Source organism: Proteus vulgaris (assembly GCF_016239305.1).
GTDB lineage: Bacteria > Pseudomonadota > Gammaproteobacteria > Enterobacterales > Enterobacteriaceae > Proteus > Proteus vulgaris_C.
Genome location: NZ_JAEHOQ010000023.1, coordinates 1 through 57671 on the forward strand (window position 1 = coordinate 1; position 57671 = coordinate 57671).

The window sequence follows — 57671 nt, forward strand, 5'->3', positions numbered from 1 at the left end:
AGGTTATTATTCTTCTTTTTTCGATATCATTGTCACCGATGAGGGATTTTATTTAGGGGAAACAGCTGTCAGTCGCCGAGAAGCTAATGATGAATTAGCCAAACCGAGGTGGCGAAAATTTTATTTTGACCCTACAGATTCAAACTATGTTCATAGTAGTGTGGGTGATAAAAAATCCCCCACGCCTGATCTCAAAACCCCCTCACGACAAACCCGGTTTGACTGCAGCGCCCCTTCTATTTACCCCATATCACAGGCAGAAAAACAATGAGCAAAACTTATCCAACCCGTTTACTAAAACCTAAAGAGTGTCTTGATGGCAGTCAAGAATGGCACTCTATCACTCATGCTGCCAATATTGGCGGAGAAATTCACGCCAAGGTCCATCTACCTGGGATTATTATTTTTGTTCATGGGGTGAACTCAGAAGGGGAGTGGTATGAAGATGCTGAACGAGAACTTTGTGCTGGACTTAATGAAAGATTGAATCTTATAGGCACAGCTTATGAATTGGAAAGCAATAAATATTATCAACCCAAATTTATCTTAGATGAAAAAAATTATGATAATAGCCACTATATTTATGAAGAGCCTATTCGAACCTTAACCGAGTTGGGTCATTCCCCGGTGATCCGTTTTTACTGGGGATATCGCGCAACAGATGACGATTTAGGTCAGTATTGTGTTCCATTAAAAAATAAAGCAGGAGAAAGCTATCACCGCTTAGTCAGTGAGATATTGGAGCCCGAATACAGCCATAAAGATGAAAGATATTGGACTCCCGAAGATATAAAAAAATACAATATTGTACAAGAATACCATTCCCTGCCTTACCGTAAAAAACGCCTCTTTATTAATGAAAAAATTAAACATAAAGGCCCTTTTTTCTGGGGGGGCGGACCGTTTCAAAATGGCTGTAATAATTTAGTCAGTTTATGGAGTGAGTATGGCTTTAGCAATCTCGCGATGTTATGGACGGTGATCCCAATGCCTATTCCTTATAATGTACAGGCCTTTAACCCTGAATCAGACCGACTATTAACAAAATCCCCCCCTCGCCGCTATTATGCCCATGCCGTAAAACGCTTAGCTAATTTAGTCAAAAAAATACGTGATAACAATCCTTATGATACGGTGACGGTTATTTCACACAGCCAAGGTACCATGATAGCGTTGGCAGCGGCGGCACTTGAGGCGCCTGATAGCCTCTTTGTTCTAAACTCTCCCTATGCTACCGAAGATAAATTCTTAAATAGCTACTCTTATGTTTACAATGAAAATATTGATCAAGCCCAGCGTGAAGCCACACTAGAAGCGATCATTGATAAGATTGCAAAAAACAAAAATAGATTAAAATCATCCCCCTGTAGTTATTCAGGATTAGTGGTGGGACTCAGTGACGATGAAAAAAGCTGGACCCCTGATGTCGTCATCTATAAAGGAGAAAAACTGGATGTGAGTGATAAAAGAAATATTGAAAAAAATAGGGAAAACAATAAGGAAAAATTAGCTAGAGGTGAAATGATTAAGGAAAGAGATAATCATGGGCAATTTTATATTTATTGTAACCCACATGACCGTGTAATGGGTTCATCACCTTTACAAAGTATTGGTTGGTGTCCACTTCCTAATATCACTCAAAAAGGACAAACCACGCATCATCCTCTGTTCAATCTAGAACAACCGCCTTATATCAGAATGTTAGCGCGTAATACACCCTGTGGTGGAAAGCCTAATCCACACACAATATTTACCAATGAATATGGCCAATTTAGTGACGGGAATATTTTTTGGGACAGCAATACTAAAACGTTAGATGGCTTAGCCTGGCCAGCTCCTTCTGCTAATATTTCATTAAATATTAATGCCCCTGAAGTACCCAATCCGATTGCCGCAGAAGAATTAGCAACGTTTGATGAAGATTTTGCGGTAAAAGATAAAAAACCAGAAACTGATACCAATACTAATAATATGGTTACAGACATCAATACGGATACGCAGAAAAAGGGGATCCCTTTAGGTGAAGGTTATGGACAAATTATTTATGATGATGAATTAGATATCTATAGCCCCAAAGATGCAGAATATTATTTCTATAAAGATCTCTATTCCTATGAGCATCGTATTTGGGTAGAGTTAACCCCTGCAGAAAGAAAAATACTCCGAGGTAATGTATTGCTAGACCCACAAGATAGAAATGCCACCAAGAAATATGAAACCGTAGAAGAGATGAAAACTCGTATTCGTGAATATAATCAACGCCCTACTGACCATGGTACATTACCAAGAAATTCACCGTTTCTACGGCGTGTCGTCACCTATGACTTACCGATAGGGTATTGTGAAATAGGCAGAAGCCCAGAGAAAATGAATGAATTAAGAAAATACGCAGATTGGTTAAGTGGTCTAGATATCTATATGGAAAAAGGTGAATTAGATTTACCAAAAATGCCAGATATCATCGAAAATCCGTTAAAGAAAAAATAATAATAAATGTCCAATATTCTAAATCTTAAAAATAAGAAGCCCGCTTGAATTTATTCAAACGGGCTTCTTCTCTTATCAACACTATTTGATTACATTAAAGCGGATCCACTTTTAAACAAGAGACTGCGTGGCGGAAGCTGCCTTCTAATAAAGGACGTGTTTTTGCACATTCTTCATCAGCCATCGGACAACGTGTACGGAAGATACAACCTGATGGTGGATTAATCGGTGAAGGTAATTCTCCTTCTAATAAATCAATGTGCTTATTACGCTCTTTATCGGGATCAGGAATAGGCACTGCTGACATCAACGCTTTAGTATAAGGATGTAGTGGATGATGATAAACTTCATCATAGGTTCCTAACTCTACCGCATGCCCTAAATACATCACCAAGACACGATCTGAAATATGTTTTACCACTGCCAGATCATGCGCAATAAAGATCAAAGATAATCCCATCTCTTTTTGAATATCTTTCAGCAAGTTAACCACTTGAGCCTGAATTGATACGTCTAATGCTGAAACAGGTTCATCACAAATCACTAATTTTGGTTCTAAAATTAACGCACGTGCAATACCAATACGCTGACATTGCCCACCAGAGAATTCATGAGGATAACGGTTGATTAAATTTGGCAATAATCCGACTCGCATCATCATTGCTTTGACTTTTTCAACCACTTGCGCCTGTTTCATTTTAGGATGATAGGTTTTTAATGGTTCAGCAATGATATCGCCAATCGTCATTCTTGGGTTTAAGGAAGCCAGCGGATCTTGGAATATCATCTGGATATCTTGACGAATATCTCGCCATTGCTTATTCCCCATTCCCAGTAAATCATTACCTAACCATGAGACAGTTCCACCAGAGGCTTTGACTAAACCAATAATGGCACGCGCAAACGTCGATTTACCACAACCAGATTCACCAACAACACCAAGGGTTTCACCTTCATATAAACGCAGAGTGACACCATCAACGGCTTTGAGGCTTTTTTTCGCTTTCCAAAACCACTGTTTATTATCTTGAACATCGAAATAAACCTTTAAGTCATTCACTTCAAGAATAACTTTTCTATCTTGTAATGTGACTTGCGTCATACCAATTCCTCCACCGCTTTAAAGCAGGCACGTAACCGCCCTTGTGCAAATTGCGTTAATTCAGGCTCACTCGTCAAGCATTGCTCTGTTGCATACTGACAGCGTGGTTGGAATGGGCAACCTTTTGGTAAACGCAATAAGTTAGGTGGATTACCCGGAATGGTCGCTAGTCGCTCATCTTCACCGTCTAAACGCGGAACGGCTTGTAGCAATCCGATAGAATAAGGGTGTGATGGTTGATAGAAAATATCACGCGCATTCCCATATTCCATAGTACGCCCTGCATACATTACCAATACTTTATCGCAAATCCCTGCTACAACCCCTAAGTCATGGGTGATCATAATAATTGCGGTGTTTAAATCATTTTTGAGCTCATTTAACAGTGTCATGATTTGTGCTTGAACTGTCACATCAAGTGCAGTTGTCGGCTCATCAGCAATTAATAGTTTAGGCTTACACAGTAATGCCATTGCAATCATCACACGTTGACGCATCCCACCTGAAAATTCATGAGGGTACATACTCATTCGTTTATGTGCTTCAGGCATTTTTACGGCATCTAACATACGAACTGATTCCGCATATGCATCATTTTTACTCATGCCTTTATGTAGCATTAAGACTTCAATAAGCTGTGCGCCGACTTTCATATAGGGATTTAATGAAGTCATTGGATCTTGGAATATCATGGATATTTCTTCAGCGCGCATTTTATTTAATTCGCTTTGGCGAAGATTTAAGATCTCACGGCCATTAAAATTGGCACTACCCGCTGTACGACCATTTTTCGCTAATAATCCCATCAATGCGAAAGCTGTTTGCGATTTACCTGAACCCGATTCACCAACAATACCTAAGGTTTCACCTGCTGATAATTCAAAATTCAGTTTATTAACTGCGGTAACGTCACCATCTGCAGTACCAAAAGTGACGCTGAGATCTTTAACGCTTAATAACGACTTGTTTGTTGTATTTGTCATTTTGTTCTCCTTAACGATCTTTCGGATCTAATGCGTCACGTAAGCCATCACCGATAAAGTTAAAGCAAAACAGTGTGACAACTAAGAACGAAGCCGGGAAAAGTAATAACCAAGGAGAAACTTCCATTGAGTTTGCGCCATCGCTTAATAGTGCGCCCCAACTGCTTAACGGTTCTTGTGTTCCCAATCCTAAGAAGCTTAAGAAGGATTCAAATAAAATCATGCTAGGCACTAATAAAGAGGCATAAACCACAACGACACCAAGCACATTCGGTACAATATGCCTTAACACGATATTGCGTGATGAAACACCGCACACTAATGCTGCTTCAATAAACTCTTTGCGTTTTAGACTTAAGGTTTGTCCCCTTACAATACGTGCCATATCCAACCAAGAGACCATACCGATCGCAACAAAAATCAGTAGGATATTTTGACCAAAAAATGTCACCAGTAAGATAACAAAGAACATAAATGGGAATGAATTTAAGATTTCAAGTAAACGCATCATAATTGAGTCAACGCGCCCACCAATATACCCCGCCATTGCGCCATAAAGTGTTCCCACAATGACCGCAACAAAGGCAGCCGCAATACCGACCATTAAAGAGATACGACCACCAATCGCAACCCGTACTAATAAGTCACGTCCTGATGAGTCAGTGCCAAAATAGTGAGAAGAGGCAAAGTCAGGTGCCATCGACATCATTTCCCAATCCGTATCGTCATAAACAAATGGCGATAGCATTGGGGCAAAAATAACAAATAATAAAATAAAGAAAAGTAACACAAGACTCGTGATCGCAGCTTTATTGTGCATAAAACGACGACGAGCATCTTGCCATAAACTACGACCTTCAATATCTAGCTGCTCCGAGAAATTCCCCAGAGCTTCGCTGTTTTCCTTCAGTGATAACATAACGCGCTCCAGTGTCTATTAATAACGAATTTTCGGATCAATAACGGCATATAAAATATCGACAATTGCATTAAAGAAAATCGTTAATGCACCTACGATAATGGTTAAGCTTAATACCAATGAGTAATCTCGATTTAAAGCACCATTAACGAAAAGTTGTCCAATACCCGGCAATCCAAAGATGGTTTCAATCACCATTGAGCCCGTAATAATACCGACGAATGCAGGCCCCATATAAGAGATAACAGGTAGCAACGCGGGTTTTAAAGCATGACGCAGTACAATTCTTTTCATCGGCAAGCCTTTCGCTTTTGCCGTTCTGATAAAGTTTGAGTGCAATACTTCAATCATTGAACTACGAGTAATACGCGAGATGCTGGCAATGTAAGAAAGTGATAATGCAATCATTGGCAACAACATATATTGCACCGCGCCACCATTCCAACCACCTGCTGGTAACCACCTTAAGGTAATAGCGAAAATAAGCACTAACAGTGGTGCGACAACAAAACTTGGTATTACAACCCCCGTCATGGCAAAAGTCATGACGGTATAATCCCATTTGGTGTTTTGATTCAGTGCGGCTATCACGCCTGCCCCCACACCTAAAATTACGGCAAAAATAAATGCCGACAGCCCTAATTTAGCTGAAACAGGGAATGCTTTACCGACTAAGGTGTTTACACTGTAGTCTTTATATTTAAAAGAAGGCCCTAAATCCCCTTTCGATAACTGAATTAAATAATCGAAATATTGCTTATAAATGGGATCGTTTAAATGGTATTTCGCTTCAATATTTGCCATTACCTCAGGCGGGAGTTTTCTTTCACCCGTAAAAGGGCTACCCGGCGCTAAGCGCATCATAAAGAACGAAATCGTTATTAGAATAAATAGAGTCGGTATCGCTTCCAAAAAGCGACGAAAAATAAATTTGAGCATTGCCCGTTCCTATAACACAAACCTATTCAGGCGTGACGATAAAAAGACCTTGCCTTAAAAAGGCAAGGCCTCGCCCGATTACTTAGCAATAATGTACAAGTCTTTAGTATGTAAATTATCTAATGGATCTTTACCTGAATAACCACCGACATAAGGTTTCACTAAGCGGGTGTTTACATAGTAGTAAAGTGGAACGATAGCCGAATCTTTATCTAATACACCTTCAGCTTTTTGATAAATAGCAGCACGTTCGTCATCAGATTTCACTCGTAAAGACTCTTTAATCAATGCGTCAAATTCTGTGTTTTTATAGTGAACAGTATTGTTACTGCTGTAAGACAGCATCATGTTCAGGAATGAAGAAGGTTCGTTATAATCTGCACACCAACCGGCACGAGCAACATCATAAGTTCCTTGGTGACGCGTATCTAAGAATGTTTTCCACTCTTGGTTTTCAAGAGAAACTTCGGCACCTAAGTTTTTCTTCCAAATTGAAGAAGCGGCGATCGCGACTTTTTTATGTAAGTCGGATGTATTGTATAAAAGCTTAAATTTTAGTGGATTTGCTTTGTTATAGCCTGCCTCTTCTAATAATTGGCGTGCTTTTTCATTACGCTGTTCTTGTGTCCAAGTCGCAAACCACTCTGGTTTGTTCTCTTTAATACCATCAGTAAATGGAGGGGTAAAGCCGTAAGCTGGGATATCACCTTGGTTTTTCACTTTATAAGTGATGATATCTCTATCCATTGACAGTTTCAGAGCTTCGCGGACACGAGGATCGTTAAACGGCGCTTTATCATTATTAATTTCATAATAATAAGTGCATAAATATGGACTTATACGCAATTCATCTGGGATCTCTTTTTTTAGTTTTTGGAAAAGTTCGATAGGTAAATTGCTATATGTCATGTCGATTTCACCCGCACGATAGCGGTTTACGTCGGTGACTTCTGATGAGATAGGTAAGAATGTGACTTTATCAATAACGGTACTTTTGTTATCCCAATAGGTTGGGCTACGCTCTAAAACAATGCGTTCGTTGACTGTCCAATCTTTTAAATTATAAGCGCCGTTGCCGACGAAATTAGCAGGCTGAGTCCATTTTTCGCCAAATTTTTCAATCACTTTTTGGTTAACTGGCGACATGGAGGAGTGAGCTAATAATTTTGGTAAATAAGGTACAGCTTCTGATAATGTCACTTCTAATGTATTGTTATCTAATGCCTTAACACCTAATTCAGTGGCTTTTTTCTTACCTGCAATAATATCGTCAATATTCACGATATGTGCATATTGCAGATAGCTCTCATAAGGAGATGCCGTATTAGGATCCGCTAAACGTTGCCAACTATAAACAAAATCTTGTGCTGTAACAGGTTCACCATTTGACCATTTAGCGCCTTCACGAATTTTAAATGTCCAAACGGTAAAATCTTTATTTTCCCAGCTAGTTGCAGAGCCTGGCAAAATTTCGCCATCTGGGCCAACAATGGTAACGCCTTCGAAAAGATCACGCGCTAATGCAGATTCAGGTACACCTTCAATTTTATGAGGATCAAGCGATTGTGGTTCAGAGCCATTATTACGTACAAGCACTTGTTTTTCAGCTAATTTTACCCCGTCAGGAACAACAGCAGCGTTAGCTGTTAGCGCTGACAGTCCAAAGATTGCGCTTATTGCAATCGCCAACGCACTCTTTTTAGTTAAATTACTCATCTTATAAAATACTCCCAATTAGTGAGTTGGTTGTTAGACAACCATTCTGTGATGTTCAGTTGTGTTTTAGAACGGTTTACACAACTTATTGTTTTTACAAAAAATAAATCAATCTTACTTAATGGCTATCAATGCTTAATTACCTGATAGCATTATAATTTTTTTATGCCGTTGTCTTTTTTGTGTAGTTTTTTTTATTTTTTACTACTGTTAAAGTCACTTTTAATTATTTAAATCGTACATAACTATAGAATACGGATAATTTACCAGTTTTAGTTATCTACCTTTATAAAATAGCGCTTTAAGTCCGTATAATCAAAGGGGTCTTTACCTGTAAATCCGCCCACTTTTGGACTGACTAATCTAACACTGACGCGATAATAAACAGGTACTATAGCAGAATCCTTATCTAGCAAGGCTTCAGCGCGTTGATAGAGTTGATGACGAGCACCATTATCGAATGCAAGTAGTGCATTATTTAATGTGTCGTCATAGGCTTTATTTTCATAAAAGACCGTATTTAGGCTACTTTTAGAAAGAAATGAGTTTAAAAATGAAGTTGGTTCATTGTAATCTGCACACCATGTTGCTCTTGCAACTTGGTAATTACCCTGATTACGATTTTCTAGCGCCGTTTTCCATTCTTGATTTTGTAACGTCACATTGGCGCCAATACTTTTCTTCCACATTGATGCGGCTGCAATAGCTTGCTGTTTATTTTGATCTGATGTGTTGTAAAGCAATGTGAAAGTCAGCGGATTTTTACTATCAAATCCAGCCTCTTTTAATAACTCTCGCGCCCTTTCATTACGTTGTTGTTGTGTCCAATATGCCCATTTAGGTGGCTTAAAATTACCATTACCAATAAAAGATGGTGTAAAAGAGTAAGCAGGGATTTGCCCTTGCCCCATTATTTTTTCAGCAATGACTTCTCTATCAAGAGTAAGTTTTACCGCTTCTCGAACTCGCGGATCATCAAAAGGCGCTTTTTTATTATTAAGTTCATAATAAAAGGTACATAGATAAGGCGTAACGTGTAAATTATCAGGCTGTTCTTGCTTCATTTTTTTATAAAGAACTGGAGGAATAGCGCTGTTGGTAATATCAATTTCACCACTACGATAACGGTTTATATCACTGGTTTCTGAGCTAATTGGCAAAAATGTGGCTTGCTCAATAATGGTATTTTTATTATCCCAATAAAGTGAGTTTCGCGTTAAAGTTACCTTTTCATTCACAACCCAATTATCAATGATATAAGCCCCATTACCGACAAAGTTTTCTGGGCGAGTCCAATTAACACCGTATTTTTCAACAATCTCTTTTTTAACCGGTTTTAATGATGTATGACTGACCATATCAACCAAGTAAGGAATTGGTTTGGTTAAATTGACTTGCAAAGTGTGAGGATCTATCGCTTTCACACCTAATGTTTCGGGGGATTTTTTGCCACTAAGAATATCTGCAACATTTTCAACATAAGCATATTCGAGATAACTGGCATAAGGTGAACCGGTTTTAGGATCTACCAATCGACGCCAACTATAAACAAAATCATCGGCTGTTACTGGTGTACCATCACTCCACTTGGCATCTTCTCGCAAATAGAATGTCCACACCTTATTATCATCAGTTTCCCAACGCTGCGCAACGCCCGGCATACTCTCGCCATTAGGCCCCACATAAGTCAGACCTTCTAATAAATTCAAAATAATATTACCTTCAGGCGCACCTTCCACTTTATGGGGATCAAGTGACGATACCTCGGTACCATTATTAATAACAATATGTTGTTGTTTTGCCAGAATAGTACCTTCAGGGGGAGTCACTGCATGAGAAAAAAAGGAGGTTAAGGCAAGTGATATAATACCTGCCGGAAACATCATCGTTAACACAGCTTTATTTTTCATGGGTACCTCTCCTAATAAACAGTAATTTATAGCGGGGTCGCTCAATTAACGATTTACATCGCTGTTAAATTTTGATTGTAATAATGACTATTTTTAAACATTTTAAGATCTAGACAAGATAGAAAGTGGTAACAACACGCTTCTTTTTTACACTTATCGTAAATTTTGTCAATTAATGCGGTATTCTTATCACTTAACTTTATTTAGCCCTCAAAGGTTCTATCTTAGAAAAATAAAAAACAAATATCACAAGAGGCAAAACAACAAATAAACATTTAATTAACATCACGCAAGTTTTATAGATAGAAAACCTACGTAGCTCACAGAATTAATATAATCAGGAAGGGTTTTATCCAACTTACAGAACTTTGTGATGCTTTATCATTAAAGAGTTTCTGTTTAAAATTAATTAAAAATAGCGATAAATTGAGCTTTAGATTGAATAATAATTCCAATCTAAAAATCACCATAGATTATTAAATATTCACTTTTATTATTTATTTTTAAATTTTAATCTAATTGTTTAATTGAAATGAAATAAAAAAATATTTTCATTTATATTTCTATGTATTAGATAAAAAAACCTCTTTAATATACATATTGAATATTAAAGAGGTTTTTAATTTTATAACGGCAACTTCAAATTTTTTCAGCTATTTAGCCGATTTTGATTGAAACCATTGTAGTTTATCATTCAGCTTGACGACTTCTCCCACAATAATCAGCGCTGGGCTTTCCATTGTTTCTGCCATCTGTGCTAGTTGATGTAATTGACCAACAATCACTTTTTGTGTTTTTAACGTCCCTTTTTCGATAACAGCGACGGGCATCGTCGCACACATGTTTTGACTGAGTAACATTTGCTGAATGTAATGAGCTTTACTCAATCCCATGTAAAAAACCAATGTTTGATTCTCTTGCGCAATACATTGCCACTGCGCTTCATTTAACCCTTTACCATGTCCTGTAATAAAACGGACGCTTTGCGCATAATCTCGATGCGTTAAAGGGATACCCGCATAAGTTGTACAGCCTGATGCTGCCGTAATACCGGGGATCACTGAAAATGGAATATCATGTTCAATCAAGGCTTCTAATTCTTCACTCCCTCGACCAAAAATAAAGGGATCACCCCCTTTTAATCTCACCACTCGTTTTCCCGCCATGGCTTCTGTGATTAAAATTTGATTGATTTCATTTTGAGGAACACAGTGAAAACCGGCTTGCTTACCGACATAAATGCGCTGTGCATCTCTACGAACGAGAGCCATAACCTCATCGGACACGAGTCTATCGTAAACCACCACATCAGCTTGCTGACACTGCTGTAAACCTTTTATCGTCATTAGCCCTGCTTCACCCGGCCCTGCGCCGACTAAAACAACACTGCCTTGAAATGACTTATTTTCAGATAATAGTGCACTAATACGTTGCTGAATACCGTCATTTCTTTGTGCTTCTATTTCAACTTGTAATGGTTTATCTGCGAAAAATTGCTCCCAGAAATAACGTCTGTCATTCATCGATGAAAAACGCTGTTTTATTTGATCGCGTAACTTTCCGGCAAGTTGTGCTAACGCACCAAGATAATTAGGGAGAAGTTGCTCAATTTTTTCGCGCAAAATGCGAGCTAATACAGGTGCTTTTCCGCCCGATGAAATCGCCACCACAATTGGAGAACGATCTATGACAGACGGCATAATAAAGCTGGCTTGCTCTGGTGAATCAACCACATTACAAAATATCTGTTTTTCTGTTGCTGCTTGAAAAACCTGTTGATTCACTTGCTCGCTATCCGTCGCCGCAATAACAAGCCATTTATCAGACAGATAATCAGTCGTAAATAACCCTGTAACACAGTTTAGTTTTTGCTCGGCGTGCCATTGCATAAACTGTCCTGTAAACGAAGGGGCGATGACAGAAAGATCAGCGCCTGCCTCCATAAGCAATCTGGCTTTACGTTCAGCAATCTCACCGCCTCCCACTAATAAACAAGGTTTATCTTTAAGCTGACAGAATATTGGAAAATAATCCATATTCACTCCTCTATTTATTGAGATGATCTGTTACGGCTGCGTACGCTAACGGTATTACCTTCAACCTTGACATCAAAATGTGTGATCGAGAAATTCTTATCTTCAAGGCAAAAACCATCCGTTAAACGAAAATGCTGTTTTTTTAGCGGACTAACGATATACAACTCATTTTCATGTTCAGCAATTAATCCTCGAGATAGAACACTAGAATGTGCGAAGGGATCAATATTACTTAACGCATATAAACGCGCATCAGAATAAGGGCGAAAAATGGCAACGTGATCTTGTTCCACCAGCGCACAAACACCCGTTCCCGGTGTAATATCATCTAATTGGCAAACCGCTATCCATTGGCTCATGATTGCGCCTCCTCAGTGACCAATTTGATATCAATTCGTTCCTGTAAACGTGCGGGACGGTGTTGAAATCGTTCTTTTACCATTTGCACTGTCGGATCAGGCATTGGATTATTAATAAAGTGGGCAAAACGTTTTAATGCTTTTGGAGAATCAACTGTTTCTTTCCATTCACAAGCGACTCGTTCTTGTAAGGCTTTCAATTCTTTTTCTAACTGTGTATTTAAGCCTAATTTGTCGTGAATAATGACATCACGTAAATATTCAATCCCCCCTTCTAAATTATCTAACCATACTGAGGTTCGTTGCAGCTTATCTGCGGTACGGATATAAAACATCATAAAGCGGTCGATATAATGTACTAAGGTTTCTTCATCAAGATCAGAGGCAAAGAGATCCCCATGACGAGGCTTCATGCCACCATTTCCGCCAAAATAGAGGTTCCAGCCTTTATCGGTGGCGATAATACCGACATCTTTTCCTTGTGCTTCAGAACATTCACGGGTACAACCTGATACACCAAATTTCATCTTATGAGGCGTTCTAATACCTTTATAACGATGCTCTAACGCAACCCCCAAACCAACACTGTCACCCACACCAAAACGACACCAACTATTACCTACACACGTTTTTACCATACGCAATGCTTTCGCGTAGGCATGGCCTGTTTCAAAACCTGCTGCAATTAATTTTTCCCAAATAGCAGGTAAATCTTGTTTATGCGCACCGAACATTGCCATTCGTTGCGAGCCAGTAATTTTGGTATACAAATTGTATTCTTGAGCGATTTGCCCAATAGCGATAATACCTGCAGGTGTAATTTCACCACCAGGAGAGCGTGGAATAATGGAATAAGTCCCATCTTTTTGCATATTTGCAAGGAAATTGTCGTTAGTATCTTGTAGAGAAACTAAATCATCACGCAAGATATACTCATTCCAACATGAGGCAAGCAATGAACCCACGGTAGGTTTACACACTTCACAGCCATAACCTTGGCCATGTTTTTTCAGCAGCTCATCAAAACTTTTGAGCCCTTCTACACGAATAAGATGATAAAGCTCTTGGCGAGAATAGTGGAAATGCTCACAAAGGTGGTGATTAACCTCAATACCTTGTTTGGCTAATTCTGCATTTAAGACTTGAGTCACAAGAGGAATACAACCACCACACCCTGTACCTGCTTTAGTTTCAGCTTTAATGGCAGCTACTGTATGACAACCTCGTTCAATTGCTTGAATAATGTCGCCTTTGGTAACATCAAAACAAGAGCAAATTTGCGCTGTTTCAGGTAAGGAATCAACTCCGATTGCAGGCTTACTTCCTGCATGTGCAGGTAAAATTAAGGTATCAGGGTGCTCTGGTAATTCAATAGTATTGAGTGATAACTGTAGAAGATTACCATAATCTTCGGTATCCCCTACTAATACAGCCCCTAATAGGTATTTATTATCTTCGCTAACAATCAAGCGTTTATAAATTTCTTTGCTTTCATCCAGATAAATATAACTACGACACCCTGCTTGATGTCCATGAGCATCACCAATACCGCCTACATCGACACCGAGAAGTTTTAATTTTGCACTTAAATCAGCCCCTTGAAAGACAGAGTGATGGCCTAATAAGTTATCAACAGCAACTTGTGCCATTTTGTAACCCGGAGCCACTAAGCCGAAGGTTTTATTTTGCCAAGAAGCACATTCACCAATAGCATAAATATCAGGATCTGTTGTTTGGCAATAATCATTGATAACAATACCGCCTCTTGGTGCAATGTCTAAGTCACATTGACGAGCTAATTTATCTTTCGGGCGAATACCTGTAGAGAACACAATAAAGTCAACTTCAAGAGAAGTACCATCTGCAAATTGCAGTGTTTTTCGAGCACTTTCCCCAGTTGATAATATTTCTTGTGTATTTTTAGAGGTATGCACTTTCACCCCCATACGCTCTATTTTTCGCTTAAGTTGCTCACCACCTAATGTATCGAGTTGCTCTGCCATTAAGGTCGGTGCAAATTCAATAACATGAGTTTCAATACCTAAACTTTTTAGCGCACCTGCAGCTTCTAACCCTAAAAGTCCACCACCAATTACCGCGCCTTTACGACTAATACGCGCGCAAGATTCGATAGCGTTTAAATCTTCAATGGTTCGATAAACAAAACAATCCGGTGAGTTATTTCCCTTAATTGGCGGGATCCACGGATAAGAGCCTGTTGCCATGACTAACTTATCGTAACTAACACAACGCCCTGTATTGGTATGCACCACTTTTTCTTCACGATTAATGGTTATCACTCGTTCACCAACTAATACTTCTATTTGGTGTTTTTCATAATATCCTTGCTTGACTAAGGAGAGCTCTTCAGCGGTGTGATGGGAGAAATAAGAGGAGAGATGGACTCTATCATATGCAACGCGAGGTTCTTCACAAAAGACGACAATATTAAATTCTTCATTGCCACCTTTATCAATCAATTCTTCGATATAACGGTGCCCCACCATACCGTTACCGATGATTGCCAGTGTTTTCTTGCTCATTTTTGCCTCAAATTTAAAGATTTCTAAGGCTAAAATACGAAACTACTCATAAGAAATATTGATGAATATCAAATACAGCTTAATCAATTCAGCTACTACAACTTAATAGTCAATAAGTTACTACTAAAGGAGTATTTTATTCTCGTCTTCTTGCGGTTAATTATTCTTCTACCATAATTAATCTTGGCTTCTTATAACCAAGTGTTATATGTAAGTGTAATTAAAACTTTGCGCATCGGTCACGTTTTGCCTAAGTTAATTTCACAAAGTAATAACTAATAAGTTATTGACATAACGACTTTAGCTACACCGTTTCAGGGAGCGTCTCATGAAAGCAAAATTATTATCATTATTCGTTGTGGGTGCCCTTTCCGTACCGGCATTTGCAGCCACACCCGCCAATACTTTAATTGTGGTACAAGGGCTTGATGATATTGTCAGCCTAGATCCAGCTGAAAGTAATGAACTGTCTAGTATTCAAACCGTTCCTAGCTTGTATCAGCGTATTGTTCAACCTAATCGCGATAACCCCGAAATTAATGAGCCGATTTTAGTTGAAAGTTGGCAAGCCAACCCTGAACAAAAATCTATCGTATTTAAAATTAAACCTGATGCAAAATTTGCGTCAGGTAATTCAGTTCGCCCTGAAGATATTATTTTCTCTTATCAGCGTGCGATCACCATGAATAAATCACCTGCTTTTATTCTAAATGTCTTAGGTTGGAAAACCGATAACATCAATTCATTACTGAAAAAAGTCAGTGATAATGAATTAGAAGTGCGCTGGATCGCCGATGTTAGCCCCGATGTGGTGCTGAATATTCTTTCAACGCCTATTGCTTCTATTGTTGATGAAAAGCTTGTTTCTGCTCACGTTAAAAATAATGATTTTGGTAATAATTGGCTGAAAATGAACTCCGCAGGAAGTGGTGCATATAAAATGCGTGCTTATCAACCACGCCAAGCGATTGTATTAGAAGCCAACCCACTCTCACCAACTGGTGCGCCTAAAATGGCGAATATCATTATTAAAAACGTACCTGATCCAGCATCGCGTCGTTTACTGATTGAGAAAGGCGATGCAGATATCGCACGTGAATTGGGTACTGACCAAACCGCAGCACTGGCCGGCAAAGCCGGTATTCAAATTTTAGATATTCCTTCCGCAGAACAAGTTTATATGGCTTTTAATACCGCCAGCGGAAACCCTGCTCTGAGTAACCCCGCATTTTGGGAAGCATCTCGTTATTTAGTTGACTACAAAGGTATTACAGAAGATTTAATGCGTGGTCAGTATTTTATTCACCAAAGCTTTTTGCCGGTGGGTTTACCGGGTGCATTAAAAAATAACCCATTCACCTTTGATCCCGAAAAAGCGAAGGCAATTTTAGCCAAAGCAGGCATTACCAATGTTCGCTTTACATTAGATGTTGAGAACAAAGTACCTTACATTACGGTGGCGCAATCCATTCAGGCAAGCTTTGCTCAAGCAGGTGTACAAGTCGACTTATTACCAGCGGCAGGTAGCCAAGTGTATAGCCGTGTGCGCGCTAAACAACACCAAGCCGCTATTCGCTTCTGGATCCCTGACTATTTTGATGCTCATTCAAATGCGAGTGCCTTTGCTTATAACGATGGACAATCCAATACTGTTGCTTGGTTAAATGGTTGGAAAATTCCTGAACTAAGTCAACAAACATTGGCTGCACTGAATGAAGCAAACAAGACAAAACGTCAATCGCTCTATACTGAAATGCAAAAAGAGTTACAACGTAGTTCACCTTATGTCTTTATCGATCAAGGTAAAAACCAAATCGTCATGCGCGATAATATTAAAGGTTATGCTCAAGGTCTAAATGCAGATATGGTTTATTATGACAAAGTAACTAAGTAATATTTTTCCCTGAAACCATCCACAGTCATGTTATTGTGGATGGCCTGTTTTTTGCCATTTTACTAGGCTATTGCTGTATGAATACTGCTATGACGTTACCTATTCGTCTAAAAGATCAGTTAATTACTTTTGCTCAAGGTATATTGACATTAGTACTTACGCTTTTTGGGCTTCTTGTGATTACTTTCACGCTTTCTGCACTTTCTCCTGTTGATCCTGTTCTGCAAATTGTCGGTGATCATGCAAGCCTCGAAACTTATAACCAAGCCAAACATGAATTGGGGCTGGATTTACCTCTCTATATGCAGTTTTTTCACTATGTAGAAGCGTTATTACAAGGGCATTTAGGTACAGCGACATCAACGGGCCAACCCGTTCTTGATGATTTATTATCGACTTTCCCCGCCACTCTAGAGTTAGCAACGGTTGCATTGATTATTGGTGCCAGTTTGGGCATTTTATTTGGCGTATTATGTGCTCGTTTTGTCGGTACACCACTCGATTTTGTTTTACGCGTTTTGACGCTATTAGGTAGCTCTGTACCTATTTTCTGGCTAGGTTTAATTTTGTTATTAATTTTCTATGCCACACTGCAATGGACTGCGGGACCAGGGCGATTAGACGATATCTATCAATTTACGATTGAGCCTGTAACAGGCTTTGCATTAATCGATACCTTATTAGCAGGTGACAAAGACGCCTTCTTAAATGCATTGTCGCATCTTATTTTACCTGTCTCTTTATTAGCCTATTTTGCCTTAGCCTCGATTACTCGCTTAACACGATCGGCTTGTTTAAATGAAATGAATAAAGAATATGTCACCTTAGCAAGAGCAAAAGGTATTGGTGAGTTGCGTATTCTTTTTTATCACGTATTACCCAATATTCGTGGTGTATTAATGACCATTATCGCTCTGTCTTACACAGGTATGTTAGAAGGTGCGGTATTAACAGAAACGGTTTTTTCTTGGCCGGGAATTGGTCGATATCTTACAACCGCACTTTTTGCGGGTGATACCACTGCCATTATGGGCGGTACTTTAATTATCGGTTTATGCTTTGTCTTTATTAACAATATGACCGATATCGTTATTCGTTTGACTGATCCGAGGCTCCGCTAATGTCATCTTCATTTTTAAGAAAAATAGCGCGCTCGCCTTCCGCATTTATCGGTTTATCGTTGCTTATTTTACTGTTAATTATTGCTATTTTTGCACCTTGGTTATCCCCTTATGATCCAAATTGGCAACATGCTGCCCAACGCTTATTAGCACCCAATGCTGAACACTGGTTAGGTACAGATAATTATGGGCGAGATATCCTTTCTCGTATTATCTACGGCACTCGCCCAATGCTAGGTTTAGTAGGATTAGTGGCTCTTATCACCTTACCATTAGGTTTGTTGATCGGGATTTTATCGGGCTATTACGGTGGATGGACTGAACGTATTTTAATGCGATTCACTGATGTTGTGATGTCAATGCCTTCATTGATCCTAGCTTTTGCCTTTGTCGCAATGTTAGGTCCGGGTCTTATTAATGGAGCATTAGCACTGGCTTTAACTGCATGGCCTGCTTATGCACGACAATCTCGCAGTGAAATTCAACATTTGCGCAATAGTGATTACCTTGCTGCAGCTGAAATGATGGGTATTAAAGGTGTTCGACTTTTGTGGGGACACATTTTACCTCTATGTTTACCGTCAGCTATTGTACGTTTAGCCCTTAACTTGGCGATCATTATTCTTGCGGCAGCAGGTCTGGGTTTTCTTGGATTAGGTGCTCGTCCCCCTATGGCTGAATGGGGAGCTATGATAGCAGAAGGTATGCCCGTTATTTTTGATCAATGGTGGGTAGCCGCTATTCCGGGTACGGCAATTCTGATCAGTAGTCTCGCCTTTAATTTATTAGGTGATGGGCTTCGGGATATATTGGGAGATACCCATGAATAAAACACCTCTAATTGAAGTGAAAAAACTCTGTATTGATTATCCAACGGCAAGAGTGGTTAATAATGTTTCTTTTACTTTAGGGCAAGAGCGTTTGGCTATGGTGGGCGAATCTGGCTCCGGTAAATCAATGACAGCCCGCGCATTAATGGGACTTGTGCGTCAACCAGGAAAAGTTAGCGCAGAGCAGCTCAATTTAATGGGAAATAATCTATTGAATTTTTCATCGCGCCAATGGAATAACACCCGAGGCAATACCATCTCAATGGTATTGCAAGATCCCCGCTACGCATTAAATCCTGTAAAAACGATCTATCAACAAGTGGAAGAAACGGTAAAACGTCATCAAACGCTTTCACGCCAAGATCGGCGTCAATTGATTATCGAAATGCTGTTATCTGTTGGCTTTCCTGAGCAGAGTATTTACCACTATCCCGGTGAATTATCAGGAGGAATGGGACAACGGGCAATGATTGCTATCGCACTAATTAATAACCCAACAATTTTAATTGCCGATGAGCCAACATCAGCACTTGATGCCCAATTACGCCATCAAATTCTTGAACTGATCACCACCCAATGCGAGCAACGTAAGATGGGCTTACTACTCATTAGTCATGATTTGCCTCTCGTTGCTGAATACTGCGAACGTGTAATGGTGATGTACCAAGGCGAACAAGTGGATGAACTCAATGCGAAAGCATTACCGACAGCCACACATCCTTATACGCGTACACTTTGGACATGTAGACCTAATGCAAGCACTTATGGCACGCAATTGCCGGTATTAGATAGGACGCTTAATTTCAAGGGGCTACATCATGCTAATTAATATTCATGATTTACACGTTCAATTTGAGCAAGGCAAACAAGCAAAGCATGTTGTAAAAGGGATCAACTTACATGTCCAACAAGGTGAAACCTTTAGCTTAATAGGTCGTTCTGGTTGTGGAAAATCAACTGTTTTACGTGTCATTGCAGGATTATTGCCCCATTGGCAAGGTAACATGTCACTTTTAGGGCAAACCATTAAACCACAACAACGTTTTCAAGGCGCATTGCGTCGTAATGTACAGATGGTATTTCAAGATCCCTATGCCTCTTTACACCCCCAACACCGTATTGAGCGTGCTTTTTCTGAGCCTTTGAAAATTCATCAAATTCCTTTTGATAACAGCACAATTGCACAGGCATTAGCTCAAGTCGGCTTATCTGCGGATGTGGCAAGTCGTTATCCTCACCAACTCTCTGGTGGACAACGTCAACGAGTTGCCATTGCAAGAGCCCTTTTACTACAACCTCAATTATTATTATTAGATGAGCCAACTTCAGCATTGGATATGTCAGTACAAGCCGAGATCTTAAATCTGCTTAATACTCTAAAAAAACAGCATAATATGACTTATTTATTAGTGAGTCATGATGCTGATGTGATTGCTCACATGTCTGATAGAGCCGCATTAATGGAAAATGGCGAATTGACCCAACACTATGATAGAGATGCGTTATCGAAAGGAATTCATCGTCTTGATTAACATGAACGAAGTGATGTAATAAATAAAAAAATCGCAGTATTTCTTTGAATACTGCGATTTTTAAAAATACGACTGTGTTGACGATATTAAACTAATAAGCCCGGAAAAATAGAACGTAAACCGGTCACAATAAACTCAATACCTAAGGACATTAATAATAAGCCCATTATACGGGTTACTACGTTAATTCCCGTTTGCCCTAAATATTTCACTAATAGTGTTGCACTACGAAAAAGTAACCAACAGCAGAATGCAAAAAAGATACTGGTTGCTGCTAATCCTAAAAAATTAGTAAAACCTTCCCAGCGAGAACTCCATACAATACAAGAACTGATTGCCCCAGGTCCTGCCATTAATGGTAATGCTAAAGGTACAACAGCAACACTATTACGTACGGCGGATTCATTTCGTTCTTGATTATTTTGTTTATCTTCCCCTAAACGCCCATTTATCATGGTCATGGCAATTGTAACAATCAGCATCCCTCCCGCTATACGAAACGAGTCGATAGAAATACCGAAAATACTCAGTATAGAATCACCGATTAACAGAGATGAAACCAAAATAATTGCAACGGAGCCATTTGCAATTAAGTTTGTTTTGTTTCGCCCTGCATCCGTTTGATAACTCGTCATACTAATAAAAACAGGCAAAATACCAATTGGGTTTACAATCGCAAAAAGACCCACAAAAAATTTAATATAACCGGATAAATCCAGCAATGACCCCATGAAAAGCCCCTTCTTGGCTAATAAACATGCGAATTATTCTATAAAAGATAGAGTAACTCTAAAAAATCCGCGTTACTTTAAATCAATAAACCAGTTAATTCTATTAGTTAACAAGTTTTTACCTAAAATATTCTCTTGCAAACTGATAAAAACCTAGTGGTTTAATTTTATATCGAAAGATTGGGTACGACAAAAAAATCGTTGATGATTTTTTACATATGATTCTCATTCTCACTTATTGGCTTGCTGAAAGGTGTCAGCTTGTCAATTTTGTGATTTACATCACGTTAATTAATTAGAAAGATGGTAAGCTGTTATCATTCAGAAAAAGAGAGCAACTTTAAAAATATATTTACGTTTATTGTTGTTTTTTTTAAGTTTTTTAAGCAAATTAGGGCCTCTAATTATTATTACTGAAATAAGTACGTTGTCATCTATCTAGACTATTCTTATTAATGATGATCAAAACGGCTAATTTGCTTAAAAAATTTAACATTTTATCAGGAGTCTCTTTATGTCTGTAACTAACGTTACTGAACTCAATGATTTGGTTGCTCGTGTAAAAAAAGCTCAACGTGAATTTGCTAACTTCTCTCAAGAACAAGTTGATGCAATTTTCCGCGCGGCTGCATTAGCCGCCGCTGACGCCCGTATTCCTCTGGCAAAATTGGCTGTGAAAGAATCTGGCATGGGTATCGTCGAAGATAAAGTGATTAAAAACCACTTTGCTTCCGAATATATCTACAATGCATATAAAGATGAAAAAACCTGCGGGATCTTATCTGAAGATCTGACTTACGGCACAATGACTATCGCAGAACCTATTGGTATCATTTGCGGTATCGTACCGACCACTAACCCAACTTCTACTGCGATTTTTAAAGCATTAATTAGCTTAAAAACACGAAACGGTATTATTTTCTCGCCACACCCACGCGCTAAAGAAGCGACAAATCGTGCCGCAGAAATCGTTTTAAATGCGGCTATCGCAGCGGGTGCGCCCAAAGACATCATTGGGTGGATTGATGAGCCATCTGTCGCCCTCTCTAATGCATTAATGCACCATGAAGACATCAACCTGATCTTAGCAACAGGTGGTCCAGGCATGGTTAAAGCAGCATATAGTTCAGGTAAACCTGCTATCGGTGTTGGTGCGGGTAATACGCCAGTTGTTATTGATGACTCAGCAGATATCAAACGTGCTGTAGCATCAATATTAATGTCTAAAACCTTCGATAACGGCGTAATTTGTGCGTCAGAACAATCAGTTATCGTTGTTGATAGTATCTATAAACAAGTTCGTGAGCGTTTCTCAACTCACGGCGGTTATATGCTAACAGGCAAAGAATTAAAAGCTGTTCAAGATATCATCTTAAAAGACGGTAACTTAAATGCGGCTATCGTAGGTCAACCTGCAACAAAAATTGCTGAAATGGCCGGCATTGAAGTGCCAGTAAACACCAAAATTTTAATTGGTGAAGTAAAAGAAACAACCGAAGCAGAACCATTTGCTCACGAGAAATTATCCCCACTATTAGCAATGTACCATGCTCAAACTTTTGAAGATGCGGTACATAAAGCAGAAAAATTAGTTGAAATGGGCGGTATCGGTCATACATCTTGCTTATACACTGACCAAGATAATTGCCCTGAACATGTTGCCTATTTCGGCGATAAAATGAAAACATCTCGTATTTTAATCAATACTCCAGCATCTCAAGGTGGTATTGGTGACTTATACAACTTTAAACTTGCTCCTTCTCTAACCTTAGGTTGTGGTTCATGGGGTGGTAACTCCATTTCAGAAAACGTAGGGCCAAAACACCTTATCAACACTAAAACCGTGGCGAAAAGAGCAGAAAATATGTTGTGGCATAAACTTCCTAAATCTATTTACTTCCGCCGTGGTTGTTTACCTATCGCACTGGAAGAAATTGCGACTGACGGTAAAAAACGTGCCTTTATCGTAACCGACGGTTTCTTATTCAATAACGGTTATGTCGATGAAGTAACTCGTGTACTGAAAAAATTTGGTGTTGAAACAGAAGTCTTCTTTGAAGTTGAAGCCGATCCAACATTGAGTGTTGTGCGCAAAGGCGCAGAACAAATGAACAGCTTTAAACCTGATGTGATCATCGCATTAGGTGGTGGTTCACCAATGGATGCTGCAAAAATCATGTGGGTTATGTATGAGCACCCAGAAACTCACTTCGAAGAATTAGCACTACGTTTTATGGATATCCGTAAACGTATTTACAAATTCCCGAAAATGGGTGTGAAAGCACAAATGGTTGCTATCACCACAACATCAGGCACAGGCTCTGAAGTAACTCCTTTTGCGGTAGTAACTGATGACGAAACAGGTCAGAAATACCCATTAGCAGACTATGCATTAACACCAGATATGGCTATCGTTGATGCAAACCTTGTTATGAATATGCCTAAATCACTGTGTGCATTTGGTGGTTTAGATGCAGTGACTCACGCATTAGAAGCTTATGTTTCTGTATTAGCGAACGAATATTCTGACGGACAAGCACTACAAGCATTGAAATTACTGAAAGAATATCTACCAGCAAGTTATCATGAAGGGGCTAAAAATCCAGTTGCTCGTGAACGTGTTCATAATGCGGCGACTATTGCTGGTATTGCTTTTGCTAACGCATTCTTGGGTGTTTGTCACTCAATGGCACATAAATTAGGCTCTGAGTTCCATATTCCTCATGGTTTAGCTAATGCGTTATTAATTTCAAACGTCATTCGTTATAACGCAAATGACAACCCAACAAAACAGACTGCATTTAGCCAATACGACCGCCCTCAAGCACGTCGTCGCTATGCAGAAATTGCCGACCACTTAGAACTCTCAGCACCGGGTGATCGTACTGCTGCTAAGATTGAAAAATTATTAGCATGGTTAGAAGAAATGAAATCTTCATTAGGTATTCCATCTTCTATTCGTGAAGCTGGCGTCCAAGAAAGTGATTTCTTAGCAAGAATTGATAAGTTATCTGAAGATGCGTTTGATGATCAGTGTACTGGTGCTAACCCACGTTACCCACTGATCTCTGAACTGAAACAACTGTTATTAGATTCTTACTACGGTCGTGAATTTAATGAACATCCAGTTGTGGAAGTAAAGGAAGAATCAAAACCAGCTAAAAAAAGTAGCAAAAAATAATCGAGATGCACTGTGTTAGTCTGATCCTCAAATAATCGATTATTTATTGTTAATAAAAACCCGCTAATGAAGTGCCCTGTGAACTTAGGCACTTTTAGTGAAGCGACTTGTAAGGCCTGATTTCGATATTCAATCGGAGTCAGGCCTTTTAATTTGGTTTTACTACTAATCGTGGTCTACGATTTTTTAACCATAAAATATAAGTAGTTACCCCTAATCCAACATCTATTATTTTTTATTGAGAATGAGATTTAGGATGTTTAAGCCTATATGGCTTTAAATGAGACGCTAAGCTATTTTACTTTTCAGACTCCCTATTGCATTAGTTACCCCAAAAAAAACAACCTGTGTAGATTACAGCGCTAGTTTCACTCCTCACCTTCTTCATTATCTGGCAGAATTATTTCAAACTAATTATCTTTATCCGATGGATCTAAAAAGATATTTTTAAAACCAAGATTAACGTTTTTTCGTTCGCTGTGAGTCTTATTCTCATTAGAAAAGAAGAAAAATGAAGCGTTTCGATCCATTTAGTTTTTAAATAACGACAAAATATATTGATATAGAATATTTCCATATCAACGTTATTAATAACATTCTTTATAAAGCACATAGTTTCAATAAAATATTATCAAAATACTGTATGCGTATTGATAAAGTAATAACCTGATAAAAGGTCGCTATTTGTACATTTGACTGAGGAAGTTACTCCTTTAGGAGTATAAAAAATGCAGATTTTTTTTCGTATTAAAATTCATAGAGTGCGATATCTTATTTATTAGATAATGATCCAATCGAACCAATAACCATCATCAATAAGACTCGATATAAATGTTTCATCATGTTAAGCATAGATAAAAGAAATAGATTTATAGCCCGTTATGACTATCTTTATTCAATTTTATTAAACTATGAATAATATTGCTGTATCAAATGTTTTCACCTCTTATCATTTGTAAAAAACAATATCAGCATCACAAAATAGACACCCTACGTATATTTGATTATGTTTTTTTTGATTAATGATAATGAAATCTATGAAATGAATAAATTTTCTTTTAAAAAAAGAATATTTCTTTACATAAGAACATCAGAATGGCCAACATTTGATATAAAAAAAGCCAATAAATTGGCTGAATTTAAAAAACAGATAAACATTTTTTAGTATTAAGTAATATAAGCTTTTATTTCGATACTTATTTTAATCCCTCTTTCATCATTATAAATACGCAAAAGAGGGAAAAGGAAAAGATTACTCTTGCTCAATACTCCCTTTTAGCGTTGCTTGAGTATAATGCTTACGGCAAACTGAAACATATTTTTCATTTCCGCCAATTTCAACTTGAGCGCCATCACTCAGCACATTTCCTTTATCATCTAAACGTAATACTTTATTTGCTTTTCTACCGCAGTAACATACTGTTTTAAGCTCCACTAGCTTATCAGCCCACGCTAATAAATAAGCACTACCTGTAAATAACTCACCTCTAAAGTCTGTTCTTAAACCATAAGTAAGAACAGGAATATCATAGATGTCCGTTATTTCACAAAGCTGTTCTACATGAGCCTTACTTAAAAATTGGCATTCATCAATTAATACACAGTGAATAGGTTGTTTGCTATGCTCAGCAACAATAACATCACGAATATTCATATCATCACTGAAGAGCAATGCATCAGCACTTAAACCGATTCTTGAACTAATTTTTCCCTTTGCAAAGCGTGTATCAATAGCTGCTGTAAAAATCAATGTACGCATTCCTCGCTCATTATAGTTATAAGAGGATTGCAATAAAGATGTTGATTTTCCAGCATTCATAGCTGAATAATAAAAGTAAAGCTGAGCCATCAGCTCTCTCCTTAAATAGTGTTTATTTTCACGGGCGACAGTCTAACATAAACAGTCTGCAAGTTATCAATAACAAGTATTTATTACCTTTATTTCTATTCTAGATATACCATTCAAAGATGAGAGTCATTGTTAGTGCTAATTTTTGCTTAAAAAATAAATAGCTTTAATAAGTACTTAACATATTAAAACACGCCTTGATATACGTTTATTAAAGTATGAAAGTTAACCCCAACTCATTTTTAGAAAAAAGTCCGTTATTATAAAAAAATGAACAAAGCTTTCTATTCTTTTGCATTAGCGCTATCATCAGTTAAAAGATGCATTTCCTTACTCATATTTCCTTTATTGACTAAAGATACCTCAATATTTATTATTTTTTTCGTTGAGATAATAGTTTAAAAAAAAGAAATTTTACGTAAGGTTTGTATTTAGGTATTGCAGAAATTTAAATAGCAATCTATTATTAGTATTACATCAGCCAACAACATTTATTTGAGACCAGGAAAATGAGCGAATCTTTAAAAATATTAAATAACATCCGTACTCTCCGCGCACAAGCAAGAGAAACTTCTTTAGAAACTTTAGAAGAAATGCTGGAAAAGCTCGAAGTTGTCGTTAATGAGCGTCGTGAAGAATTCTCATTAGAAAAAGCAGCTGAAGAAGAGCGTATTCAGAAATTACAAAAATACCGTGAAATGTTAGAAGAAGCCGGTATTGATCCAACAGACTTACTTGAAGCAAGTGCTGTTAATAAAACTGGCCGTGCTAAACGAGCAGCTCGCCCAGCTAAATATTCTTACGTTGATGAAAATGGTGAAACTAAAACTTGGACAGGCCAAGGCCGTACACCAGCTGTAATCAAACGCGCAATTGACGAAGAAGGCAAATCATTAGAAGATTTCCTTCTGTAATTTAAGTCAATATTCTATTTGAAATACCCTTTTAATTATTTAAAAGGGTATTTTCTTGTTTACCTCTTATATTAAACAAGCGTTTAATTTTAATATGTGCTGATGTTGTTTGTATATAAGGTTGGGAGCCAGAAATAGAGAATGTGAAAACCACATTGTTGACTTTTATTTATAATGAAAAAGGAGCTTTTATAGCTCCTTTTTTATTAGTTTCAATTAAACCAACAACATTAGTTTTTATAATAACTTAAATACCAATCAACAAACTGTTTTACACCATATTCTACATTTGTATTTGGTGAGAAACCGGTAGCCTGAGATAAATCTTGGCAATCGGCACAGGTAGAAAGAACATCACCATCTTGCATCGGCATTAAATTTAATTTAGCTTTAATATTTAATGATTTTTCAATTGCCTTAATAAAATCCATTAGTTTCGTTGGTTGACCATTACCTACATTATAGATTTTATAAGGTGCAGAACTGGACGATGTCTCGCCCTTTTCTACCGTCCAGTTTTCATCCGCTTTGGGAACAATATTAATTAAACGAACAACTGACTCTACGATATCACCCACATAGGTGAAATCACGTGTCATATTCCCGCCGTTATAAACATCAATAGGTTCACCGGCAATCATTGCTTTTGTGAATTTAAATAATGCCATATCTGGGCGACCCCATGGACCATATACGGTAAAGAATCGTAATCCAGTTGTGGGTAATTGATATAAATGCGAATAACTATGAGACATTAGCTCATTGGCTTTTTTAGTTGCTGCATATAATGAAACAGGATGATCAACACTATCTTCCGTTGAGAACGGTTGCTTTTGATTTAAACCATATACAGAGCTTGAAGAAGAATAGATAAGATGCCCTACATTATTATGACGGCACCCTTCTAATATATTAATATGACCGATAATATTTGCATCAATATAGGCCATTGGGTTTTCAATCGAATAGCGAACTCCAGGCTGAGCCGCTAGATGAATAACACGATCAAACTGGTGAGTTACAAATAATTGAGCCACTTTTGTTGAATCAACGATATCAACTTTCTCAAATTGAAACTTTTCTAACTGTTGTAATTTAGCTAATCGAGCTTCTTTTAAGCGTACATCATAATAATCATTAAGATTATCTATTCCAACAACATGGTAGCCCATTTCAATTAAACGCTGACTTAAATGAGAGCCAATAAAACCCGCAGCACCTGTTACTAATATTTTCATATTATCACTCAAATAACCCAATTAATTATTATTCACGTCAACGTTATCATGCTTAATATCACCTTGATTAAACATCATAACGCTTAACATTATCATACTTTACAAAAATCAGTATGGCTCAATACATGATTGCATTGAGCCATACCTTAATCTCTTGTGATCACTTTATCTAGCCTTTCTCACAAAATCATTTGTCTATGACATACGATGCATTCGCAAGAATCATGCAATAAAAGCCACCATACAAAATAATTATTACTCAGTGCTATTTCACTTTACTTTTAATGATTTTAACCATTGTGCGAAATCTTCACCAAACTCTTCGTGCTGTATACCATATTCTACGAATGCTTTCATATACCCTAATTTATTACCACAATCGTGGCTTTTTCCTTGTAGGTGATAAGCTTCAACGGCTTCTTTTTCAATCAGCATCGCAATCGCATCTGTTAACTGAATTTCATCACCCGCACCTGGTGCTGTTTTTGCCAATAATGGCCAAATACTTTCAGATAATACATAACGGCCTACGATAGATAAATTCGAAGGTGCTTCTTCTTTTTTCGGTTTTTCGACAACACGAGTAATTGGTTTGCTATCACCTGGGCATAAATGTTCTCCCATGCAATCCACAATACCATAGTTAGACACTTCATCTTCAGGTACTGGTTCAACTAAAATTTGGCTTGCCCCAGAGTGCTCAAAATGGGAGAGCATCTCTTTCAGGTTAACTTTGGTTAAATCCGCGCTGTATCTATCTAAAATAACATCAGGCAAAATGACAGCAAAAGGCTCATCACCAATCAAAGGTTTTGCACATAAAATAGCGTGACCTAATCCTTTTGCGATCCCTTGACGAGTTTGCATGATAGTGACGTGGCTCGGGCAAATGCCTTGTACTTCTTCTAGTAGCTGGCGTTTAACTCGTTTTTCTAAAATAGCTTCTAATTCAAAACTGGTATCAAAATGGTTTTCAATGGAGTTTTTAGAAGAATGTGTGACAAGGACAATTTCATTAATACCAGCTGCAATACATTCATTAACTACATATTGAATAAGCGGTTTATCAACCACAGGCAACATCTCTTTCGGAATTGCCTTAGTTGCGGGTAACATTCTTGTTCCTAATCCAGCAACAGGGATCACCGCTTTTCTAACTTTACGCACTGCTGATGACATTATACTTCTCCTGCAATTCGTACCGTTCTATTTTCAGATATGAATGGGTACATTAAAAAATAATCGCCAGAGTATACCAGCTAATATCTAAGGATAAACAGAGCCCTACCGCTTAATTGAGATAGTTCTTCATTTATGTTTAATATATGCACGATATTCTGTATTTATTTAATCCAAATTTAACTTTTATAGATAGGAGAAAACATTAATTTAATCTGATTAGTATTATCCCAAATTTTACATTGCCAATTTGTTCCTTCACATTTTATCTGGTTAATATATAAAAGTTGCAAAGTACCTAAAGGAACACCGCTATTCAATTCGAATTTTTTACTCTCTGTTTTTATTTCAGCTCGTAATCCTGCTGATGCCAATAATATATTTTTTTTCTGTGTATGATAATACCCTAAAGTGATAGGGAATTGCCCTTTTACACCTATTTCATTCAACATTTTATTAAGTTTATTCAGCATGTTATACATACTTGGAAGCGAACGATTTTTTTCTGACGACTTTAATACATCATTAAATACAACTCGTAAGAGTAAAGCGACCAAAAGCCCATTTTCATCGTCTCGTGATATATCAACACAATAAAAAATAATTTGATCTTCTGATAAGGCTGCAATATCAAATAACAATCCCATTTTAGCTATATCATTTAACTGACGATAATTAACACAATATCCCGCTACAACTTGCTTAACCTGAGGTTGCATCTGTTTTATGAACGACTGAATATAATGTGTATCTTTTCGTAAACTATTCCAAAGAGGTTCTAAATGTATGCCTTCTATTAATACCGACTCAAAAAAACCAGGGCATAATACTTCAATAACTTTTTGTTTTAATTTATCGAGATGTGTTATTGGCTTAAGAAAAATTTCTTGCGCCCCTAAGCGCAACATATCATCTACTTCAGACATATTATCTGTACATGAAATAGCAATAACAGGAATAGCAAGTTTGCGTTGTTCAAGATGACATAAAAATGTAGGACCATTCATAACCGGCATACGAATATCACATAAAATAAGATCAGGTAATAATCCCTTATCTAATAAAGATAACGCTTGGCTACCATTATCTGTTGTATAGACACACGCTTTTTCATGTGAAAAATATTCCGTCAGCATAGTGCGAAAAACAACCTCATCATCAATTATCAAGATTTTTTTACCCACTAAGGCTTTATTCATTGGTTACTCCAGTAACTATCGTTTCACATGCCGATTAATAAGCGATACATTACTAGTTTAGTTCAACATTGACGTTAATTATTCCCAATCGTTACTTTTTTCAATCTATGGGAAATCGTCATACTAATAACGTGATTTAGGACATTATTTTGTCGAGTTTATGCCCCTGCAATAGCCAATTATTCTACTCTGATTGCTGTGAGCCTTACCATTCAGGTCAGAAAAACGCCCCAACCGCAGAAGCATTGATGCGTTCGCGTTATAGCGCGTTCGTTAAACATAATGCTAATTACTTAATAAAGACATGGCACCCCTCTTGTCGTGTTGCATCCTTGCATGATGAATTAACTTCAGGCTTTCCAAATACACAATGGCTTGGACTCAATGTTATCTCATCGCAGGCAAGCACAAATAAAAATGAGGCATACGTTGAATTCTCGGCTTGCTTTATTGAAATAAATGCCGATGATAAACAGTACTTACATGAGCGATCTCGTTTTCTAAAAATAGACGATTGTTGGTTTTATATTGACGGTGTGAAACCAAAAGTAGGACGAAACGATCCCTGCCCTTGTGGTTCAGGGCGTAAATACAAAAAATGTTGTGAAAATAACATCAAATAATTGCAAACACAGAAGTAAAAGAAAGGATTTATCTATACATGCAACACCAAAATACTCAAAAAAAAATACTCCGTACTATTTGCCCTGATGCAAAAGGCCTAATCGCAAAAATCACCAACATTTGCTACAAACATCAATTAAATATTGTTCAAAATAGTGAATTTGTTGACCATCGTACTGGTCGCTTTTTTATGCGTACTGAGCTTGAAGGCATCTTTAATGATGAAACTTTTCTTGCTGATTTAGATGATGCGTTACCGCAAGGTTCTCAACGTGAATTGAATACCGCAGGTCGTCGTCGCATTGTGGTTATGGTGACCAAAGAAGCACATTGCCTTGGCGATTTATTAATGAAGAGCGCATTCGGTGATCTAGATGTGGAAATTGCCGCTGTTATTGGTAATCACGACACGTTAAAACATTTAGTAGAACAATTTGGTATTCCTTTCCATCTTGTTAGTCATGAAGGGTTAACCCGTGATCAACATGATGAAAAATTAATTGCACAAATTAATCAATATAAACCTGATTATGTTGTACTCGCAAAATACATGCGTGTATTAACGCCTGCATTTGTACAAAACTTCCCAAATCAAATTATCAATATTCATCACTCTTTCTTGCCAGCCTTTATTGGTGCTCGTCCTTACCATCAAGCTTATGAACGTGGGGTTAAGATCATTGGTGCTACTGCTCACTACGTAAATGATAATTTAGATGAAGGCCCAATCATCACACAGAACGTAATTAACGTTGACCACACATTCTCAGCAGAAGATATGATGAGAGCTGGTCGTGATGTAGAGAAGAATGTACTTAGCCATGCTTTATATTGGGTGCTTTCACAACGCGTATTCGTTTATGGTAACAGAACGATTATTTTATAAGTCCCCAATCCATTAATTTTGAATACATTATGGCTATCTAAAAATAAACCGCGATACAAAACATATCGCGGTTTATTTATCTTCTATTAATTTTCACGTTTTTGCTTAAAATCAACACAATAGAGCGCAAAGGCTGAACAATACGCACACTTTTACAGCAATCGATCTATTTTCAGTAAAATAGCGCTTTACAGAGCTACGGTATTTGGTATTATTGCGCCCGCTGTCACGGACAGCAAAACAATTTAATGTTGGTGGGATACCCAAGCGGCCAAAGGGAGCAGACTGTAAATCTGCCGTCACAGACTTCGAAGGTTCGAATCCTTCTCCCACCACCATCTCTTCTTAGCATCACCCTAAAGAACTCTCTATTCTATTTTTCCAATTAAATCAATAAAACGATTCAACACACTTGAATGGTACTTAGATTTATAAATATAACAGTTGTACAATATTGCAGGCTGAGTTAAGGGAATAAAACAGAGTTTTCCTTCATGCACATCCTTCAATGGATTTTCATCTGTGAATAAAAGAGAATGGTGTGTTTGAATAAAACGTAAACAACAATTAAGATCATCCATTATTCTAACACAAACGAGTTTTCCCCCATCTCTTATTTCATTCTCTAATTTTTTTATTTTAGCTGTTTTGTATAATGCGGGATCACATAACCAAATATTTTCACTTAAGAGTCTCTCAATATTCTTATTAACACTATCAGCAATTTCTTGCTGACAACAAATCCCCAAATATTTATTGTCTATTTTATGAATAAGACTAAATTTTTCACTAATAATTTTTTCTGAGCTTAATATTAATGTATTTCCATCATAATCAGGTATTTCATCAAAGTTTTCTTTTGAAAATCGCATTATATTTATATGAGAGTAATTTTTATTAGCTGCCTGATAAAGCTCCGTTAAATACTGACTTTTCCCCCAATCATAATAAACATGAATACTATTATTAATAATACCTGAGGTATGTTTTTTTGTTATCTCTTTTTCCTGAAGATAAAGTGATTTTAAATCATTATAAAGCTCAAGTCCTTCTTGCGTTAAGCTCATACCGAACTTCTCTCGCTTGAATAGACGCTTTCCCAATACTGCCTCAAAGTCTTTGATAGATTTAGCGACTGGAGGTGTCGTTCGATTCATGACACGAGCTGCTTTACTTAATGAACCATTTTCAACTACGGCCATAAAGGCTTCTAATTTACGAGAAAAAAACATAATTCACCATTCCTTTGCTGTGTTGAACAAATAATTTCATTAATCCATTTAATGTAAATAAAACATAGATTAATTAACTTAAAAATTAATTTTATATAAATATGCTCTTACCTCCTTTTAATGAATACAATTTATAACTTTAATGTTATTTTTATTATGTCATTATTCTTTACATATAAAGAATAATAATACTTATATTCTTCTATCAAAGATTAGTTTATGTTTCCACTTTGTTTAATTAATAATTTTTATTATGCAATAGACTATTTTTATTAATTTATCGTACTTTCTTTGATCCCTCTTTATTTTATCTGGTTTTATCTTTCTATTGATAAGCCGTGCCATGATTTAAGTGATTTACTTACATTCATTTTATGATCCTGATAGTATAAGACATCCTATTATTCAATATATAAATGGTTACAGTCACATGAAATTTGTCTCTTTCAATATTAATGGTTTACGTGCTCGCCCCCACCAACTTGAAGCTATTATAGAAAAACACCAGCCTGATGTTATCGGACTTCAAGAAACGAAAGTTCATGATGATATGTTCCCATTAGAAAGTGTGGGTTCTTTGGGCTACCATGTTTTTTATCATGGCCAAAAAGGACATTATGGCGTTGCTTTATTAACAAAAGCAAAACCTGTCGCAATACGTAAAGGCTTCCCAGGCGACGATGATGATGCACAACGCCGAATGATCATGGCTGATATTGAAACACCAGCAGGATTACTCACTGTAATGAATGGGTACTTTCCTCAAGGTGAAAGCCGTGATCATGAAACAAAATTCCCAGCAAAAGAAAAATTCTATGCTGATTTACAAAACTATCTGACAACCAGTTTAAAACCGACCTCTCCTGTTCTTATTATGGGTGATTTAAATATTAGCCCAACAGATAAAGATATTGGTATTGGCGAAAATAATATGAAACGCTGGTTAAAAACAGGGAAATGCTCTTTCCTGCCTGAAGAACGTGAATGGTTGGCAACATTGATGGGCTGGGGATTAACAGATACTTTCCGCCAACAATATCCTGAAACAGATGATAAGTTCTCGTGGTTTGATTATCGTTCTAAAGGATTTGATGACAACCGTGGACTACGTATCGATTTACTCTTAGCTAGTCGTTGTTTAGCAGATAATTGTATTTCAACAGGAATTGATTACGATATTCGTGGAATGGAAAAACCATCCGACCACGCCCCTGTCTGGGCTGAATTTAAAATCTAATAGTAATTAATCTTTATTCAAAAAAGCACTTCATCAAGATAACGAATGAAGTGCTTAATTATTAGCTATAACTCGCTGATCTATAAAAATCGGGTAACTACATAATTAATTACTAATAATTACAGTATTAGTTTTTATCCACTCTATAGATAAATTTTCAACAATTTCTTTTTGTTCAGCAGAAAGGTTTTCTATATTTTTAATAATTATGCAAGTTCCATAAATATTATGAGAAAAATGAGATACAAATTGTACTATCCCTCTAGTTTGTGCATTAAGTTCATTTATATCCATATTAAAACTAACTTTATCTCTTGTTAATTTATTTAATAGATTAATAATTTCCAATATTTTATTTATATATATATCTTCTGGATGAATAAAAGTTAGTTTTTTAATAATTTCAGTAATGGACAAATTTAGCCATTCACTATAATACATATTATTATATTTAATATTTTTAAATTCATTTTGTAGTAAAGCCGAAGAACAAACAGGGCATACTATTTTCTCTTTATTTTTATTAATATATCTTGATATAGTATCATCTGGGTAATACTTATAATGTTGAATAGCATTATCTATAATTCCATTCCAGAAAAACACCTCATTACCAATAATTATTGAATCATTAAATCCATTAAATAAACATGATAATTCATCATCACCGAGTTCTGAAATTTTTCCATTCCAATCAATGTTAAATTCATTTAATACATACTTTGATATCTCTTTAAATGATGTACTATTCCTAAGAAATTTAATACAACTTTTAGATAATTGATCTGATTCAATAAATATACTACGAGGTAAAGAATAAATTATTCCTTTCCCCAAACATTTAAAACATTTTCCTGTTGAGCTTTGAGGATTAATAACATACCTTAATATTGAGTTTAATTCAGGATTAGCTAACATAAATCCGTGAATTAAATATTCATTAACTCCTAATATCTCACCTATACTCAAATAATATCTATATTTATCAGCATTAAAGTCAATGTTTATCATTAGTGGAATATTAGTGTTTACTTTATAACCATCATCTAAAAATTTAAAATTAGAATAATTACTAATACTTGCTTTTAAAAATAAATCTTCAACAAATCTGTATGTATTATATATTAATTTATTTTTATTTTTAAAAAAATTGACTTCATGTTTTTTTATTGTGAGAGATTCTTCATCAATAGCTATACTATAATTTTGTATATCTGCTATGGATATTTCCTCAGTTTTTTTATATTGTTTATGACTATTAATTAGCGCTCTAGAAGTAGTAGTATTATTAAATTGAAATCGAGGTCCACAAAAGATCAAATATCCACCATCTTTTCCTGCAGATGGTCCTATTTCAATAATTTGATCACTTTTAGCAATAAATTCAAGATTATGCTCAACACTTATTATTGTATTGCCATTATTTATTATTTTACGAAGTGCATCATAAAGTTTTCCAATATCACTATAATGTAATCCCTTGGCTGGTTCATCAAGTAGGCATAATGTATGTGTTTCATTCTGAGAAAGTACATTTATCAGCATAACTCGTTGAAATTCGCCTTTTGACAAAGTGGTAGAATTCCTTGAAAAAGAGAGATAGCCTACCCCTAATTGAATTGCCGCCTGACAAATACTATGAATTTTTGAATCCTTCGTAAGTTCTAAAAGAACAGACATTGGATGATTCATATAAGTATAAAAATCCATATCATTATACTTATACTTTAAGGTATTTTTATCATAACGTTTCCCATCACAGTATGTACAAATACCTACATTTTCTTTTTCTTTTGTTAAAATTATTCCTTTACCTTGACAATAAATACATTTTCCTTGTAAAGAAGCAGAAGAAAATATCTTATGGTCTACTTTATTATTTTTAGCAAAAAGTTTTGCAAGATACTCTGAAACACCAAGAATAGTTGCAATACTTGATAATGAATTTTTTTGTTTCCCTTTTTGCTTAATATAAACTATTTTATTAAAACCAAATTCATCCATATTATTAGATACGCGTTCAAATATTACTTTATCTAGTAAGGTGGTTTTCCCACTACCAGAAACACCACATATTGTTGTTATCTTTTCATATGGAATATTGATAGAAATGTTTTTTAAATTATTTTCTTTTAAATTTTCAAATGAAAAAAAACCTTTATTAAATTCGTTTGAAACATCGTCATTTAAGATCTTAAAAGGTTTTTCATTAAATAGCATATTTGATGTTAATGTATTAAAATCTGAAACATTAGAGTATTTCGTATTAAATAATATTTCCCCTCCTTTTTCTCCTGCACCTGGACCAATATCTATAATATTATCACATTGCTCGAGTACCCGCTTATTATGTTCGACTAAAATAATTGTATTACCTAGTTTTTTTAATCGATAAAATACATTCATAAGTGGTGTTAGATCATTATAATGAAGCCCAGATGAGGGTTCATCTAATAGATAGCAAACATCCCTTAGATCTGAATTTAGCATAGAACAGAGTTTGATTCTCTGCATTTCCCCACCGCTAAGACTAGGGCTTGAGCGATTTAACGAGAGATGACCACAAGATACCTGAATAAAATTATTAAGTTTCACACTTAATAATTTTAAGTTTCGAATCTGTTGTTCTGTTTTAGAACACCAGTCATTTAATTCTGAAATTGTTAAAAGTAAAATATTGCGTATTGTATTATCTTCAATCTTAAATGCATCAATAAGGGGATCAATTCTTGTTCCGTTACAATGAAAACATTCACATTCATTAATAAATGGAGCTAATATTTCTTTCCTTTGACCTCTACTATATATATCTAAAAGATAATTAATGACACCAAGAAATTTAATATTTTTTTTACCTCCTTTAATATCTTGAAAGCTAATTATTTCATCTGAACCAAATAATAATAAATTTAATTCCAATTGAGATAGTTTATTAATAGGTGTTTGTATGTTTATATTATTATTTTTTAAAAATGCCTCAATAAATTTACCAGTGACTGTTGTGTATTTTATTCCTTTATCACTAACAAAACATATAGAATTATTTAAAATCCCTTTGTTTTTATCAATGATAATTTTAGAGGGCTCGATAGAAAAATACTTACCTGTTCCACGGCAGTGCTCACACGCACCACCACCTTCATTAATAGAAATGTTAAATGAAAACCTACTTTTAGATAATGCCGGTGAAAGTTGCTTGCAATTAAAACATACTGTATATAATAGTGGATTAAAAGTATCTGGAATATCATTTATTTTAACTTTTACTTTATTTTCAATTATCTTATTAACTTCTTTAATTATTTTCTCATTCAAATTTGTAGTTTTAAACTTTATTGTGCTATATGCTCTTTTTCTTAAAATTTCTGTTATCTGACCATTTTTATCATAATAATGAATAGAAAATATATTATAATTTTTCTTTAGATACTCTAATTTTTCATCAAATGAAGCATCATAGATAATGTCAGCGACAAGATACTCAATAGCTTCCTTATGAGTATAAATATTTTCATCTAATTTATTATTGCAATTAAGACAGTAATGAATCGCATGATTTAAGAATAAGTTTCTAATAAGATTATGTATGCCAGAAATTGTTGCAAGAGTTGATGTCGGTGTGTTTACATGATTGACAACATCAATAAGAATAGTTTGAGGTAAATTATCAATATTTACAACTTTAATAATATCAACAACATTCATACCATCTTTAATAGACTTAGACTTACTACGTGCATAATTTTTGGCACCAGTTGCCGCTAATATATTTCTGAGGATAGTGCTTTTCCCTGAACCAGAAATACCCGTTAAAGCTGTTATTTGATTATGTGGTATATCAAAGGAAATGTGTTTTAAGTTATTTTCATGTGCATCAGAAATATAAATTTTCATTATGTCAAAGTTTCCTTATAACAATAATATGACTTAATATTTTTCCATCAATTAATCCTTCTGTTCCTATACTACTGCTCTTAATATCTCCAGAAAGAATTTTTATAATATTAAGTCCATATTTTTTGGTTTTTTCTGTAACTAATTGAATAGAATCGAATTCAATATCACAGCACACAAGCACTATATATGTTTGTTTATGATAATTTTCTAAATAATATAAAAATATATGATCTAAAAGGTCTAATTGATTCTGATCACACCAAGAGTTTGTTAAAAAAGAATAGATAGAAGAATCAATATTATTTTTTATTTCATCAATACTAAGTTGATATATTAAACTTGGATCACTATTTTTATTTCTTAGTGGAGGATTGGATACAATGAGATCAAATCCTCTGTTTTTATTATGTTTACGATATGTTGAAAAATCAGCATTTATTACATTTACTTTGTTTTTAACTTTATATTTATTGATGTTCGATAGACAACAATTATAAGCAATCGGATTTATTTCTATTGCCGTTGTTTTGATATTATATTGATGAGATAAAAATAAACTAATAGGTCCCGCACCAGCGCCAACATCTAAAACATTATTAATATTTTTAAAATTAAGCAATTCATATTTATCTGCAAAGAACTCAGCCAAACCAAATTTATTGCAGATAAATTTATCAACATCTAATTGATAATTTATTTTTTTAGTGAGAAAAGATGATATATTAACTGCACTATTCTTAACATATAGGTTTACAGTTTTCGAGTAATTCATTTTTATTTTCCAGCCAAGTTCCAGAGCATATATTGTTCATAATACATTGTTTGCAAAAAGAAGCTTTATATCTCATCCCTATATCAAGCTGATTAAAATCAGAAATATAATCATCTTTTTTGTTAAATAAATCTAACCTCTCAGGCCAATAACTTTCTCCAACACACTTTTCTATCCCTCTCATTAAACAGTATGGTATACCTTCTGTCCTAAGGATCTCTTTTGGTATTATAGTTGCTAGCTCTTTAACTAATATAGAAGAATCAATTAACCCCAATGACAAGTTATTGTTGTCAGTATGCAAAATTGAAAATTGAGTAACAATAGGTTTAAATGAAGCTAAAAGAAAATAAATATTTACGAGGTCAAAGTAATTATCTCTTGAAATTACCGTATTGGTCATTATTTTACAATCAGTATATTTATATATATTTTCTATCGCCGCTAATGTTTTTGAAAAAGCCCCTCTTTGCGAACTTAATTGGTCATGAATATCACTATTAGATCCATGAACTGAAAACGATATGAATACTTCTTTATTTTTAGATAGTAGAGAAAGATATTCCAAAAGTTTTTTCTTACGACACAAACCAATTCCATTGGTTTGAATAGTGTAATGTTTAAATCCTAATGATTCAGCAAGATCAATAATTTCTATTATGTGTGATGGAAATAATGTAGGCTCACCACCTGAAATAACCAATGCTTGACATCCATTTTGTGCACCGTCAATAACAGACTTTTTTATTTCATCTAATTCAATTATTTCGTTTTGTAGATATTTTGAAAAACAAAAATCACAATGATTAGAGCATTGATAAGTCAGTTTGATATTAAGTGAGTGCATGGTCTACACCATTTTTTATATAAGAAATTAATTCTTTTTTTGCTTGGCAATATTCTCTCGATAAATCATGTGATTTTGTTATCATCTGCTGTCTTTTTTCAATACAACCACCAGCACAGTATTTATAAATATCGCATGAAAGGCATTCAGCCATTATATCATCATAAAATTTAGTAAATTTACACGAGTTACAAGGATCAACAATAACGCTTTTGAGTTGCTCATCCGATATTGTTAATATATTCCCTATAAAAGCCTCTGCTCTCATTTTATCATGATCATAGGCATCACATAGCCACATTTCTCCATCAGGGTATATACTAGTAAAATTCTCACATTTAGATGTTCTAAATTCACACCATGTTACAGGTATATCTGTAAGTTTTGAAATAACTGATATTATTGGGTCTATAATAAATCTATTATCTTTTTTATTTTTTAAATCCTTGATCCATAAGTCAAATATATTACAAATGAAATTTGTATATTCTAACGGTGTAATGCCATATAATTCTTTATAACCATATTTATCATGATTGTAACATGGTATAAACTTTGCAAAATTAGGATTTAATTCTTTAATAAATTCATAAGTTTCTTGTGCTATATTTACATTATGTTCACCAACTACGCTTATAGTAGTAAAATCTAAACTCGATTTTCTAATACGTTCAATACCAGAAATAATTCTATTATGTGCCGATTGCCCTGTTCGATTAACACGAACATCACCATTACTTTTTTCTGAACCATCAATGCTAACACTTATAATTCTTTCACCAAATACATCTATATTTTTTTCAAAGGAATCAATCCATCTGTTTGTTAACAATGTTCCATTGGTTTGTATTGCAATTTTAAAGTTAACATTATAATTTTCATTAGCATTTCTAATAGACTGAGTGATTTTTTCAAAGTATTCAACACCGCGTAATAATGGTTCTCCACCATGGATCAACCATAGTATTTCCGATTCTGGGAATAACTTTGCAAATCTTTCAATTATATTAATTGAATCTGATGAGCTTAGTATCTCTTTTGAATAAGCTTCACCATTTTGCCTAAACTCATAACAATATCGGCACCTAAGATTACAATCCATAGTTCCTTTTAAGACTATTGTCTTTCTTAGTTTCATAGCAAAAGCATTTCTCTTGAATAAGATAATAAATTAATTTGGTTATATTTTTTCGTGTTACAAAAAAATTTATTATTATATTGATTGATAGACAAAATAAGCCCTTAAAAAGGGCATATATTTACTGAACTTATTTTTACCACAATTAGAAAAATCCTTATTGAAGTAAAAGTTAACCTAAAAAATAATTTTATTTAAGCAGTCTTAATATCCATGTGTATAATCTGAATGATTTCCCCAGCAAACTAGTTGAGAGCGAGATGTATCATTTTTCACAGTAAGAATAAAATTTCTGAGCTGATTCAACTCCTCTTCAGAGTAACTTTCTTCCTGAAGTGGATATTTTTTGTCTTCATTTAACGAACGAGTTTTAATAAATTCCACATGAGCTCCTTTTGAATAAGAGGAAATATATAAAAGTATAAGGATCCTTATATATATTACATGGGATAAATTAAGATGATAGTAAAGTTTCTCTTATTAAATTGAGTTAAATCAATTAAAACAATTAATTTTATTATATTTAAAAATACTTTAAAATATAAATTAATATTATAAGTAAATTACCTTAACCTTTAAAAAAATAGTCGATTTATCACAAATATAGATTAGTTTATACTTTTAAATTATTTATTTTACTTTTCGAACATGAGTATATAGAGAATATTGCAGAATAAAATAGATTAAACGAACAGTAAGGCCTGATTTATATATTGAAATCAGGCCTTACTGTTACTAATTTAAAATATCTAATTTTAAATTACACTTCAAGGAAGTGCTTGTTATTGATAACTTAATTATCAGTCGTTACTTTTTTACTCTGCACCTTATTTTTTGTGGCACTTGCTTTGCTACTTCCTTTAGTTGCTGCCTTGCGCTTTTTATTATGTGCAGGGGCAGGAAGATTTCTGAAAGCTTGAATATTCGGACGACGTTTTGCCTGAGCAATTAACTCTACCAATGTATTATTTAATGGCATCATGAAATCTTGATATTTAAACTGCTTCTCACTAATTTGTGTGAGTATCGATTCCCAATGCGCAGTCATATCCGGTAAGGTTGCCATATCTGGCAATACATGAATTAATGCTCTACCTGCTGGCGTCGAATTAATGGCTCGCCCTTTCTTTTGCAAGAAACCGCGTTTAAACAGTAATTCAATGATGCCCGCCCTCGTTGCTTCAGTACCTAATCCATCCGTCGCTCTTAGGATCTTCTTAAGTTCTTTATCTTGAACAAAGCGTGCAATACCTGTCATGGCTGAAAGTAATGTTGCATCTGTAAAAGGCCTTGGAGGTTGCGTTTGTTTTTCAACAATTTCACCTTTTTCACACAACAGTTCATCACCTTTTTTTACTATAGGTAATGCCGAACCATCATTTTCTGAATCTTGCTCTTTGGCACCTAATAACACACGCCAACCTGCTTGAGCCAAAAATCGAGCTTTAGCAATAAATTTACCATTTTCAATATCAAGTTCAATCACGCATTTGCGATAAACAGCATCAGGCATAAATTGCATTAAATATTGGCGAGCAACAAGGTAGTAAATATTTTTTTCGTTTTCATTTAACGAAATGTTACCTGTTTTTGCCGTTGGAATAATGGCGTGGTGCGCATCCACTTTTTTGTCATCCCAACAACGATTTTTTTTATCAATATCTAAAGTTTCTTGCGGTAATAAACTCCCATCATGCACACTAATGGCATTAATCACCGCATGACGACCTGCAAAATGTTCATCTGGGAGATAGCGACTGTCAGAACGGGGATATGTGATTAATTTATGTGTTTCATATAAGCGCTGACAGGTATCTAAGACTTGTTGTGCGCTTAAACCAAAGCGTTTTGCGGCTTCAATTTGTAATGCTGAGAGCGAGAACGGTAACGGAGCAATTTCAGATTCTTGTTTATCTTGATAGTCCGTAACATTGGCTGGCTTGTCTTTAATTCTATCAACAACATGCTCTGCTAATTTTCGGTTTAATAATCGCCCTTCTTCATCTTGCCAAGGTTCACAATGCTCACTAGGCTGCCAAATTGCAGTAAAGCGTTCATCAGCCGGTGTCACAACATGCGCTCTTACTTCAAAGAAATCTTTAGGAATAAAATTTTCGATTTCTTCATCACGGCGAACCACTAAACCGAGCACAGGCGTCTGTACTCGTCCTACGGATAATACACCTTGATAACCATTGCGCTGACCTAAGAGCGTATATGCTCGAGTCATATTTATTCCATAAAGCCAATCAGCTCTTGCCCTTGCTAAAGCCGATACACACAATGGAATAAATTCATGGTTATAACGTAATTTATCAATAGCGCGCGTCACTGCTGCGGGATTTAAGTCATTAATTAAGCAACGACGCGCCTGTTTTCTTTGGTCTTCGCTGATATTTAAATAGTTAAGCACTTCATCAACTAATAACTGGCCTTCACGATCGGGGTCACCCGCGTGGATCACTTCTTTTGCCTGCTTAAGTAGTGTCTTAATTGTTTCTAACTGCTTTTTTACATCAGCTCGGGGCTTGAGTTGCCATTTTTCTGGAATAATAGGCAAATCATCTAACGACCAGCGGGCGTACCGCGGGTCGTATGCATCCGGCTCAGCTTGTTCAAGCAAGTGACCAACACACCATGTCACATACTGGTTATCACCACAAAGAATAAAGCCATCCCCCCGTTTATGAGGTTTTGGCAATACATCAGCAATAGCGCGAGCAAGGCTGGGTTTTTCTGCAATAAATAATCTCATTACGTTAGTTAATCACTTCAATCAACGCTTTTCCTGTCACTGGCTCAGTTAACTCACCAATAGAGGTTAGTTCAATGTCAAAACGAGCAGCGACGTTTTTAACTTGTTCCACGGCTTCAGGTAATACAGCTAATAATAAACCACCTGAAGTTTGTGGATCGCAAAGTAGTTTGCGTTGCATTTCAGTAATTTCACCAATCAAGTGACCATAACTTTCGAAATTACGACCTGTACCTCCTGGCACGCAGCCTTTTTCGATATAAGATTCAACTTCTGGCAATTTTGGCACTTGTGAAAAATGAATGGTAGCTTGCACACCAGAGCCATCACAAATCTCACTCAAGTGACCTAATAAACCAAATCCTGTCACGTCGGTCATTGCAGTAACACCCTCGATATCAGAAAAATCAGCGCCTGCTTTGTTCATACGACACATAATTTCTGTGGCTAAACCTTGGTGCTCTGCTTTTAATAAACCTTTTTTCTCAGCCGTTGTTAACACGCCAATGCCTAAAGGTTTTGTTAAAAATAACTGACATCCTGCTTTCGCTTCACTGTTTTTCTTTACTTTGCTCACAGGGACGATACCCGTTACAGCAAGTCCAAAAATAGGCTCCGGCGCATCAATGGAGTGTCCACCAGCCAGTGAAATTCCAGCTTCTTGGCAAGCGGCTCGCCCACCTTCTATCACTTCACGTGCAATTTCTGGCGCCAATTTATCGATAGGCCACCCCAAAATAGCAATTGCCATTATGGGTTTTCCGCCCATAGCAAAGATATCACTAATAGCATTCGTTGCGGCAATACGCCCGAAATCATAAGGGTTATCAACGATAGGCATAAAGAAATCAGTGGTGCTAATAATACCTGTACCATTTCCTAGATCATAAACAGCAGCATCATCTTTGGTTTCATTACCCACGAGTAAATGAGGATCATGAAATTTAGCTTGCTCACTGTGCAAAATAGTTTCTAAAACTTTTGGTGAGATCTTACAGCCACAACCTGCACCATGACTATATTGTGTTAAACGAATTGCTTCAGACATAACATGCCATCCTTTTTTAAAAATAAGTCACAAAATCAGTTAAGTCGGCAGGAGAAACCGTGCTTGGCGCTTTTAAGGCTGGCGTACCTAAATACAGAAAACCAACAATTTGGTCATGTTCACCACAGCCAAGTCCTTCTCTTACGATCGCATCATGAGTCCAAGAGCCTGAACGCCAAATTCCCCCAAATCCTTGTGCAACAGCCGCCATTTGCATTGCTTGTACACTACAACCAGCGGCAACCACTTGTTCCCATTCAGGCACTTTAGGATGATCTTTCACTTTCGCAATAACCGTGATGATCAAAGGGGCACGAAAAGGTGCATTTTTTGCTTTTTCTTCAACTTCTGGCCCTAAATTACCCACAACAGCAGCTCTATGCAGTAATTGGCTAAAACGCTCAATACCTTCGTTTTGTATCACAATAAAGTGCCAAGGCTTAAGTGCGCCATGATCAGGCGCGCGCATACCCGCTTGTAAAATAGTATTGAGGGCTTCACTATCGGGGGCTGGGGTAGTCAATCGAGAAGCTGAACGGCGGTTCAAAAGCAGTGTTAATGCATCCATTTTTATTCTCCTGTCAGCATTTTATTTTAGCAAGATCCCATTCTTATGGGGATGGACAGTTCTTATCAATTCGCAGTATAACAAACTGTTATATTACCACCATCCATAGATTTAGGCGGGAATTTTTCTAAAAATCAGTTGTATGGTTATTTAATCGTAATTTATTGTTCATAAAATGAATAATCTTACTCACCTAAGTTAATTTAAGCTTATTTTGATCCTACTTTTCTTTTTAATTCGACGATTTCCTATATTACTTTGATGCCTTTTTGTGTGACATTTTTTAGTTATTTTTACGTAAGATAAATATTTACTTAATAACGCCTTAAACAAAAGGTTATCATTAATGGCTTCCTAAAAATCAATGACAGACATTCAATAAGAGCTATATTAGAATATTCCTTCATTGTTATTGCTATTCCCTCTATTGCTAACAACATATTTTGTTTTAATAGTATGAGATTATGTGGATGTAGCCTGCTTACCAATAATTCTAGCATGACTGTTTAGGATTAAAATTTAGCTTTACATGATGTGGAGATAATATGAATAAAATTATGGAGTTAATCGGCGCAATATTAAAATTTAGTTGGCAAGCCATTAACTTTATCAGGAAATTAATCTTAAACGTTATTTTCTTTTTCCTTCTCTTTATGGCCTTTGGTATTTTCTTAATTACCAAAGAAGCACAAAAGCCCGTTGATTATGAAGGCGCCCTTCTTGTTGATCTTAAAGGTGTGATTGTTGACCAAACCGCAACACAAAATCCTTTAGGCGAAGTTGGACGCGAGCTTTTAGGTGTATCAAGTAGCCAACTTCAAGAAAATTCCTTATTTGAAATTGTTGATACTCTACGCCTAGCTTCTCAAGATCCGAAAATTAAAGGAATGATATTAAAACTTGATGAATTCGCAGGTGCTGATCAACCGTCATTAAATTATATTGGTAAAGCACTTAATGAATTTAAAAAGACAGGTAAACCAATTTTTGCAGTCAGTGGCTATTACAACCAGCCACAATATTACCTTGCCTCTTATGCCGATAAAGTGTATCTCACGCCTCAAGGTGCTGTGGGTATTTATGGTTTTGGTTTTCAAAACCTCTATTACAAAACACTATTAGAAAATTTAAAAATTAGTACTCATATTTTCCGCGTAGGCACCTATAAATCTGCGGTTGAGCCATTAATGCGTAACGACATGTCTGCGGAATCTCGAGAAGCCTCATTACGTTTAGTCAATGCACTATGGTCTACGTATTTAACCCAGATTGCAGAAAACCGTAGCATTACCACAGAAGATATTTTCCCGGGCGCAAAAGAGATGATTGCCCAATTACGTAATGCAGATGGTGATAACGCCACTTATGCGCTAAATCATAAATTGGTGGATTCTGTAAGCTCATATGCACAATTTGAAGCTGATATGACAGAAACCTTCCAGTGGGATAAAGAAAATAAGCAATTTAACAATATCAGTATTTATGATTATGCCGATACGCTAACTTCACCATTACCTGCAAGTGATGAAGGAAATATCGCCGTGGTGGTTGTTCAAGGTGCCATCATTGATGGTGAAAGCATCCCCGGCTCTGCGGGTGGCTCAACTATTGCAAATCAAATTCGCCAAGCGCGTTTAGATCCGAATATTAAGGCGCTTGTATTACGCGTAAATAGTCCTGGTGGTAGCGTTTCGGCCTCAGAGCAAATACGCAGTGAAGTGGTTGCTTTTAAACAACAGAAAAAATATGTGGTTGTATCAATGGGAGGCATGGCTGCATCAGGTGGATATTGGATCTCAACTCCTGCAAATAAGATTATTGCCAGCCCTTCAACATTAACGGGTTCTATTGGTATTTTTGGCGTTATTAATACGTTTGAAAATAGCTTAGAGTCTATTGGTGTTTATACCGATGGTGTAACAACCTCACCTTTAGCCGGATTATCTGTCACTAATAAGCTCCCGGAAGAGTTTGCAGAGCTTTTACAGTTAAATATCGAAAGTGGTTATAAAACATTCCTTAATTTAGTGGCTGAATCACGGAAGAAAACACCGGCTCAAATCGATCGGATTGCTCAAGGCCGTGTATGGGTAGGAATAGATGCAAAAAATGTCGGTTTAGTTGATGAGTTTGGTGATTTTGATGACGCAATTGATGCGGTTGCTAAAATGGCAAAAATTGAACAACCGGTTGTTGATTGGATGAAACCTGAATTAAGTCTATCTGAACAGATCATAATGAGTTTATCCTCTAACGCAAAAGCGCTTATTCCTGATCCATTACAAGCTTATTTGCCAGCACCTGTTTTAAAAGAAGTTAAAACACAAACTGAGTTTTACCGCAATATGAACGATCCGCTAAATCGCTATGCATATTGTTTATCTTGTGGTGATATTCAATAATCTTTTCAATCTATACACCTGCTCATATAGAGTAGGTGTATTCCTCTCTTTTTTCTGACTTTTGATAGAATGATATTCTGATGAATACTTTTTGTTCGTTTGTATTCAAGCTATTTTTAACACAATGATTTAAAGCAGATATTAGATAGTCTCTATTTTCTTTTTTTAGCATCCTTTCCTTTTTTTATTCTGCAAACTCCCTATAATCAGGTATTTCTCACAGCTTAATAAGAGTGCTTTGTCTGATGCAAAAGAAATCAATCTACGTTGTTTATACTGGCGGTACTATTGGTATGCAACATTCTGAACATGGCTATATTCCTGTATCAGGACATTTACAACGCCAATTAGCTAAAATGCCAGAATTCCATCGTGAAGAGATGCCCGATTTTACGATCAAAGAGCACCTTCCTTTAATTGATTCTTCAAATATCACACCTGAAGACTGGCAATCTATCGCTGACGATATTAATGAGAATTATCATAACTATGATGGATTCGTTATTCTTCATGGTACTGATACCATGGCATTTACGGCCTCAGCACTCTCTTTTATGTTTGAGAACCTTAGTAAACCCATTATCGTCACGGGCTCTCAAATTCCTTTAGAAGCTTTACGCTCTGACGGACAAACTAATCTATTAAATGCGCTTTATTTAGCTGCACATCACCCAATTAATGAAGTTGCACTTTTCTTTAATAACACTCTGTATCGCGGTAACCGCACAGTAAAAGCACATGCAGATGGTTTTAATGCGTTTGCATCGCCGAACAGCGCCCCTCTTTTAGAAGCAGGGATTAATATTAAGCAATTTAAAATTAATTCATTTCCAAAAGGAAAAGGTGAATTTATTGCACATAATATTACGCCTCAACCCATCGGTGTTGTCACAATTTATCCTGGCCTTTCAGATGAGATCGTTAAAAATATTCTGATGCAACCAGTGAAAGCATTAATATTACGTTCTTATGGCGTGGGTAATGCCCCCTCACACCCCGCTTTACTTTCTACATTACGCGAAGCAACAGAGCGTGGCATTGTGGTTATTAATCTTACACAATGTATTTCTGGTCGAGTGAATATGGAAGGTTATGCAACAGGTCAAGCCTTAGCTGAAGTCGGCGTTATTAGTGGTTATGATATGACATTTGAGGCAACATTAACTAAACTGCATTATCTCCTTAGCCAACAATTTGATTACACTGAAATTTGTCGCTTAATGCAACAAAACCTTCGCGGTGAAATGACATTAAACGATAACGATTAAGCTTAATAAAAGGGCAAATTTAGTGAAAAACTCTGCGCTATTACTGGTTGATATACAAAACGATTTTTGTACAGGGGGTGCTTTAGCTGTTAACGAGAGTGAGAAGGTTATTCAAACAGCCAATCAGCTCATTAATGGTTTCAAGCAAACTAAAAGCCCGATTATTGCAAGTTTAGATTGGCATCCAGCCGATCATCTTAGTTTTGCTGAAAATTCAGGTACCGTTATAGGTGAAATTGGGAAACTGAACGGGTTACCACAAGTTTGGTGGCCGGTGCATTGCGTACAAAATTCTCACGGTGCCGCATTTCACCCCGAGCTCAATCACACACTGATTAACCATATTATTTACAAAGGCCAAAATCGCCTTATTGACAGCTATAGTGCCTTTTTTGATAACGACCACGAATATCAAACAGGCTTACATACCCTTTTGCAAATGCTTAATATAAAACATCTTTACATTCTTGGTATTGCGACTGATTACTGCGTTAAATTTACGGTACTGGATGCTTTACAATTAGGTTATCAAGTGTCTGTCATTACTGATGGTTGCCGTGGTGTCAATATTCAAGATAACGACAGCCAACTAGCGCTAGAAGAGATGCAAGCGAAGGGAGCGACATTAATAGATTCAGCGCATTGGCTTAATCGTAACAATCAATAGTTCGTTATTTTCTTTATCTTCATAAAATCAGGAAGAGGCTATTTTAATCGGTTCAGCTAATAAATAGCCCTTTCTTATATTAATTCTATCCATTCACCACATGTTTTAGTCATCATCTATTGGCGTTAGCGTTGCCAAACGTTCAGATTGAAACTGAGCTTTTAATTCTTGTTTGCTCTTCATGGTAATTTGTCCATTAGTGCCTACAGTCATATGCTCAGGTGTGTGGTTATTTTTTGCTTGCCATAATAAAACAATCTGCATGCAATGTTCTTTTTGTTCATTAGTCAATGCAACACCGTCAGGCCATTTGCCTAATTCAACTGCAGTTGAAATACGCTGATAAATTTCAGGGGTTACCATCGAAATAAGTTCATTAACTTCCATTGATTGCTCCATAAGCTAAATAATCACTTAAAATGGCTGAATCGTTTTTTCATTTGTTATTATTTTGTTAATTCAACAATTATCAACCTTTCTGCTCTTCACCTGTCTCACTATTTATAAATGACAGTGAAGCTGAATTAACACAATAACGCTCCCCTGTAGGGGTTGGGCCATCATTAAAAACATGACCTAAATGCGCACCACACTGCTGGCAACGTATTTCCGTTCTTTTCATATTATGAGAAAAATCATCAACATAGCAAATCGCATCACTATTAACGGGTTGGTAAAAACTAGGCCAGCCACATCCTGCATCAAATTTTGTGTCTGAATAAAATAAGGGAGCAGAACAACATAAACAGTGATAAATCCCAGTTTGGCGATTATGTAATAATTTACCACTAAACGGAGGTTCTGTGCCGTGTTGTTGCGTCACATAACGTTGCATTTCATTGAGTGTTGATAAATCAAGATGATTGTTATTACTTGAAATATTCACTTTCTTTTCATTATCTGCCATATCGACCTCGTGCTCAGAAAAATGCTTTTTAAAACAACAGTGAATAATAACAAAGATTTAACAACAAATCTGGAAAATATAGTCTAAAATCAACAAGAGTAATCTTTAGTTTTTGAAATGTGATGAATTTCACATAACGGAGCAAAGGTAACTTCATTTATCGGCGTTGATCCCGATAATACACAGCGTAACATTTAGCTAAAACGACCAATCTTTAAGCGAAAAGTGTTTTTTTAATTGATTTTTTGCAATTATTGACACGATTCCGCTTGACGATTGGCGCGGTTTTGGTAACTTTAGAAGCAACTTTTTAATTCACTAAATTAAAGCTGGTGGAATACATATGACTATCAAAGTAGGTATTAATGGTTTTGGTCGTATCGGCCGCATCGTTTTCCGTGCTGCTCAAGAACGTTCAGATATCGAAATCGTAGGTATTAACGATCTGTTAGACGCAGACTACATGGCATACATGCTGAAATACGATTCAACTCATGGCCGTTTCAACGGTACTGTTGAAGTAAAAGATGGCCACCTCGTTGTTAATGGTAAAACCATCCGCGTAACTTCAGAAAGAGATCCAGCAAATCTGAAATGGAACGAAGTCGGTGCTGACGTTGTTGCAGAAGCAACTGGCCTGTTCTTAACTGATGAAACTGCTCGTAAACACATCCAAGCTGGCGCGAAAAAAGTTGTTCTGACTGGTCCTTCAAAAGACAGCACTCCTATGTTCGTAATGGGCGTAAACCATAAATCATACGCAGGCCAAGATATCGTTTCTAACGCATCTTGTACTACTAACTGCTTAGCGCCTTTAGCTAAAGTTATCAACGACAACTTCGGTATCGTTGAAGGTCTGATGACTACTGTTCACGCAACAACTGCAACTCAACGTACTGTTGATGGTCCATCTGCAAAAGACTGGCGTGGTGGTCGTGGTGCTTCTCAAAACATCATCCCATCATCAACTGGTGCTGCTAAAGCTGTAGGTAAAGTTATTCCTGAACTGAACGGCAAACTGACTGGTATGTCTTTCCGTGTTCCTACTCCTAACGTTTCTGTTGTTGACCTGACTGCACGTCTGGAAAAACCAGCTTCTTACGCACAAATCTGTGATGCTATCAAAGCAGCAGCTGAAGGCGAACTGAAAGGCGTTCTGGGTTACACTGAAGATGCAGTTGTTTCAACTGACTTCAATGGCGAAGTTCTGACTTCAGTATTTGATGCTAAAGCAGGTATCGCTCTGAACGATAACTTTGTTAAATTAGTTGCTTGGTACGATAACGAAGTTGGTTATTCAAACAAAGTTCTGGATCTGATTTCTCATATCTCTAAATAATTAGAGCCTAGAAAATCAAGATTTTGCTTAGAGCCACCTTTTAGGTGGCTCTTTTATTTTCTAGCTAGTCAGTTTATTGTATTGAAATAGTCAGTGACAGAAGGCCAAAAGATAATGAACGAGAAAATTTTTTCATTGCCGATTGTTGAACAAATATCACCTTATTTAAGTCGTCGGCAATTAGGTGAACTTCCTATCCTTGTTATTTCACATCCTAAAGTACGTGCGGCTATTAGCCTTCAAGGTGCACATTTAATTGCTTGGCAACCCGCACAAGAGCACCCTGTCTTTTGGCTCAGTGAAGCTTCACTTTTTACTCCTGGTGTTGCCATTCGTGGTGGGATCCCTATTTGCTGGCCTTGGTTCGCTTCAGCAGGTACACCAAGTCATGGATTTGCACGTATTCTACCTTGGGAGTTTAGCGCTCACACAGAGCAAGATGACAGTGTGCTTATCACAATGACACTAAAAGAAAGCCAACAAACACAAAAATATTGGCCTCATCCATTTACCCTAATTGCTCGTTTTAAATTAGGTGTAACTTGTGAAGTAGAATTAGAATCTTACGGTGATTATGATGCAACAGCTGCCCTTCACTCTTATTTTAATGTGAGTGATATTGATAATGTCTCCGTCACTGGACTAGGAGGCCACTACATTGACACTGTAGCGGACAAAGAAGTCTATACTGATGAAACCTCGTTACGTTTTAATGGACGCACTGACAGGCTTTACACTGAGCCTGACGATTTTAATCTTATTCATGATGATGATTGGGATCGCACAATTGAAGTTCATCATTATCACCATAGTGATGTGGTATGTTGGAACCCCGGTGCAGAGCTCGCAAGTTCTATGAAAGATATGAGTGCAGGTGGTTATCGTAAAATGGCTTGTGTAGAGACTGCTCGCATCCATCAACCGTTAAAACCAGACAATGTCCACCCTGGTCGTTTATCTCTGGTAGTGCGTGTTCGTAAAAATATTGCTGAAAAATAAATATTACTCACGCTTTACACAAATAAAAAAGCTTCGAGGTTTAAATCGAAGCTTTTTTATCATAAATAGACTATTTGATATTTATTGCGTTATACAGACATTAATTAGAATGTATAAGTCACACCAGTCCACACAATCGCAGTTACAGACTTATTTACCATTGGGCTGTCTTTGACTTCGCTTGGTAAATGGTCAACACGCCCCATAGCAAAAAAGTTCCATTTTTCAGCAAACTTGTAGTTAGCAGAAATCTCGAAATAAGGTCTCCAGCTATCATTTGGCGTATATTCAGCTAAGCCACTACGCTGTGATTCTGCATGAGTAATACCATAAGTATAACGGTTTTGCTTTTTGTTTTCCCAAACAATACCTGCACCCGGTTGGAAAGACCAATTGCCTAATTCGAAAGGATATAAATAGGCCGCATCAGCAATAATACCGTTACTTTTACCTAGCATATCACCAGAAACAATCGCTCTTAAGCTACCCCATGATTCATGATGTTTATAAGTAAATCCTCCCATCATAGTATCACGACGACGATTCAATTTTTTCATTTGTTCGTCGTCACTATCACTTGGTTTATAAGCTTGAGGATAATAGTGTAAATCAACAGAAAGTTGATCTTTAGGTGTGTTCCACAAGTAATACCCTGCGGCTAATGTCGCAAAATAGAAATTTTCTGATTGGTAGTTAACTTGTGGCACTGGTAATAAATAATCTTTTGATTTAGCCCCTTTATAAGGAGTGACCTGCGCTAAGACCGAACCACCAATTGACCATTCCCCAGCAAATGCTGCTGGTGTGCTAAGTCCTGCAATAACGGCTAAAGAAATGATAATCTTCTTATTACTCACGATGATTTTCCATATTGTCATTAATAAAGTAGCAACCAAAAACCTATTTCAGTCACAATTAACTAAAATCGGTATTATTTTACCTATAATTATTTTAGTTTTGCATTAAATGTGTAGCAATCAGTGCTTGCCCTAATGCAATACCACCGTCTCCAACGGGCAACATCCTAGGGATTAGTACTTTTTTATTGTTTAATTTTTTCTTAAACAGCTGTTTGAGTAATGTGTTATTTAACACACCGCCCGTAAGTACAACGGTATCAATCTGATGTTCATCAGCATATTGCAATGCAATATTACCTAAACTTTCAGCTAATAAATAATGAAATAGCCACGCCTTTTCACTGACATTAAGCTTTACACTTTCCCATTGTGACCAAAAAACAGACAGATCAAGCAAGTTATTTTTTATAGGCATTAAATGCCCATATTGCTTAATAATTTCCGTTTGTTTTTCTTTTTGACACGCTAATGCTGCTGTTTGTAAGTAACATGCGGCTTCACCTTCCCAACTTATTTCTTTAGGGGCTAATCCTAATGATGCTGAAACCGCATCAAATAAACGCCCACAAGAAGAGGCTTTAGGTGAATTTAAACCACGTTCTACTGCCTTACTTAATATTTGCAAATCATTACTAGGTATCAATTGGGTGATAACACTACCTTGCCAATTATTAGAAAAAGTAGCTAAATGTGCGAACCAGTTTCGCCAAGGTTGGATAGAAGCCAGATTTCCCCCTGGCATGGCGACCGCAGGAAGTCCACCTATTCGTTCTGATTTTTGATAATCCACCCGCAGACATTCCCCTCCCCATAAAGAGCCATCTTGCCCATAACCTAAACCATCAAGTGCAATACCGACTACAGCACCTTGCTGATGGGTATGTCCATATTCGGCAAGACAAGAAACAATATGTGCATGATGATGAGAAACTTCAATGAGAGGGATATTTTGCGCGTGGGCAAATTGTTTACCCAGTTGATGGCTAATGTAATTAGGATGTGCATCTATCGCAATCACTTTAGGCGTAAAGCGATAAATTTGCTGAAAAAGATCTAATGATTTCATCAATTGTTGACGCACACTTAAATCATCAAGATCACCTAAATGAGGCCCCATAATGGCTTGGTGCTGACGTAATAAACAAAATACATTTTTAAGATCACCTCCCATTGCAAGCACTGAAGGTTGTGGCTCAAAATCATCGGGTAATGAAATAGCATCAGGAACATAGCCACGGGAACGACGGATCATAACACTCTGTTTATCTTCAATACGCACTAATGAATCATCAGCTCGCTGTATAATTTCCCTATTATGCATCAAGAATAGATCAGCAATATCGCGCAGTTGCATTAAGGCATCTTCGTTACTTAATGCGGGAGTGTGACCAGATGCATTTCCTGATGTCATAACCAGAGGAATATTCGTACCATGCGCTAATAAATGTTGTAATGGGTTGGCTGGCAACATAACACCAACTTCAGTTAACCCCGGCGCAATAAGCTCCGCAAGTTTAGGTACAACAGCTTTAGGGACTAATACAATTGGGGCAGCCGTGCTTTGCAATGTTTGGATAGCGGTTGGAAGAAAATCAGGATTTTGCTTATCTTCTTTAATTTGATCAATTCCAGTGATCATCACAGCTAATGGCTTTGCAGGTCGGTATTTGCGTTTTCGTAATAATGCAACGCTCTCATTATTACGTGCATCACACACTAAATGAAAACCACCAATACCTTTAACTGCAACTATCTTTCCAGCAAGTAACGCTTCACAAGCTTGTATTAATGCAAACTCTTTGATTGCTAACTCTTCACCCTGCTTATCCGCAAGCCAAATATAAGGCCCACACACAGGACACGCATTAGGTTGAGCATGGAATCGTCTATCTGCAGGATCTTCATATTCATGTTTACATTCAGGACAGAATGGAAATTCAGACATCGAGGTGAATGGCCTATCATAAGGCATTTTTTTTATGATAGTAAAACGAGGGCCACAGTGTGTGCAGTTTATAAAAGGATAATGATAACGGCGATTTTTGGGATCAAACAGTTCATCAATACATGCTTGGCAAGTCGTGGCATCAGGTACTACTTGTGTATCCATTTCACCGCCACCACTTTTTACAATAATAAAGTCTGTCGGTAACTGTTCCCATTGATAGGGTGATTCTTCTATACGTTCAATACGCGCTAATGGGGGGCATTCTGCTTTTAGTGCTTCAATAAACAGCGTATTTTTAGGTGAAGGCGTTAAATACACCAATACACCTAAACTGTCGTTACTCACTTGCCCTAATAAACCAAAGCGATGAGCTAATTGCCAAACAAATGGACGAAAACCAACGCCTTGAACCTTACCTTTCACACGCAATGCAATGCCGTTACTCATAGGATCACCAAATCAAAATAAATTTAAGCTTATTCTAGTTTAGTGATTATCAACAACTTTCATTTAGATCAGAAAAAGTGGAATTAGGTAGATTTATCATCACTTCAACTGTAACTCGAGGAGCTATTGCACACAGTAACTCATAACCAATAGTGCCACATGCCGTTGCAACATCGTCAACAGGTAGTTGTTCACCCCATAATTCAACTGAGCTACCATAATTGACATCGGGGAAATCCGTAACATCAACGGTTAACATATCCATCGAAATACGCCCTACCAATTGTGTTTTATGTCCATTAACAATAACTGGTGTACCATCTGGCGCATGTCTTGGATAACCATCGGCATAACCACAGGCAACAATCCCTATTCGCATATCACGCTCAGCGGTATATCGACTGCCATAGCCTATTTGTTCACCTTTTTTCACTTGTTGAATGGCTAATATCTCACTATTAAATGTCATTACGGGTTGTAAATCGAAATCAGCAATATCTTGCCAAACACCCGAAGGAGAAACACCATATAAAATAATGCCTGGTCGCACCCAATCTTGATATGTTTCAGGGTTAAATAACGTTGCCGCCGAATTTGCTAGACATAGAGGTAATTCTTTTACCATAGCTTGATTAATTACTGCTTTTTGCGCATCCATATTCAGCCCTGTATCTGCATTAGCAAAATGCGACATTTGTATAATAGAGCCAATGTTACTGATACTTTTAGCGCGAGCAATGGCTTGTTGATAAACATCAGAACGATAACCTAATCTATTCATTCCACTATTAAGTTTAAGATAGATATTAATGGGGCGTTCTAAGTGTGCCTTTTCTATGGCATCAAATTGCCAATCAGAGTGGATCGCCGTTGTTAGAGAGTAACGCTCTAATAAATAAACATCTTCAGGTTTAAAAAAACCTTCAAGTAAAAGGATGGGACCTACCCACCCTTGCTCTCTTAGCATAATGGCTTTGTCTAATTCAATTAATGCAAAACCATCTGTATGACTCAATGCTGGCCAAACACAGGATAATCCATGCCCATAAGCATCTGCTTTTACAACAGACCATACTTTGCTGCCTTTCACTCTCTCTTTGATAACAGACAGATTATGGCTTAATGCATCGAGGTTAATGGTTACTTTTGCGGGTCTGGACATGATTTT

Annotated in this window: 45 protein-coding genes and 1 tRNA gene; 18 read left to right on the forward strand and 28 right to left on the reverse strand. The window is 36.5% G+C overall.

Going from position 1 to position 57671, the window contains the following annotated elements; all coding sequences use genetic code 11:
* Both JEP40_RS19145 and JEP40_RS15340 read left to right on the forward strand, forming a co-directional pair.
* On the forward strand, nucleotides 1-271 hold a 271-nt coding region (locus JEP40_RS19145; protein WP_232799321.1), incomplete at its 5' end, for a hypothetical protein.
* The gene (locus JEP40_RS15340; protein ID WP_198624235.1) at nucleotides 268-2487 is read left to right on the forward strand and encodes a hypothetical protein; all 2220 of its coding nucleotides are present in this window, start codon (nucleotides 268-270) and stop codon (nucleotides 2485-2487) included. The genes JEP40_RS19145 and JEP40_RS15340, both read left to right, overlap by 4 nt.
* A 94-nt stretch (nucleotides 2488-2581) precedes the next feature.
* On the opposite strand, the gene oppF is transcribed toward JEP40_RS15340, so the two are convergent.
* The 9 genes from oppF to nirB all read right to left on the reverse strand — a co-directional run bounded on the left by oppF (nucleotide 2582) and on the right by nirB (nucleotide 14994).
* Complete coding sequence (gene oppF, locus JEP40_RS15345; protein WP_198624236.1) at nucleotides 2582-3589, reverse strand: murein tripeptide/oligopeptide ABC transporter ATP binding protein OppF; 1008 nt, start codon at nucleotides 3587-3589, stop codon at nucleotides 2582-2584.
* Entirely contained in the window at nucleotides 3586-4572 is a 987-nt protein-coding gene (locus JEP40_RS15350) for an ABC transporter ATP-binding protein (protein WP_198624237.1), read from the reverse strand. Before JEP40_RS15350 ends, oppF begins: the two co-directional genes overlap by 4 nt.
* Nucleotides 4573-4582: 10 nt before the next feature.
* A complete protein-coding gene (gene oppC, locus JEP40_RS15355; protein WP_006536448.1) occupies nucleotides 4583-5491 on the reverse strand; it encodes an oligopeptide ABC transporter permease OppC in 909 nt (302 codons plus the stop codon).
* Between the two features lie 18 nt (nucleotides 5492-5509).
* Entirely contained in the window at nucleotides 5510-6430 is a 921-nt protein-coding gene (oppB, locus tag JEP40_RS15360) for an oligopeptide ABC transporter permease OppB (RefSeq protein WP_023581988.1), read from the reverse strand.
* Nucleotides 6431-6508: 78 nt separating this feature from the next.
* A complete protein-coding gene (oppA, locus tag JEP40_RS15365) occupies nucleotides 6509-8146 on the reverse strand; it encodes an oligopeptide ABC transporter substrate-binding protein OppA (RefSeq protein WP_198624238.1) in 1638 nt (545 codons plus the stop codon).
* 272 nt (nucleotides 8147-8418) lie between these two features.
* The gene (locus JEP40_RS15370) at nucleotides 8419-10056 is read right to left on the reverse strand and encodes an ABC transporter substrate-binding protein (RefSeq protein WP_198624239.1); all 1638 of its coding nucleotides are present in this window, start codon (nucleotides 10054-10056) and stop codon (nucleotides 8419-8421) included.
* A 653-nt stretch (nucleotides 10057-10709) separates the two neighbouring features.
* Entirely contained in the window at nucleotides 10710-12092 is a 1383-nt protein-coding gene (gene cysG / locus JEP40_RS15375; protein WP_198624240.1) for a siroheme synthase CysG, read from the reverse strand.
* 14 nt (nucleotides 12093-12106) lie between these two features.
* A complete protein-coding gene (gene nirD, locus JEP40_RS15380) occupies nucleotides 12107-12451 on the reverse strand; it encodes a nitrite reductase small subunit NirD (protein ID WP_198624241.1) in 345 nt (114 codons plus the stop codon).
* Nucleotides 12448-14994 carry a nitrite reductase large subunit NirB gene (nirB, locus tag JEP40_RS15385; protein ID WP_198624242.1) on the reverse strand — a complete coding sequence of 849 codons (2547 nt, stop codon included), beginning with the start codon at nucleotides 14992-14994 and terminating at the stop codon, nucleotides 12448-12450. The genes nirD and nirB overlap by 4 nt, the downstream gene beginning before the upstream one ends.
* A 328-nt stretch (nucleotides 14995-15322) precedes the next feature.
* Between nirB and JEP40_RS15390 the strand changes: the two genes are divergently transcribed.
* From JEP40_RS15390 to JEP40_RS15410, 5 genes are all read left to right on the forward strand, one after another.
* The gene (locus JEP40_RS15390; protein WP_198624243.1) at nucleotides 15323-16888 is read left to right on the forward strand and encodes an ABC transporter substrate-binding protein; all 1566 of its coding nucleotides are present in this window, start codon (nucleotides 15323-15325) and stop codon (nucleotides 16886-16888) included.
* 77 nt (nucleotides 16889-16965) lie between these two features.
* Complete coding sequence (locus JEP40_RS15395) at nucleotides 16966-18009, forward strand: ABC transporter permease (protein WP_198624244.1); 1044 nt, start codon at nucleotides 16966-16968, stop codon at nucleotides 18007-18009.
* On the forward strand, nucleotides 18009-18839 hold the full coding sequence (locus JEP40_RS15400) for an ABC transporter permease (protein WP_198624246.1): 831 nt from the start codon (nucleotides 18009-18011) through the stop codon (nucleotides 18837-18839). The genes JEP40_RS15395 and JEP40_RS15400 overlap by 1 nt, the downstream gene beginning before the upstream one ends.
* Nucleotides 18832-19668, forward strand: coding sequence for an ABC transporter ATP-binding protein (locus tag JEP40_RS15405; RefSeq protein ID WP_198624248.1), 837 nt, complete (start codon nucleotides 18832-18834; stop codon nucleotides 19666-19668). Before JEP40_RS15400 ends, JEP40_RS15405 begins: the two co-directional genes overlap by 8 nt.
* Nucleotides 19655-20371, forward strand: a complete 717-nt coding sequence (locus tag JEP40_RS15410) for an ABC transporter ATP-binding protein (RefSeq protein WP_420094344.1) — start codon at nucleotides 19655-19657, stop codon at nucleotides 20369-20371. The genes JEP40_RS15405 and JEP40_RS15410 overlap by 14 nt, the downstream gene beginning before the upstream one ends.
* Before the next feature lie 86 nt (nucleotides 20372-20457).
* Here the strand turns inward: JEP40_RS15410 and JEP40_RS15415 are convergent, their stop codons facing one another.
* Nucleotides 20458-21102 (reverse strand): YchE family NAAT transporter, encoded by a 645-nt coding sequence (locus JEP40_RS15415; RefSeq protein ID WP_088495370.1) that lies wholly within the window; start codon nucleotides 21100-21102, stop codon nucleotides 20458-20460.
* A 514-nt stretch (nucleotides 21103-21616) separates the two neighbouring features.
* On the opposite strand from JEP40_RS15415, the gene adhE reads away from it, so the two are divergent.
* Entirely contained in the window at nucleotides 21617-24283 is a 2667-nt protein-coding gene (adhE, locus tag JEP40_RS15420; protein WP_115349878.1) for a bifunctional acetaldehyde-CoA/alcohol dehydrogenase, read from the forward strand.
* A 1252-nt stretch (nucleotides 24284-25535) separates the two neighbouring features.
* Here adhE and JEP40_RS15425 read toward each other — a convergent pair.
* Nucleotides 25536-26132, reverse strand: coding sequence for a thymidine kinase (locus tag JEP40_RS15425; RefSeq protein WP_198624251.1), 597 nt, complete (start codon nucleotides 26130-26132; stop codon nucleotides 25536-25538).
* Between the two features lie 509 nt (nucleotides 26133-26641).
* Here JEP40_RS15425 and hns point away from each other — a divergent pair.
* Nucleotides 26642-27046 carry a histone-like nucleoid-structuring protein H-NS gene (hns, locus tag JEP40_RS15430; protein WP_198624253.1) on the forward strand — a complete coding sequence of 135 codons (405 nt, stop codon included), beginning with the start codon at nucleotides 26642-26644 and terminating at the stop codon, nucleotides 27044-27046.
* 230 nt (nucleotides 27047-27276) lie between these two features.
* Here the strand turns inward: hns and JEP40_RS15435 are convergent, their stop codons facing one another.
* The 3 genes from JEP40_RS15435 to rssB form a co-directional block, all read right to left on the reverse strand.
* Nucleotides 27277-28284: an NAD-dependent epimerase gene (locus tag JEP40_RS15435; protein ID WP_198624255.1), complete on the reverse strand. Its 1008-nt coding sequence runs from the start codon at nucleotides 28282-28284 to the stop codon at nucleotides 27277-27279.
* A gap of 270 nt (nucleotides 28285-28554) precedes the next feature.
* Entirely contained in the window at nucleotides 28555-29463 is a 909-nt protein-coding gene (gene galU / locus JEP40_RS15440; protein ID WP_198624257.1) for a UTP--glucose-1-phosphate uridylyltransferase GalU, read from the reverse strand.
* A gap of 179 nt (nucleotides 29464-29642) precedes the next feature.
* Nucleotides 29643-30662, reverse strand: a complete 1020-nt coding sequence (gene rssB, locus JEP40_RS15445; RefSeq protein ID WP_109407653.1) for a two-component system response regulator RssB — start codon at nucleotides 30660-30662, stop codon at nucleotides 29643-29645.
* A gap of 149 nt (nucleotides 30663-30811) precedes the next feature.
* Here rssB and JEP40_RS15450 point away from each other — a divergent pair, with 149 nt between their 5' ends.
* The 3 genes from JEP40_RS15450 to JEP40_RS15460 all read left to right on the forward strand — a co-directional run bounded on the left by JEP40_RS15450 (nucleotide 30812) and on the right by JEP40_RS15460 (nucleotide 32510).
* The gene (locus tag JEP40_RS15450) at nucleotides 30812-31285 is read left to right on the forward strand and encodes a YchJ family protein (protein ID WP_198624258.1); all 474 of its coding nucleotides are present in this window, start codon (nucleotides 30812-30814) and stop codon (nucleotides 31283-31285) included.
* Between the two features lie 38 nt (nucleotides 31286-31323).
* Nucleotides 31324-32172, forward strand: coding sequence for a formyltetrahydrofolate deformylase (gene purU / locus JEP40_RS15455; protein ID WP_198624260.1), 849 nt, complete (start codon nucleotides 31324-31326; stop codon nucleotides 32170-32172).
* Nucleotides 32173-32425: 253 nt separating this feature from the next.
* Nucleotides 32426-32510, forward strand: a tRNA-Tyr gene (locus JEP40_RS15460).
* A 30-nt stretch (nucleotides 32511-32540) separates the two neighbouring features.
* Here the strand turns inward: JEP40_RS15460 and JEP40_RS15465 are convergent.
* Nucleotides 32541-33404 (reverse strand): LysR family transcriptional regulator, encoded by an 864-nt coding sequence (locus tag JEP40_RS15465; RefSeq protein WP_198624262.1) that lies wholly within the window; start codon nucleotides 33402-33404, stop codon nucleotides 32541-32543.
* Between the two features lie 430 nt (nucleotides 33405-33834).
* Between JEP40_RS15465 and xthA the strand changes: the two genes are divergently transcribed.
* Entirely contained in the window at nucleotides 33835-34641 is an 807-nt protein-coding gene (gene xthA / locus JEP40_RS15470; RefSeq protein ID WP_198624264.1) for an exodeoxyribonuclease III, read from the forward strand.
* Between the two features lie 105 nt (nucleotides 34642-34746).
* On the opposite strand, the gene JEP40_RS15475 is transcribed toward xthA, so the two are convergent.
* The 8 genes from JEP40_RS15475 to JEP40_RS15510 form a co-directional block, all read right to left on the reverse strand.
* Nucleotides 34747-38535 (reverse strand): ATP-binding cassette domain-containing protein, encoded by a 3789-nt coding sequence (locus tag JEP40_RS15475; protein WP_198624277.1) that lies wholly within the window; start codon nucleotides 38533-38535, stop codon nucleotides 34747-34749.
* A 4-nt stretch (nucleotides 38536-38539) separates the two neighbouring features.
* Entirely contained in the window at nucleotides 38540-39310 is a 771-nt protein-coding gene (locus tag JEP40_RS15480; RefSeq protein WP_198624278.1) for a methyltransferase, read from the reverse strand.
* Nucleotides 39276-40157: a radical SAM protein gene (locus tag JEP40_RS15485; RefSeq protein WP_198624279.1), complete on the reverse strand. Its 882-nt coding sequence runs from the start codon at nucleotides 40155-40157 to the stop codon at nucleotides 39276-39278. Before JEP40_RS15485 ends, JEP40_RS15480 begins: the two co-directional genes overlap by 35 nt.
* The gene (locus tag JEP40_RS15490; RefSeq protein WP_198624280.1) at nucleotides 40144-41295 is read right to left on the reverse strand and encodes a radical SAM/SPASM domain-containing protein; all 1152 of its coding nucleotides are present in this window, start codon (nucleotides 41293-41295) and stop codon (nucleotides 40144-40146) included. Before JEP40_RS15490 ends, JEP40_RS15485 begins: the two co-directional genes overlap by 14 nt.
* A gap of 204 nt (nucleotides 41296-41499) precedes the next feature.
* Nucleotides 41500-41679 carry a hypothetical protein gene (locus JEP40_RS15495; protein ID WP_198624281.1) on the reverse strand — a complete coding sequence of 60 codons (180 nt, stop codon included), beginning with the start codon at nucleotides 41677-41679 and terminating at the stop codon, nucleotides 41500-41502.
* Nucleotides 41680-42088: 409 nt separating this feature from the next.
* Entirely contained in the window at nucleotides 42089-44050 is a 1962-nt protein-coding gene (locus tag JEP40_RS15500; protein WP_198624282.1) for a DNA topoisomerase III, read from the reverse strand.
* 4 nt (nucleotides 44051-44054) lie between these two features.
* On the reverse strand, nucleotides 44055-45098 hold the full coding sequence (gene selD / locus JEP40_RS15505) for a selenide, water dikinase SelD (RefSeq protein WP_198624283.1): 1044 nt from the start codon (nucleotides 45096-45098) through the stop codon (nucleotides 44055-44057).
* 16 nt (nucleotides 45099-45114) lie between these two features.
* On the reverse strand, nucleotides 45115-45666 hold the full coding sequence (locus JEP40_RS15510) for an NAD(P)H nitroreductase (protein ID WP_198624284.1): 552 nt from the start codon (nucleotides 45664-45666) through the stop codon (nucleotides 45115-45117).
* A 545-nt stretch (nucleotides 45667-46211) separates the two neighbouring features.
* On the opposite strand from JEP40_RS15510, the gene sppA reads away from it, so the two are divergent.
* From sppA to pncA, 3 genes are all read left to right on the forward strand, one after another.
* Entirely contained in the window at nucleotides 46212-48068 is a 1857-nt protein-coding gene (sppA, locus tag JEP40_RS15515; RefSeq protein WP_198624285.1) for a signal peptide peptidase SppA, read from the forward strand.
* 245 nt (nucleotides 48069-48313) lie between these two features.
* The gene (gene ansA, locus JEP40_RS15520) at nucleotides 48314-49336 is read left to right on the forward strand and encodes an asparaginase (RefSeq protein WP_198624286.1); all 1023 of its coding nucleotides are present in this window, start codon (nucleotides 48314-48316) and stop codon (nucleotides 49334-49336) included.
* Nucleotides 49337-49358: 22 nt separating this feature from the next.
* Nucleotides 49359-50003 (forward strand): bifunctional nicotinamidase/pyrazinamidase, encoded by a 645-nt coding sequence (gene pncA / locus JEP40_RS15525; RefSeq protein ID WP_198624287.1) that lies wholly within the window; start codon nucleotides 49359-49361, stop codon nucleotides 50001-50003.
* A gap of 105 nt (nucleotides 50004-50108) precedes the next feature.
* On the opposite strand, the gene JEP40_RS15530 is transcribed toward pncA, so the two are convergent.
* Nucleotides 50109-50390 (reverse strand): YeaC family protein, encoded by a 282-nt coding sequence (locus JEP40_RS15530; RefSeq protein ID WP_198624288.1) that lies wholly within the window; start codon nucleotides 50388-50390, stop codon nucleotides 50109-50111.
* Between the two features lie 82 nt (nucleotides 50391-50472).
* The gene (gene msrB / locus JEP40_RS15535) at nucleotides 50473-50910 is read right to left on the reverse strand and encodes a peptide-methionine (R)-S-oxide reductase MsrB (RefSeq protein ID WP_198624289.1); all 438 of its coding nucleotides are present in this window, start codon (nucleotides 50908-50910) and stop codon (nucleotides 50473-50475) included.
* Between the two features lie 343 nt (nucleotides 50911-51253).
* Here msrB and gapA point away from each other — a divergent pair, with 343 nt between their 5' ends.
* Entirely contained in the window at nucleotides 51254-52249 is a 996-nt protein-coding gene (gene gapA / locus JEP40_RS15540; protein WP_036936343.1) for a glyceraldehyde-3-phosphate dehydrogenase, read from the forward strand.
* 114 nt (nucleotides 52250-52363) lie between these two features.
* Nucleotides 52364-53248, forward strand: coding sequence for a D-hexose-6-phosphate mutarotase (locus JEP40_RS15545; RefSeq protein ID WP_198624290.1), 885 nt, complete (start codon nucleotides 52364-52366; stop codon nucleotides 53246-53248).
* A 104-nt stretch (nucleotides 53249-53352) separates the two neighbouring features.
* On the opposite strand, the gene JEP40_RS15550 is transcribed toward JEP40_RS15545, so the two are convergent.
* The 3 genes from JEP40_RS15550 to alr form a co-directional block, all read right to left on the reverse strand.
* Nucleotides 53353-54105 (reverse strand): MipA/OmpV family protein, encoded by a 753-nt coding sequence (locus JEP40_RS15550; protein ID WP_198624291.1) that lies wholly within the window; start codon nucleotides 54103-54105, stop codon nucleotides 53353-53355.
* 94 nt (nucleotides 54106-54199) lie between these two features.
* Nucleotides 54200-56503, reverse strand: a complete 2304-nt coding sequence (hypF, locus tag JEP40_RS15555) for a carbamoyltransferase HypF (protein WP_198624292.1) — start codon at nucleotides 56501-56503, stop codon at nucleotides 54200-54202.
* A gap of 49 nt (nucleotides 56504-56552) precedes the next feature.
* Nucleotides 56553-57665, reverse strand: coding sequence for an alanine racemase (gene alr, locus JEP40_RS15560; protein WP_198624293.1), 1113 nt, complete (start codon nucleotides 57663-57665; stop codon nucleotides 56553-56555).
* Nucleotides 57666-57671 lie beyond the last annotated feature (6 nt).

Excerpts from the sequence above, each read along its gene's own strand:
- msrB (WP_198624289.1), bottom strand. The coding sequence starts at position 50,910 with ATGGCAGATAATGAAAAGAAAGTGAATATTTCAAGTAATAACAATCAT.
- purU (WP_198624260.1), top strand. The coding sequence starts at position 31,324 with ATGCAACACCAAAATACTCAAAAAAAAATACTCCGTACTATTTGCCCT.
- JEP40_RS15405 (WP_198624248.1), top strand. The coding sequence starts at position 18,832 with ATGAATAAAACACCTCTAATTGAAGTGAAAAAACTCTGTATTGATTAT.
- gapA (WP_036936343.1), top strand. The coding sequence starts at position 51,254 with ATGACTATCAAAGTAGGTATTAATGGTTTTGGTCGTATCGGCCGCATC.
- JEP40_RS15425 (WP_198624251.1), bottom strand. The coding sequence starts at position 26,132 with ATGGCTCAGCTTTACTTTTATTATTCAGCTATGAATGCTGGAAAATCA.
- JEP40_RS15340 (WP_198624235.1), top strand. The coding sequence starts at position 268 with ATGAGCAAAACTTATCCAACCCGTTTACTAAAACCTAAAGAGTGTCTT.
- JEP40_RS15490 (WP_198624280.1), bottom strand. The coding sequence starts at position 41,295 with ATGAAACTAAGAAAGACAATAGTCTTAAAAGGAACTATGGATTGTAAT.
- adhE (WP_115349878.1), top strand. The coding sequence starts at position 21,617 with ATGTCTGTAACTAACGTTACTGAACTCAATGATTTGGTTGCTCGTGTA.
- JEP40_RS15350 (WP_198624237.1), bottom strand. The coding sequence starts at position 4,572 with ATGACAAATACAACAAACAAGTCGTTATTAAGCGTTAAAGATCTCAGC.
- nirB (WP_198624242.1), bottom strand. The coding sequence starts at position 14,994 with ATGAGCAAGAAAACACTGGCAATCATCGGTAACGGTATGGTGGGGCAC.
- JEP40_RS15395 (WP_198624244.1), top strand. The coding sequence starts at position 16,966 with ATGAATACTGCTATGACGTTACCTATTCGTCTAAAAGATCAGTTAATT.
- JEP40_RS15545 (WP_198624290.1), top strand. The coding sequence starts at position 52,364 with ATGAACGAGAAAATTTTTTCATTGCCGATTGTTGAACAAATATCACCT.
- oppF (WP_198624236.1), bottom strand. The coding sequence starts at position 3,589 with ATGACGCAAGTCACATTACAAGATAGAAAAGTTATTCTTGAAGTGAAT.
- JEP40_RS15500 (WP_198624282.1), bottom strand. The coding sequence starts at position 44,050 with ATGAGATTATTTATTGCAGAAAAACCCAGCCTTGCTCGCGCTATTGCT.
- JEP40_RS15415 (WP_088495370.1), bottom strand. The coding sequence starts at position 21,102 with ATGGGGTCATTGCTGGATTTATCCGGTTATATTAAATTTTTTGTGGGT.
- JEP40_RS15465 (WP_198624262.1), bottom strand. The coding sequence starts at position 33,404 with ATGTTTTTTTCTCGTAAATTAGAAGCCTTTATGGCCGTAGTTGAAAAT.
- xthA (WP_198624264.1), top strand. The coding sequence starts at position 33,835 with ATGAAATTTGTCTCTTTCAATATTAATGGTTTACGTGCTCGCCCCCAC.
- oppA (WP_198624238.1), bottom strand. The coding sequence starts at position 8,146 with ATGAGTAATTTAACTAAAAAGAGTGCGTTGGCGATTGCAATAAGCGCA.
- cysG (WP_198624240.1), bottom strand. The coding sequence starts at position 12,092 with ATGGATTATTTTCCAATATTCTGTCAGCTTAAAGATAAACCTTGTTTA.
- JEP40_RS15485 (WP_198624279.1), bottom strand. The coding sequence starts at position 40,157 with ATGCACTCACTTAATATCAAACTGACTTATCAATGCTCTAATCATTGT.
- hns (WP_198624253.1), top strand. The coding sequence starts at position 26,642 with ATGAGCGAATCTTTAAAAATATTAAATAACATCCGTACTCTCCGCGCA.
- JEP40_RS15480 (WP_198624278.1), bottom strand. The coding sequence starts at position 39,310 with ATGAATTACTCGAAAACTGTAAACCTATATGTTAAGAATAGTGCAGTT.
- JEP40_RS15390 (WP_198624243.1), top strand. The coding sequence starts at position 15,323 with ATGAAAGCAAAATTATTATCATTATTCGTTGTGGGTGCCCTTTCCGTA.
- nirD (WP_198624241.1), bottom strand. The coding sequence starts at position 12,451 with ATGAGCCAATGGATAGCGGTTTGCCAATTAGATGATATTACACCGGGA.
- selD (WP_198624283.1), bottom strand. The coding sequence starts at position 45,098 with ATGTCTGAAGCAATTCGTTTAACACAATATAGTCATGGTGCAGGTTGT.
- oppB (WP_023581988.1), bottom strand. The coding sequence starts at position 6,430 with ATGCTCAAATTTATTTTTCGTCGCTTTTTGGAAGCGATACCGACTCTA.
- JEP40_RS15475 (WP_198624277.1), bottom strand. The coding sequence starts at position 38,535 with ATGAAAATTTATATTTCTGATGCACATGAAAATAACTTAAAACACATT.
- JEP40_RS15400 (WP_198624246.1), top strand. The coding sequence starts at position 18,009 with ATGTCATCTTCATTTTTAAGAAAAATAGCGCGCTCGCCTTCCGCATTT.
- rssB (WP_109407653.1), bottom strand. The coding sequence starts at position 30,662 with ATGAATAAAGCCTTAGTGGGTAAAAAAATCTTGATAATTGATGATGAG.
- ansA (WP_198624286.1), top strand. The coding sequence starts at position 48,314 with ATGCAAAAGAAATCAATCTACGTTGTTTATACTGGCGGTACTATTGGT.
- JEP40_RS15510 (WP_198624284.1), bottom strand. The coding sequence starts at position 45,666 with ATGGATGCATTAACACTGCTTTTGAACCGCCGTTCAGCTTCTCGATTG.
- oppC (WP_006536448.1), bottom strand. The coding sequence starts at position 5,491 with ATGTTATCACTGAAGGAAAACAGCGAAGCTCTGGGGAATTTCTCGGAG.
- JEP40_RS15435 (WP_198624255.1), bottom strand. The coding sequence starts at position 28,284 with ATGAAAATATTAGTAACAGGTGCTGCGGGTTTTATTGGCTCTCATTTA.
- JEP40_RS15370 (WP_198624239.1), bottom strand. The coding sequence starts at position 10,056 with ATGAAAAATAAAGCTGTGTTAACGATGATGTTTCCGGCAGGTATTATA.
- alr (WP_198624293.1), bottom strand. The coding sequence starts at position 57,665 with ATGTCCAGACCCGCAAAAGTAACCATTAACCTCGATGCATTAAGCCAT.
- sppA (WP_198624285.1), top strand. The coding sequence starts at position 46,212 with ATGAATAAAATTATGGAGTTAATCGGCGCAATATTAAAATTTAGTTGG.
- hypF (WP_198624292.1), bottom strand. The coding sequence starts at position 56,503 with ATGAGTAACGGCATTGCATTGCGTGTGAAAGGTAAGGTTCAAGGCGTT.
- galU (WP_198624257.1), bottom strand. The coding sequence starts at position 29,463 with ATGTCATCAGCAGTGCGTAAAGTTAGAAAAGCGGTGATCCCTGTTGCT.
- JEP40_RS15530 (WP_198624288.1), bottom strand. The coding sequence starts at position 50,390 with ATGGAAGTTAATGAACTTATTTCGATGGTAACCCCTGAAATTTATCAG.